At 61.1% G+C, this 46574-nt stretch carries 46 protein-coding genes and 1 pseudogene; 10 read left to right on the top strand and 37 right to left on the bottom strand.

The window, feature by feature from the left end; all coding sequences use genetic code 11:
* Nucleotides 1-189: 189 nt before the first annotated feature.
* Genes scpB through ROE7235_RS11960 form a run of 3 tightly spaced genes read right to left on the bottom strand, consistent with a single transcriptional unit; the run spans nucleotide 190 to nucleotide 2254 of the window.
* On the bottom strand, nucleotides 190-840 hold the full coding sequence (gene scpB, locus ROE7235_RS11950) for an SMC-Scp complex subunit ScpB (protein WP_121095762.1): 651 nt from the start codon (nucleotides 838-840) through the stop codon (nucleotides 190-192).
* The gene (locus ROE7235_RS11955; protein ID WP_121095763.1) at nucleotides 837-1610 is read right to left on the bottom strand and encodes a segregation and condensation protein A; all 774 of its coding nucleotides are present in this window, start codon (nucleotides 1608-1610) and stop codon (nucleotides 837-839) included. The genes scpB and ROE7235_RS11955 overlap by 4 nt, the downstream gene beginning before the upstream one ends.
* 50 nt (nucleotides 1611-1660) lie before the next feature.
* Nucleotides 1661-2254, bottom strand: coding sequence for a riboflavin synthase (locus ROE7235_RS11960; protein ID WP_121095764.1), 594 nt, complete (start codon nucleotides 2252-2254; stop codon nucleotides 1661-1663).
* Nucleotides 2255-2422: 168 nt separating this feature from the next.
* Between ROE7235_RS11960 and ROE7235_RS11965 the strand changes: the two genes are divergently transcribed.
* From ROE7235_RS11965 to ROE7235_RS11975, 3 genes are all read left to right on the top strand, one after another.
* Nucleotides 2423-3712 (top strand): capsule polysaccharide biogenesis protein, encoded by a 1290-nt coding sequence (locus ROE7235_RS11965; RefSeq protein WP_121095765.1) that lies wholly within the window; start codon nucleotides 2423-2425, stop codon nucleotides 3710-3712.
* 126 nt (nucleotides 3713-3838) lie between these two features.
* Entirely contained in the window at nucleotides 3839-4945 is a 1107-nt protein-coding gene (locus tag ROE7235_RS11970; RefSeq protein ID WP_245963950.1) for a polysaccharide biosynthesis/export family protein, read from the top strand.
* A gap of 8 nt (nucleotides 4946-4953) precedes the next feature.
* Nucleotides 4954-6924: a capsule polysaccharide biogenesis protein gene (locus tag ROE7235_RS11975; protein WP_245963951.1), complete on the top strand. Its 1971-nt coding sequence runs from the start codon at nucleotides 4954-4956 to the stop codon at nucleotides 6922-6924.
* A 111-nt stretch (nucleotides 6925-7035) separates the two neighbouring features.
* On the opposite strand, the gene ROE7235_RS11980 is transcribed toward ROE7235_RS11975, so the two are convergent.
* From ROE7235_RS11980 to ROE7235_RS20555, 21 genes are all read right to left on the bottom strand, one after another.
* Nucleotides 7036-8706: a ribonuclease J gene (locus tag ROE7235_RS11980; protein ID WP_121095767.1), complete on the bottom strand. Its 1671-nt coding sequence runs from the start codon at nucleotides 8704-8706 to the stop codon at nucleotides 7036-7038.
* An 8-nt stretch (nucleotides 8707-8714) separates the two neighbouring features.
* A complete protein-coding gene (locus ROE7235_RS11985) occupies nucleotides 8715-9491 on the bottom strand; it encodes a type III pantothenate kinase (protein WP_121095768.1) in 777 nt (258 codons plus the stop codon).
* Nucleotides 9492-9500: 9 nt separating this feature from the next.
* Nucleotides 9501-10235 (bottom strand): biotin--[acetyl-CoA-carboxylase] ligase, encoded by a 735-nt coding sequence (locus ROE7235_RS11990; RefSeq protein WP_121095769.1) that lies wholly within the window; start codon nucleotides 10233-10235, stop codon nucleotides 9501-9503.
* Nucleotides 10219-11658 (bottom strand): NADH-quinone oxidoreductase subunit NuoN, encoded by a 1440-nt coding sequence (nuoN, locus tag ROE7235_RS11995; RefSeq protein WP_121095770.1) that lies wholly within the window; start codon nucleotides 11656-11658, stop codon nucleotides 10219-10221. Before nuoN ends, ROE7235_RS11990 begins: the two co-directional genes overlap by 17 nt.
* An 11-nt stretch (nucleotides 11659-11669) precedes the next feature.
* Nucleotides 11670-13211: an NADH-quinone oxidoreductase subunit M gene (locus ROE7235_RS12000; RefSeq protein WP_121095771.1), complete on the bottom strand. Its 1542-nt coding sequence runs from the start codon at nucleotides 13209-13211 to the stop codon at nucleotides 11670-11672.
* On the bottom strand, nucleotides 13211-15175 hold the full coding sequence (nuoL, locus tag ROE7235_RS12005; RefSeq protein ID WP_121095772.1) for an NADH-quinone oxidoreductase subunit L: 1965 nt from the start codon (nucleotides 15173-15175) through the stop codon (nucleotides 13211-13213). Before nuoL ends, ROE7235_RS12000 begins: the two co-directional genes overlap by 1 nt.
* 4 nt (nucleotides 15176-15179) lie before the next feature.
* Nucleotides 15180-15485, bottom strand: coding sequence for an NADH-quinone oxidoreductase subunit NuoK (nuoK, locus tag ROE7235_RS12010; RefSeq protein ID WP_071796935.1), 306 nt, complete (start codon nucleotides 15483-15485; stop codon nucleotides 15180-15182).
* Between the two features lie 66 nt (nucleotides 15486-15551).
* Entirely contained in the window at nucleotides 15552-16169 is a 618-nt protein-coding gene (locus tag ROE7235_RS12015) for an NADH-quinone oxidoreductase subunit J (RefSeq protein WP_121095773.1), read from the bottom strand.
* A gap of 35 nt (nucleotides 16170-16204) precedes the next feature.
* Nucleotides 16205-16696, bottom strand: a complete 492-nt coding sequence (nuoI, locus tag ROE7235_RS12020; RefSeq protein WP_121095774.1) for an NADH-quinone oxidoreductase subunit NuoI — start codon at nucleotides 16694-16696, stop codon at nucleotides 16205-16207.
* Nucleotides 16697-16698: 2 nt separating this feature from the next.
* Nucleotides 16699-17736: an NADH-quinone oxidoreductase subunit NuoH gene (gene nuoH / locus ROE7235_RS12025; protein ID WP_121095775.1), complete on the bottom strand. Its 1038-nt coding sequence runs from the start codon at nucleotides 17734-17736 to the stop codon at nucleotides 16699-16701.
* A gap of 15 nt (nucleotides 17737-17751) precedes the next feature.
* Entirely contained in the window at nucleotides 17752-18168 is a 417-nt protein-coding gene (locus ROE7235_RS12030; protein WP_370743693.1) for a YNQ4 family lipoprotein, read from the bottom strand.
* Between the two features lie 5 nt (nucleotides 18169-18173).
* The gene (nuoG, locus tag ROE7235_RS12035) at nucleotides 18174-20192 is read right to left on the bottom strand and encodes an NADH-quinone oxidoreductase subunit NuoG (RefSeq protein ID WP_121095776.1); all 2019 of its coding nucleotides are present in this window, start codon (nucleotides 20190-20192) and stop codon (nucleotides 18174-18176) included.
* Between the two features lie 3 nt (nucleotides 20193-20195).
* Entirely contained in the window at nucleotides 20196-20633 is a 438-nt protein-coding gene (locus ROE7235_RS12040; RefSeq protein ID WP_147434207.1) for a DUF5333 family protein, read from the bottom strand.
* A 4-nt stretch (nucleotides 20634-20637) separates the two neighbouring features.
* Nucleotides 20638-21936 (bottom strand): NADH-quinone oxidoreductase subunit NuoF, encoded by a 1299-nt coding sequence (gene nuoF, locus ROE7235_RS12045; protein WP_121095778.1) that lies wholly within the window; start codon nucleotides 21934-21936, stop codon nucleotides 20638-20640.
* Nucleotides 21937-21958: 22 nt separating this feature from the next.
* Entirely contained in the window at nucleotides 21959-22180 is a 222-nt protein-coding gene (locus ROE7235_RS12050) for a DUF5337 domain-containing protein (RefSeq protein ID WP_245963952.1), read from the bottom strand.
* A 23-nt stretch (nucleotides 22181-22203) separates the two neighbouring features.
* Nucleotides 22204-23391, bottom strand: a complete 1188-nt coding sequence (locus tag ROE7235_RS12055; protein ID WP_121095780.1) for an NADH-quinone oxidoreductase subunit E — start codon at nucleotides 23389-23391, stop codon at nucleotides 22204-22206.
* Entirely contained in the window at nucleotides 23391-24611 is a 1221-nt protein-coding gene (locus tag ROE7235_RS12060; RefSeq protein WP_121095781.1) for an NADH-quinone oxidoreductase subunit D, read from the bottom strand. Before ROE7235_RS12060 ends, ROE7235_RS12055 begins: the two co-directional genes overlap by 1 nt.
* Nucleotides 24608-25219, bottom strand: coding sequence for an NADH-quinone oxidoreductase subunit C (locus ROE7235_RS12065; protein WP_121095782.1), 612 nt, complete (start codon nucleotides 25217-25219; stop codon nucleotides 24608-24610). Before ROE7235_RS12065 ends, ROE7235_RS12060 begins: the two co-directional genes overlap by 4 nt.
* Nucleotides 25220-25228: 9 nt before the next feature.
* Nucleotides 25229-25768 carry a NuoB/complex I 20 kDa subunit family protein gene (locus ROE7235_RS12070; protein ID WP_121095783.1) on the bottom strand — a complete coding sequence of 180 codons (540 nt, stop codon included), beginning with the start codon at nucleotides 25766-25768 and terminating at the stop codon, nucleotides 25229-25231.
* Nucleotides 25768-26133 (bottom strand): NADH-quinone oxidoreductase subunit A, encoded by a 366-nt coding sequence (locus tag ROE7235_RS12075; protein WP_121095784.1) that lies wholly within the window; start codon nucleotides 26131-26133, stop codon nucleotides 25768-25770. The genes ROE7235_RS12070 and ROE7235_RS12075 overlap by 1 nt, the downstream gene beginning before the upstream one ends.
* Before the next feature lie 243 nt (nucleotides 26134-26376).
* Nucleotides 26377-26547 carry a lysozyme inhibitor LprI family protein gene (locus ROE7235_RS20555; protein ID WP_281272863.1) on the bottom strand — a complete coding sequence of 57 codons (171 nt, stop codon included), beginning with the start codon at nucleotides 26545-26547 and terminating at the stop codon, nucleotides 26377-26379.
* Between the two features lie 415 nt (nucleotides 26548-26962).
* Between ROE7235_RS20555 and ROE7235_RS12085 the strand changes: the two genes are divergently transcribed.
* Nucleotides 26963-27898 carry a nucleoside hydrolase gene (locus tag ROE7235_RS12085; RefSeq protein WP_121095786.1) on the top strand — a complete coding sequence of 312 codons (936 nt, stop codon included), beginning with the start codon at nucleotides 26963-26965 and terminating at the stop codon, nucleotides 27896-27898.
* A gap of 94 nt (nucleotides 27899-27992) precedes the next feature.
* Here ROE7235_RS12085 and ROE7235_RS12090 read toward each other — a convergent pair whose 3' ends face one another.
* The 6 genes from ROE7235_RS12090 to cysQ form a co-directional block, all read right to left on the bottom strand.
* The gene (locus ROE7235_RS12090) at nucleotides 27993-29408 is read right to left on the bottom strand and encodes a nodulation protein NodH (RefSeq protein WP_121095787.1); all 1416 of its coding nucleotides are present in this window, start codon (nucleotides 29406-29408) and stop codon (nucleotides 27993-27995) included.
* Between the two features lie 9 nt (nucleotides 29409-29417).
* On the bottom strand, nucleotides 29418-31097 hold the full coding sequence (locus ROE7235_RS12095; RefSeq protein WP_121095788.1) for a DUF5927 domain-containing protein: 1680 nt from the start codon (nucleotides 31095-31097) through the stop codon (nucleotides 29418-29420).
* Nucleotides 31094-32104, bottom strand: coding sequence for a glycosyltransferase family 2 protein (locus ROE7235_RS12100; RefSeq protein WP_121095789.1), 1011 nt, complete (start codon nucleotides 32102-32104; stop codon nucleotides 31094-31096). Before ROE7235_RS12100 ends, ROE7235_RS12095 begins: the two co-directional genes overlap by 4 nt.
* A 135-nt stretch (nucleotides 32105-32239) precedes the next feature.
* Complete coding sequence (locus ROE7235_RS12105; protein ID WP_121095790.1) at nucleotides 32240-33268, bottom strand: glycosyltransferase family 2 protein; 1029 nt, start codon at nucleotides 33266-33268, stop codon at nucleotides 32240-32242.
* A 181-nt stretch (nucleotides 33269-33449) separates the two neighbouring features.
* A complete protein-coding gene (galU, locus tag ROE7235_RS12110; RefSeq protein ID WP_121095805.1) occupies nucleotides 33450-34343 on the bottom strand; it encodes a UTP--glucose-1-phosphate uridylyltransferase GalU in 894 nt (297 codons plus the stop codon).
* Nucleotides 34344-34463: 120 nt separating this feature from the next.
* Entirely contained in the window at nucleotides 34464-35267 is an 804-nt protein-coding gene (gene cysQ, locus ROE7235_RS12115; protein WP_121095791.1) for a 3'(2'),5'-bisphosphate nucleotidase CysQ, read from the bottom strand.
* A gap of 99 nt (nucleotides 35268-35366) precedes the next feature.
* Between cysQ and ROE7235_RS12120 the strand changes: the two genes are divergently transcribed.
* From ROE7235_RS12120 to ROE7235_RS12140, 6 genes are all read left to right on the top strand, one after another.
* Complete coding sequence (locus tag ROE7235_RS12120) at nucleotides 35367-36188, top strand: ABC transporter permease (protein ID WP_121095792.1); 822 nt, start codon at nucleotides 35367-35369, stop codon at nucleotides 36186-36188.
* 58 nt (nucleotides 36189-36246) lie between these two features.
* Complete coding sequence (locus ROE7235_RS12125) at nucleotides 36247-36450, top strand: hypothetical protein (RefSeq protein ID WP_121095793.1); 204 nt, start codon at nucleotides 36247-36249, stop codon at nucleotides 36448-36450.
* On the top strand, nucleotides 36447-37301 hold the full coding sequence (locus tag ROE7235_RS12130) for an urea carboxylase-associated family protein (RefSeq protein ID WP_121095794.1): 855 nt from the start codon (nucleotides 36447-36449) through the stop codon (nucleotides 37299-37301). The genes ROE7235_RS12125 and ROE7235_RS12130 overlap by 4 nt, the downstream gene beginning before the upstream one ends.
* Before the next feature lie 67 nt (nucleotides 37302-37368).
* Complete coding sequence (gene lepA / locus ROE7235_RS12135; protein WP_121095795.1) at nucleotides 37369-39168, top strand: translation elongation factor 4; 1800 nt, start codon at nucleotides 37369-37371, stop codon at nucleotides 39166-39168.
* A gap of 32 nt (nucleotides 39169-39200) precedes the next feature.
* Nucleotides 39201-39584, top strand: a complete 384-nt coding sequence (locus ROE7235_RS19880; protein WP_147434208.1) for a hypothetical protein — start codon at nucleotides 39201-39203, stop codon at nucleotides 39582-39584.
* A gap of 22 nt (nucleotides 39585-39606) precedes the next feature.
* Nucleotides 39607-39789, top strand: a complete 183-nt coding sequence (locus tag ROE7235_RS12140) for a DUF2442 domain-containing protein (protein ID WP_245963953.1) — start codon at nucleotides 39607-39609, stop codon at nucleotides 39787-39789.
* A 5-nt stretch (nucleotides 39790-39794) separates the two neighbouring features.
* Here the strand turns inward: ROE7235_RS12140 and glpK are convergent, their stop codons facing one another.
* From glpK to ROE7235_RS12175, 7 genes and pseudogenes are all read right to left on the bottom strand, one after another.
* Nucleotides 39795-41285, bottom strand: coding sequence for a glycerol kinase GlpK (gene glpK, locus ROE7235_RS12145; protein ID WP_121095797.1), 1491 nt, complete (start codon nucleotides 41283-41285; stop codon nucleotides 39795-39797).
* 85 nt (nucleotides 41286-41370) lie between these two features.
* Complete coding sequence (locus ROE7235_RS12150; protein WP_121095798.1) at nucleotides 41371-43083, bottom strand: ABC transporter substrate-binding protein; 1713 nt, start codon at nucleotides 43081-43083, stop codon at nucleotides 41371-41373.
* 94 nt (nucleotides 43084-43177) lie between these two features.
* Nucleotides 43178-43453, bottom strand: coding sequence for a DUF2160 domain-containing protein (locus ROE7235_RS12155; RefSeq protein WP_121095799.1), 276 nt, complete (start codon nucleotides 43451-43453; stop codon nucleotides 43178-43180).
* 22 nt (nucleotides 43454-43475) lie between these two features.
* Entirely contained in the window at nucleotides 43476-44330 is an 855-nt protein-coding gene (locus tag ROE7235_RS12160) for a carbohydrate ABC transporter permease (RefSeq protein ID WP_121095800.1), read from the bottom strand.
* Nucleotides 44331-44333: 3 nt separating this feature from the next.
* Nucleotides 44334-45203, bottom strand: a complete 870-nt coding sequence (locus ROE7235_RS12165) for a carbohydrate ABC transporter permease (RefSeq protein WP_121095801.1) — start codon at nucleotides 45201-45203, stop codon at nucleotides 44334-44336.
* Nucleotides 45203-46285: an ABC transporter ATP-binding protein gene (locus ROE7235_RS12170; protein WP_121095802.1), complete on the bottom strand. Its 1083-nt coding sequence runs from the start codon at nucleotides 46283-46285 to the stop codon at nucleotides 45203-45205. Before ROE7235_RS12170 ends, ROE7235_RS12165 begins: the two co-directional genes overlap by 1 nt.
* Nucleotides 46286-46300: 15 nt before the next feature.
* Nucleotides 46301-46438, bottom strand: a pseudogene (locus ROE7235_RS12175) (ABC transporter ATP-binding protein); the annotation flags it as partial.
* Between the last annotated feature and the right edge of the window lie 136 nt (nucleotides 46439-46574).

The raw sequence follows: 46574 nt of genomic DNA on the forward strand, positions 1-46574 counted from the left end.
TGCAACCTCATCTCCCACCATGATAACCAAAACAGCCCAATCTCGAACCGTCCCAGCCAACCAGCAACGTCCCCGCCGCCGGTGAAGCGCTATCTAGGCAATCCAAACAATACACGCAACAGGAAAAGACAGAAAAATGACAAAAAGTCTGATTGACTCTAGGTCAGCCATGGATTGGCCGGGACTGACCTAGTCCTCGAACAGCTCTGACTGGCCACGCACGGGACCATCCAGCGCTTCGTCGTCTTCGGCGGCTTGATCCGCTTGCCCCGGCATGGGCCGGTTATCGAGCAACCCCGCGGCACGCAATTCCTGCAGTCCCGGCAGGTCGCGCGCTGATTCCAGCCCGAAATGGTCGAGGAAATCTTGGGTCACGACAAACGTCACGGGCCGCCCCGGTGTCATGCGTCGGCGCCCCAGGCGCACCCAGCCCAGTTCCAGAAGCTGGTCGAGCGTGCCACGCGACACTGCGACACCGCGGATTTCTTCAATCTCTGTGCGGGTGGCGGGTTGGTGATAGGCAATGATCGCCAGCGTTTCGATCGCAGCGCGCGAGAGTTTACGATTCTCTACGCGCTCGGCCTGCATAAGCCAGCCCAGATCTGGCGCGGTGCGCAGCGCGTAGGCGTCGCCCATCCGCATCAGCACCACGCCGCGCCCCGTATAGCGGCGCCGCAGTTGCGCCAGCGCTTCGGCGGTATCGCAGCCTTGCGGCAGGCGGGCGGAAATATCGGCGGCACTGAGGGGATGGTCGCAGGCAAAAAGAATCGCCTCCACCATCCGTTCCTGCTCTGCCATGGGCGGCGCGGCAAAGGCTGACGGGTCCGGCGCGTCCATCATGGCGTTTCCCGTCCGCGCAGTTGCACTGGCGCGAACGCATCGGCTTGACGCATCTCTACCTTGCCCTGCTTTGCCAGTTCCAGCGATGCCGCAAAGGTCGAGGCCAGCGCAGACCGCCGGCGTTGCCCCGCCTTGCCCCAGCCTTCGGGCAAAAACTGCTGCAAACTGGCCCAATCCTGTGACACAGGCAGCAGCCGGGCCAGACGCTCCAACGCCGCTTCAAGGGCATATATGTCGCTGCGGTTAAACGCGTAGGGGCGAAACTCGTCGCGGGTGCGCAGCCGCGCGTACGCGCGCATCAGGTCCAACAAACTGGCCTGTGTTTCCGTCTTGCGGGTGATTGCGACCGCCTCTGGCTGGCCTCGGACGAAAAAATCGCGCCCTTTCTGATCACGCCCCATCAGCCGGGCGGCCACATCGCGCATCGCTTGCAGCCGCTCCAACTGCCATGCCAGATGCGCGGCCAGATCCTCGCCGCTTGGCCCGTCCTCTGCCGGATCGGGAGGCAACAGAAGCCGCGATTTGAGATAGGCCAGCCACGCGGCCATGACCAAGTAATCGGCGGCCAGTTCGATGCGCAGGCTACGGGCCTGTTCGATGAAATTCAGATACTGCTCGGACAGTTGCAGCACGGAAACACGGCGCAGATCGACCTTCTGGCTCCGCGACAGGGTCAGCAGCAGGTCGAGCGGCCCTTCGAAGCCGTCGACATCGACAATCAACGCCTCTGCGGCGCGGCGGTCGTCTATGTTGTCCCAGTCGTCACTCATGGGGGGAGTTTAGGCGCAAGCTGGCGCGCCGTCTATCACCCAGCGCCAGATCACCGCGCGCCCCACTCCTGCAGGCGGGCGACATAGCGGGCAAGAGTGTCGATTTCCAGATTGATCATATCGCCCAGCTTGGTGTCGGCCCATGTTGTGGCTTGCTTGGTATGAGGAATGAGGTTGATCCCGAATTCAGCGCCCTCGACCTCGTTCACGGTCAGCGAGGTGCCGTTCAGCGCGACCGACCCTTTCGGCGCAATGAACCCTGCCAGCGCGTCTGGGGCGCGAAACCGGATGCGGGTGCTACCGCCCTCGTCGTGCAGCCCGGTCACTTCGGCCAGCCCATCAACATGGCCCGACACGATATGCCCGCCCAATTCATCGCCCACTTTCAGCGCACGTTCCAGGTTCACGCGTTTCCCCGGCTCCCATGTTCCAAGATTGGTCTTGGCCACCGTTTCTGCCGATACCTGCACGTCATACCAATCCGGCCCCAGCGCTACCACGGTCAGGCACACGCCGTCCGACGCGATGGACGCGCCGATCTCTATGCGCGACGTGTCATATCCGGTCTCTAGCCGGGCGCGCAGATCGCCTTCTTGGACAACGGACCTGACGCGGCCGATATCGGTTATGATGCCTGTGAACATTGCTTTTCCCCTTTTGCGCCCGCAGGTAATCTTAGCGCCTGTGGCATTGCAAGCAACACACCGGCCCTGCCTGCGCGTTTTTAATGACGTTGGCCGCTTTTTCGTTTACGCTATAGAAAAATAGCAGCCCTATTCTTGCGATTAGGGATATAATCAGGCGAAACCGCCATGTCAGTAACGACCGCTTCGCGGCGCTTCCTGTTTTTGCAGGGGCCGCATGGACCGTTTTTCAACCGGCTGGCCCGTATGCTGCGGGCGGCGGGGGCGGATGTATGGCGCGTGGGATTCAATCGCGGCGACGCGCTGTTCTGGGGTGATCGCGACAGCTACATTCCCTACACCGGCACGCAAGAGGACTGGGCGGGGTGTTGCGCTGACCTGTTCCAGCGCCACGCCATAACCGATCTTGCGGTTTATGGTGACGTGCGACCGGTGCATGCTCAGGCCATCGCGCTTGCAAAGGCACGCGGCATCACCGTGCATGTCTTCGAGGAAGGCTATCTGCGGCCCTATTGGGTCACCTATGAGCGCAACGGCACCAACGGCAATTCCGAACTAATGGATATGAGCCTTGATGACATGCGCCGCGCGCTGGAGAAATGCGATCTGGAATTGCCCGATCCGCCCGCGCATTGGGGCGATATGCGCCATCATATCTTCTACGGGGCGATCTATCATTTCTGCGTCATGGCGCTGAACGGGCAGTATCGCAATTTTCGGCCCCACCGCGACCTGTCCGTGGGTCAGGAATTCAGACTGTATCTCAAACGGCTTTGGGCCATGCCTCTGACCTCTCTGGAGCGGCGTATCGCGTCATGGCGCATCCGCAATGGCGGGTTTCCGTATCATCTGGTGCTGTTGCAACTGGCCCATGATAGCAGCTTCCGCGCGCATGGCCCGTTCGACAGTCAGGCGCAGTTTCTGGAGACGGTGTTCGAGGGCTTCGCGCGCGGCGCCCCGCGCCACCATCACCTGGTAATAAAAGCGCACCCACTTGAAGACGGGCGCATGCCGCTGCGGGGGATCATTCGCAAACTGACCGCCGCGTATGGGCTGCAAGGGCGCGTGCATTTCGTACGTGGCGGCAAGCTTGCGCTGCTGTTGAACCACGCGCGCTCTGCAGTGACGGTGAATTCCACAGCCGCGCAACAGGTGCTTTGGCGTGGCATGCCGCTCAAAGCGTTTGGGCGCGCGGTGTTCGAGAAGCCGGAATTCGTCTCGACCCAACCGCTGGAGCAGTTTTTCAGCGCGCCCACACGGCCAGATGCCCGCGCCTACCGCCGCTACCGCCATTTTTTGCTGGAAACCTCTCAGGTGCCCGGCGGCTACTACTCTTTGCGGGGTCGCCGTCAGCTTATGCGACATGTGGTGGATATGATGCTTGCCGCGCATGACCCATATACCGCGTTGCGCTTGGGCGACGCGGCACCCCGGCAACAGTTGCGCATGGTCCCATAACCGCTAACCCATTTCATCCCTTGGCGAAAAGCGCGCATGCATGTATGGTTTTCGCAATAATCAGAGGCAAGTCCTTTTACAGGAGCCCGAGCAGTGTTTGCTATCTTGAATAAATGTGGCCACGCCGTGGCCCTATTGGCGTGTGTTGCGGTTGCAGCATGTGACATTTCGGCTGACGGTCCGACCGCCAATCAAATCTATGACGGGTCGGTCATGCGCAATGGCGACGCGCATATCATCGCCGTAACCAAGCGTGTCAGCCATATCGCGAACCGGACAGAAACGCTCGGCTTCAGCCATGCGCTGCGCAAGGGCGCGCTGCTCGGGGGCGACACGATCCGCCCCGGCGATGTCATCACGCTCAACGTGTTTGAAAACGTTCCCGAAGGTTTGCTGGCCCCGGAAGCCACGAATAACGCGATTATCGAAACCTTGCAGGTCGATGACGCGGGGTTCATCTTTGTGCCCTATGCAGGGCGCATCCGTGCGGCGGGGCAATCGCCCGACGCATTGCGCCGCTTGCTGACACGCTCGCTGGATGAACAAACGCCGGACCCACAGGTTCTGGTGGCACGCACGCAGGGCGACGGGTCAACCGTATCGGTCACCGGCGGCGTAACCGCGCAAGGGGTTTATCCGATCACCCGTGCCTCGAACCGGCTGTCATCTATCATAGCCTCGGCGGGTGGTATCAGCATTCCACTGGAAACCGCACAGGTTCTGGTCACGCGCGGCACCCGTCAGGACAGCGCATGGCTTGAAGACATCTTCTCTGACCCGTCGCTGGACATTGCGATGCGCGGCGGCGACCGGGTTCTGGTCAAGCAAGACCAGCGCAGCTTCTCGGTGTTGGGGGCAACGGGGACGACAGACCGCGTTACATTCGACACGCAGCAGATTTCCGCGATAGAGGCGCTGGCCTCTGTCGGCGGCCTTGACCCATTGCGCGCAGACCCAAAGGGCGTCTTCATCTTTCGCGATGAACGCCCCGAAATCGCAACGGAAATCTTGGGCTTCGGGCAATTCGTGACCGATGCGCGTTTCGTCTATGTGCTGGACCTGACCGCGCCAACCGGCATGTTCAACGCGCGGGATTTCAAGATACGCGATGGCGATACGATCTTCGTGACAGAGGCCAGCTCGGTGCTCTGGGCGCGCCAGATCTCGGCTCTCACGGGCACACTGACCGCTGCCGGGTCGATCCGCACGCTGACGCGCAGCACCACGGACTGATCCGTCATATGCGCCGCCCTCGGGTTCATGCCGTATCCGGCGGGTTCCTGGGTCCGGGCGCGCAGGCACGCCGTATCCGGCGCATCATGCGCTTGGCAGGGTATCCTGTCGGCATCGGGTTGCCGGGCAAAGGCGATACAATCGCGGCATGGGGCCACGCGCCGCGTGCCGCGCGCGCCGAAAAGCTGGCCAACAAACGCGGCGCGCGGCTTCTCAGGGTAGAGGATGCCTTCCTGCGCTCGCTCTTTCCGGGCAGGCAAGGGGAAGCCACGCTCGGCCTTTTGATTGACGAATCCGGCATCTATTACGACCCGTCGCAGCCCAGCGATCTGGAAACCCTGCTGGCCACCCACCCGCTGGATGACCACGCCGTGCTGGAACGCGCGCGCCTCTGCATGGCCCGTTTGCGCGCGGCCCATCTTAGCAAGTATTCGGCAGTCACCCCCGACACGCCCGCCCCTGCACCCGGATATGTGCTGGTGGTGGACCAGGTGCACGGGGATGCGTCGCTGACCCATGGCGGATTGCACGGTCAGCTTTCGCCGCATATCTTCCACGACATGCTGGTGCAGGCGCAGCTAGACCACCCGACCGCGCGCATCATCATCCGCACCCATCCCGAAACGGCCCAAGGGTTGCGCCATGGCCATTTCACCAGCGCGGATGCCGCCGCCGACCGGATCACGCTGCACGATGCGCCCTGCTCGCCATGGGACCTGCTGGAGGGTGCGATTGCGGTTTATACCGTCAGCTCACAACTGGGGTTCGAGGCGATCCTCGCAAGGCACCGCCCCCATGTCTGGGGCCTGCCCTTCTACGCGGGCTGGGGGCTGACCCATGACCAGATACCTCACCCACGCCGCTCACGCCGCCTGACCCCTGCACAGTTATTCGCGGGGGCAATGCTGCTGTATCCCAAATGGTATGACCCCTGCCGCGACCGTCTGTGCGACCTGCCCGACCTTCTCGACCATCTGGAACCGCTTGCCCGCGCGTGGCGAGAGGATCACGCGGGCTATGACGCGCTGAACATGCGGCTGTGGAAACGCCCGCATCTGCAAGCGTTTTTCGGGCGCTGGCAAAAGCTGCGCTTTCGCAAAGCCCCCGGCAACCGGCGCAGCATGGTCTGGGGCACAGGCCCGGACGATATCAGGATCGAAGACGGCATCCTGCGCTCACGCGGGCTTGGCGCGGCGCTGACGCCGCCAATCTCTTTGGTGCGCGACGATGTCGGCATTTACTACGACCCCACCGGCCCATCACGGCTGGAAAAGCTGATTGCGTCTCCGCTCCCACCGGGGGGCGCCGACAGGGCTGCGCGATTGGTCGCAAAGCTCTGTGCCCAAGGCACAACAAAATACAACCTTGCGGGCGTCCGCCCTGTCCTGCCGCAAGGCCACCGTATCCTCGTGCCAGGCCAGGTCGAGGATGACGCTTCCATCCGGCTTGGCGCGGATACGGTCCAGACCAATGCGCAATTGCTTGACGAAGTCCGCAGGCAAAACCCGCAGGCCGTGATCCTCTACAAACCTCACCCCGATATCGAAGCAGGCCTGCGCCCCGGCGCATTGCACGACACACGCGCCGCCGACATGGTGCTGCCTGCGACAGATACCGCATGGCTGCTGGACCAGGTGCAAGAGGTCTGGACCATCACCTCGACGCTCGGGTTCGAGGCGCTTTTGCGTGGCATCCCTGTCACCTGCCTGGGCGCGCCGTTTTACGCGGGCTGGGGGCTGACACAGGATCTGGGGTCCATCCCCGACCGCCGCCAGGCGCGGCCCGATCTGAACGCCCTCGCCCATGCCGTGCTCATCGCCTATCCGCGCTATCTTGACCCGATCACGCGCCTGCCCTGTGGGCCCGAACTCGCGTTGGAACGCCTCGCTTCGGCAAAAAGCCCGACACAGCCGCCAACCCTGCGCGCGCTGGCCAAGCTGCAAGGGCTGCTGGCAAGTCGCACGACCTTTTGGCGATAGCTTCATCTTGCGACAAATACTCGCGGGGGAAATTCGGCCCCAACGGGCCGAATTGGGGGCGGCAGCCCCCTGAACAAAAGGCGTGGGCGCAAGCCCTCCGCAAGGTCGGCGCTACTCGGCGCTCAAGCGGCTGACGACGATTGTCACCTCGGGCTTCTTGCCCAGCTCTTCCATCACCACCTGACGCACAACGCGGCGCATACCATCGTTGATCTTGTCGTCATCGGCCAGAACCTTGCTGCTGGCGCGGTTCAGAAAGTCGGACAACTCGTCCTCGATCACCTCGTTCATGGGCTGGCCGCCCTTGGCCATCGGGCGCAGGCCCGCGATCTCGGCCCAGGGGTCGCCCAGCACCTCGTCGGCCTCATCCATGATGACCGTCACGAACACATGCCCGCCAATTGCCATGCGGATACGGTCGCGGATGATCCCATCCATCGCGCCGATCATGCGGCTTCCGTCCAGATAGATGCGGCCGGTCGGCACTTCGTCGACCAATGCGGGCACGTCGTCTGTCAGGTCCAGCACCGACCCGTTCGCCACCACCAGAGAGCGCATGCCCCGCGTGATCGCCAGTTTCGCGTGTTCGCGCATCATGCGGTGTTCGCCATGCATCGGCACAAGGATCGCGGGTTGGATCAGATCCTGCATCGCTTCCAGATCGGGGCGGTTGGCGTGGCCAGAGACGTGATAGAGCCGTTCAGCATTGTCGATCACATCGACGCCCATTTCCGACAGTCCGTTGACAATACGGCCAACCTCGCGCTCGTTTCCGGGAATTGTCATGCTGGAAAAGAGGAACGTATCCCCTTCGCGCATGTTCAGACCCATATAGGTGCCGCGCGCCAGTTGCGCGCTGGCCGCACGCCGCTCGCCCTGGCTACCCGTCACGATCAATAACAGATTTTCTCGCGGGATGTCTTTTGCCTGCTCCGGGCTGACGGTTGGCGGGAAATCCTTCAGGATACCCGATTCCGTGGCCACCTGCGTCATCCGCAGCATCGCGCGGCCCATCAGGCAGACCGAGCGTCCGGCTTCTGTTGCGGCCACAGCCAGCGTTTTCAGCCGCGCCACGTTGGACGCGAATGTCGTCGCAACGACCATGCCGGGGGCATTGCGCATCAGGTCGGCAATCGGTTCGGACAGCGTCGCCTCGGACCGGCCGGGGTGTTTGTTCATCACATTCGTGCTGTCGCACATCATCGCCTTGACACTCGACCGCCCGATCTCGGCGAGCATCGCAGGGTCATGCGGCTCGCCCACGCCGGGGCTGGTATCGGCCTTGAAATCACCCGAATGGACCAGACGGCCCGCGGGCGTGTCGATGATCATGCCCGACGCTTCAGGCAGCGAATGCGCAACGGGGAAGAACTGCACACGGAAGGGTCCGGCCTTGATCTCTTCCATCTTGCCGACGGTCTGAACATGGGCAATGTCCTGCCCCTGATCCTGCATTTTCAGCCGTGCAATGCGGGCGGTGAAATCGCGCGCGTAGACCGGCGCTTGCAGCTTGTCCCACATCTGGCCCACGGCCCCGATGTGATCTTCATGCGCATGGGTGATAAAGATCGCGTCCAGCCGGTCGCGGCGTTCTTCCAGCCATGTCAGATCGGGCATGATCACATCAACACCGGGCTGTCCGCCCATATCCGGGAAGGTGATTCCCAGATCGACCAGAATGAACCGCTCGCGCCCCTTGGGCCCGTAGCCATACAGATAGGCATTCATGCCCACCTCGCCTGCGCCCCCAAGGGGGATATAGATTAACCGTTCTTTGCTCATGCCTGCTCCTATTGGGCTATGGCCAGGTTGTAGTCATGGATTACCCGAAGGCCATACATCGTCAGGTCATCCTCGATTTCGTCAAACAGGTCGCCGGCCTGCGCAAAGAGCGCCGCCAATCCGCCTGTGCCAATCACTTTCATGGGGCGACCGTATTCGGCCTTTATCCGCTGGGTAATCCCTTCGATCAGCCCTGTATAGCCCCAGAACACACCGGACTGGATGCAAGCGACCGTATTCGTCCCGATCACACGCTCCGGACGGGAAATGTCGACATGAGGCAGGGCGGCAGCCCCTTGGTGCAGCGCTTCCAAGCTTAGGTTAACCCCCGGCGCGATCACGCCGCCGACATATGCACCGTCCGACGCCACCACGTCGAAATTCGTGGCGGTGCCGAAATCGACCACGACAACATCGCCGCCGTGGCGCTGAAACGCGCCCGCCGCATTGGCCAGTCGGTCGGGGCCGGGGCGCACGCCCTCTTCCACGCGCGGGGGTACCGGCAAACGGCATTCGGGCTTGCCCACCACCAGCGGGCGGCAGTCGAAATAGCGGTCGCACAGAACCCGCAGGTTGAACACCACGCGCGGCACGGTGGAGGAAATCACCACATTGCGCACATCCGCCGAGATTTTGCGCACCTGCATCAGTGTCGACAGCCAGACATAGTACTGGTCGGCCGTGCGCCGATGGTCGGTCGAAGTGCGCCATGTCTGCACAATCGTCTCACCGTCCCAAAGGGAAAACACAGTGTTGGTGTTGCCGCAGTCAATTGTCAAAAGCATGGCCGGTCCTTAGAAAAACACATCGGCGGCGGGAATTGCACGCGCGCCACGGGGGCCGCGCAGGATAAGCGCGCCGCTTTCGTTTATCCCCTCGAACGTGCCTTCGTGGGTATCGGTCACGGTGCGCGCCGTGATCGTTTCGCCCAACCGCGCGGCAAGGGCCAGCCATGCGCTGCGAATGGGTGCAAAGCCGTAGGTCGTGAATTGCGTCTGCCACCGGGCAAAGGCGGGGGCGAGCAGGTCAAGGAACTCTTCGGGGACGACCCGCAAGCCGGTTTCCCCCAACAGGCTGACCGGACGCAGCGCGCCTGCATCCGCGTCGGGGTGGCCCACAAGGTTAACCCCGATCCCGATGGTCAGATATGGCCCCGCGCTTTCCAGCAAGATCCCCGCCAGCTTTGCGCCATGCAACAGCACATCATTGGGCCATTTCAGCGCGAAACTATCGGCGCGGCCTGTCGCGGCGGTCAATGCCTCTTGCAACGCAAGCGCAGTCACGAAGGAATAAAGCGCGGCCTCGGCCGGCGGCATTTCGGGGCGGAACAGGTAGCTTGCGGCAAAATTGCCCGCCGGGTCATGCCACGCGCGGCCCCTGCGCCCCCGCCCTGCGGTCTGGCGCAGGGTGAGTATCCATTCCGGCCCTGCAAATTGGGTCGCACGGCGCGCGGCCTCTGCATTTGTGCTGTCGACCTGAGGCAGAACGCTGCGCCCGACCCCATCCGGCCAGTTAGCGGACAAGGGCATCCGCCGCCAGTGCGGCCATCCCGTCAATACCGAACAGGTTGATGACACCGACCACCATAATCATGGCACAAGCAACCAACAGGGTGCCCTGAACCGGCGCGCGCACCGTGTCGAGCGGTTCCGACTCTGCGCCGAAATACATGTAGTAGACGATGCGCAGATAGTAGAATGCCCCGATGACAGACGCGATCACGCCGACAACGGCCAACCATGTCAGGCCCGCATCGACCGCCGCCCACAGAACGTAGAACTTGCCGAAGAACCCGACCAAGGGCGGCACACCGGCAAGGCTGAACATCAGCACCAGCAATGCCAATGCGCGCAACGGTTCGGCTTTGGACAGTTGGTTCATCTCTGAAATGTCAGTCACCGGCTTGCCATCGCGCCGCATGGTCAGGATGAAGGCAAAGACACCGATATTCATGGTGACGTAAATCGCCATATAGACCAGCATGCCTTGTACGCCCTGCGCGGTGCCAGCCGCCAACCCGACCAGCGCAAAGCCCATATGGCTGATCGAGGAATAGGCCATCAGCCGCTTGATGTCGCGCTGCCCGATGGCGGCAATCGCACCGACGAACATGGACGCCGCCGCCAGAAAGGCCACGATCTGCGACCAGTCACCCGGCACGGTGCCGAAGGCGTCATGCACCAGCCGCGCGATCAGCGCCATGGCGGCGACTTTGGGCGCCGTGGCAAAGAATGCGGTCACAGGGGTGGGCGCGCCTTCATAGACATCCGGCGTCCACATGTGGAACGGCACGGCCGACACTTTGAAGGCAAGACCGGCCAACATAAACGCCAGACCCATCATCAGGCCCACCGACATGCCATCATCCGAGATGGTGCTCAGGATGCCCGCAAACACGGTCGTGCCTGCATACCCGTAGGTCAGCGACGCGCCATAAAGCAGCAGGCCAGAGGCCAGCGCGCCAAGGATGAAGTATTTCAGGCCCGCTTCCGTCGACCGGGTCGAGTCGCGGTTCATGGTGGCCACGACATAAAGCGCAAGCGATTGCAGCTCCAACCCCATATAAAGCGCGATCAGGTCGCCTGCGGAGACCATGAGCATCATACCCACGACCGATAGGGCGATCAGGATCGGGTATTCGAATTTCAGCAACCCGCCCTCGGCCATGACAGACTTGCCCATCACCAGCACCACGGCGGCAGACACAAGGATCAGCATCTTGGCGAATTGTGCGAACCCGTCTTTCAGATACATGCCGTTGAATGCCGTCTGGGCCTCTAGCGATTGAGTGCCGGAATACAGTGCCAGCATCACCATAAGCGCGGCGGTGGCGTAAAGAATGGGCTCCGCCAGCTTGTCCTTGCCGCCATAGACGCCCACCATCAGCATGGCCATGGCAAACAGCGCAAGGACGATTTCTGGTAGCGCCGTGGTAAGATCTGCTCCGATCATGACGGGCCCTTTCAGTTCTGTGCCAGTTGGGACGCGGCCTCATGGGCCTGCAACGCCAACGCATGTCCATCAACCAGCGCGCTGACCGATGGACCGATGATATCGGTGATAAAGGCGGGATAGACCCCAAGGATCAGCGTGGCCGCGACCAAGGGGGCCATCATCGCCTTCTCTCGACGGTCCATATCGGTGATGCCCTTCAGGCTGGCCTTGATGAGTTCCCCCATCACCACGCGGCGATAGAGCCAAAGCGCGTAAGCCGCCGACAGGATCACGCCGGTCGCGGACACGACCGCAACCCATGTGTTGACCTGAAACACACCCATGAAGGTCAGGAATTCGCCCACGAACCCGCTGGTGCCGGGCAGGCCGACATTGGCCATGGTGAACAGCAGGAACACGGCGGCATAAACCGGCATGCGGTTGACCAGTCCGCCATAGGCGTCAATCTCTCGGGTATGCATGCGATCATAGATGACGCCCACACCCAGAAACAGCGCACCGGAAATGAAGCCGTGGCTGATCATCTGGAAAATCGCACCATCAACACCCTGCTTGTTGGCTGCGAAGATACCCATGGTCACAAAGCCCATATGCGCCACCGACGAATAGGCGATCAGCTTTTTCATGTCGGTCTGCATAAGTGCCACAAGGCTGGTATAGACGATGGCGATCGCCGACAGCCACAGCACCAGCGGCGCGAAGATGTCGCTGGCCACCGGGAACATGGGCAAGCTGAAGCGCAAAAAGCCGTAGCCACCCATTTTCAAGAGCACAGCCGCCAGAACAACAGAACCTGCCGTCGGTGCCTGAACGTGGGCATCCGGCAACCATGTATGCACCGGCCACATCGGCATTTTCACGGCAAATGACGCGAAGAAGGCCAGCCATAGCAGCGACTGCATGCCGCCGATGACCTGCCAGCCCATCAGGCTGAAGCTTTCCGTGCTGAACTGGTGTTGCAGCAAAGTCGGGATGTCGGTCGTGCCCGCGTCGACATACATCGCGATCATGGCGACCAGCATCAGCACCGAACCAAGGAAGGTGTACAGGAAGAACTTGAACGCCGCGTAGATGCGTTCCTTCCCGCCCCAGATGCCTATGATCAGGAACATCGGGATCAGGCCCGCCTCGAAGAACAGGTAGAACAGCACCAGGTCGAGCGCCGTGAACACGCCGATCATCAGCGTTTCCAACAGCAAGAAGGCGATCATGTATTCCTTGACCCGGTGCGTCACGTTCCAGCAGGCGGCAATCGTGATCGGCATCAGGAAGGTGGTCAGCATGACGAACAGAACCGAAATGCCGTCGACCCCCATCTTATAGGTCAGGCCCAATATCCATTCGTGTTCTTCCACGAACTGAAAGCCCGTATCAGCCGTGTCAAATCCGAAGAGCAGGATCAAGGATGCCGCAAAGGTCGCAAGCGTAGCAACAAAAGCCACCCATTTGGCGTTGTTTTGTGCGGCCTCATCCTCTCCGCGCAGGAACACAGCAAGGATCAGTGCCGCCACCGCAGGCGTGAAGGTGATGATGGAAAGCAGGTTCAGCATCAGTTTGCCCCTCCGCCCAGCGTGACAAAGCTCACGATGGCGACAATGCCCAGCACCATGGCAAAGGCGTAGTGATAGACAAAGCCCGACTGCGCGCGGCCCGCCAGACGGGTCAGCATTGGGATAATCCCCATCGCCAGCCCGTTGATGCCGCCGTCAATCGTGCCGCCGTCGCCCTTCTTCCACAGGAATGTGCCGATGGCCTTTGCGGGGCGGACAAACACAGCGTCATAAATCTCGTCAAAATACCACTTGTTCAGCAGGAACTGGTAGGCACCGGGGAAGGTTTCAGCCAGCCGCTTGGGCAATTCGGTATTGCGCAGGTAGAACAACCACGCCAGCCCAAGGCCCAGCAGCATGGCGACAAAGGGCGCGGCCTTCACCCATTTCGGCACATAATGCGCGTCATGGATCAGGTCGTTTTCCGGCAGCAGAAAGATGGACGCGCCGAAATATTCGCGCACGGCCTCGGTGGACCCAAAGAACGGCCCGTAGAAAACCATGCCCGACAGCACAGCACCAACGGCGAGCACCGCAAGCGGCACCAGCATGACCAAGGGGCTTTCATGCGCGTGTTCATGCGTGTGCTTGTCGCCGCGCGGAGTGCCAAAGAAGGTCATGAACATCAGCCGCCAGCTATAGAAACTGGTCATCAGCGCCGCGATTACAAGAATCCAGAAGGCATAGGTCGTGCCCGCCGCAAAGGCGCTTTCGATGATCGCATCTTTCGAGACGAACCCGGCGAGGCCAATGGTCGTCAGCGGAATGCCCACACCGGTAATCGCCAGCGTCCCTATCAGCATGGCGTAATAGGTCATGGGCAGTTTCTTGCGAAGCCCGCCGTAGTTCCGCATGTCCTGTTCATGGTGCATGCCATGAATGACCGATCCCGCCCCAAGAAACAGCATGGCCTTGAAGAAGGCATGCGTCAGCAGGTGGAACATGGCGACCGAATAGACGCCGATGCCCGCCGCGACGAACATATAGCCAAGCTGCGAACAGGTCGAATAGGCGATCACGCGCTTGATGTCGTTTTGCACAAGGCCCACCGTTGCGGCGAAAAACGCGGTCAGCGCACCGACCAGCACGATGAAGGTCGTGACCTGCGGCGTGTATTCCATCAGCGGCGAGAAGCGCGCAACAAGGAACACACCCGCCGTGACCATGGTCGCGGCGTGGATCAGCGCCGACACCGGCGTCGGGCCTTCCATCGCGTCGGGCAACCATGTGTGTAGCAACAACTGCGCCGATTTGCCCATGGCCCCCACGAACAGCAAGAACGCGATCAGGTTTGCGGCGTTCCATTCCGTCCACAAAAAGCTGACCGTGGTTTCGGCCAGCATGGGCGCGGCGGCGAAAACGTCGTCATAGGCGATGGAATCGACCAGATAGAAGGTGATCATCAGTGCGATGATCAAGCCCATATCGCCCACACGGTTAACGATAAACGCCTTCATCGCGGCAGCGCCCGCGCTTTGCTTGCGGAAGTAAAAGCCGATCAGCAGGTAAGACGCCAGCCCGACGCCTTCCCAGCCGAAGAAGAGTTGCACAAGGTTATCGCCCGTCACCAGCATAAGCATGGCGAAGGTAAAGAGCGACAGATAGGCGAAAAAGCGCGGGCGGTAGCTTTCGTCATCGTTGAAATGGCTGTCATGCGCCATGTAGCCGAAGCTATAGAGGTGCACGAGAGCCGAGACCGTGGTAATCACGATCAGCATGACCGCTGTCAGGCGGTCCAGCCGGATCGCCCAGTCACCGACCAGCGTGCCGCTGTCGATCCAGCGCATCAGCGTGACGCGCGTGACCTCGCCATCATGCGACAGAAAGATGACCCAAGACAGGATCGCGGACAAGAACAGCAGCGCGGTCGCAATGATCTGTGCGGGTTTTTCACCCGTCACACGCCAGAACAGCCCGGCGATGATCGCGCCGACCAAGGGCGCAAGTAGAACTATCGTCGCCATCGGATCAGCCTTTCATCACGTTGACGTCTTCGACGTCGATCGTGCCACGGTTGCGGAAGAAGCACACAAGGATCGCAAGGCCAATCGCGGCCTCTGCCGCCGCCACGGTCAGCACGAACATGGTAAACACCTGCCCGACCAGGTCGTTCAGGAAGCTCGAAAACGCGACAAGGTTGATGTTCACCGACAACAGCATCAGTTCAATCGACATCAGGATGACGATGATGTTCTTGCGGTTCAGGAATATGCCGAAAATCCCGATGACGAATAGCGCCGCCGCCACCGTCAGGTAATGTTCTAGTCCTACCATTGTCGTCCCTCGTGTTATTCTGGTGCGCGGCCTTTGCGGCTCTTGCGTTTCGGTGGCAGGCGGGTCTTAGCCCAGCCCCTGCCCCGGTTTGACATCTTTCAATTCCATCGCCTTGGCCGGATCACGGTGCATCTGCGCGATGACGTTCTGGCGCTTCACGTCCTTGCGGTGGCGCAGGGTCAGCACGATGGCGCCGACCATCGCAACCAGCAGGATCAGGCCGGAAACCTGGAACAGCAGGAAATACTGGTCATAGATGATCATCCCCAGCGCCTTGGTGTTGTGGACTTCCGCAACGTCGGGCGTGGGCGCTTGACGCAGCCCTTCTGCCATTTCGCTGGTGGACCATGCACTGTACAGCATGCCCATCTGCAACAGCAAAACCACGCCAATGATGGCGGCAATCGGGAAGTATCGCGCCATTTCCCCGCGCAGTGAGGCAAAGTCGATGTCGAGCATCATTACCACGAACAGGAACAACACCGCGACCGCGCCGACATAGACGATGATCAGCAACATCGCCATAAACTCGGCCCCCAGCAGGACAAACAGCCCTGCCGCCGACAGGAAGCACAGGATCAGCCACAGCACCGAATGCACCATGTTGCGCGAGATCGTGACCAGAAAGCCCGCGCCCAGCAGCGTGACCGCGAATGCGTAGAATGTGATATCGGCTATGCCCATGTCCCTCGGCGTCCTTTATTCATTGCCCGAAGGCCTTAGCGATATGGCGCGTCAACTTCCAGATTGCGCGCGATCTCGGCTTCCCAGCGGTCGCCGTTTTCCAGCAATTTGGCCTTGTCGTAAAATAGTTCTTCGCGGGTTTCGGTCGCGAATTCGAAATTCGGGCCTTCGACGATGGCATCGACCGGGCAGGCCTCTTGGCAGAACCCGCAATAGATGCACTTGGTCATGTCGATGTCGTAGCGCGTAGTACGGCGCGACCCGTCCTCGCGCGGTTCGGCATCAATTGTGATGGCTTGCGCGGGACAAACCGCCTCGCACAGTTTGCAGGCGATGCAGCGTTCCTCGCCATTCGGGTAGCGGCGCAGCGCATGCTCGCCCCGGAAACGGGGCGACAGCGGCCCCTTTTCATGCGGATAGTTCAGGGTTGGTTTGGGGGCCACGAAGTAACGCATCCCCAAGCCAAACCCTTTGATGAAGTCGGTCATCAGCGCGTATTTCGCCGCGCGTGTCCAGTCAAACCCCATGGTTAACCCCCTATCGCCCAGCGGGCCCAAAAGCCGCCGGCCACTTCGAATTTTGCCAGAAACGCCACCAGAACCACCCAGAACAGCGAGAAGGGCAGGAACACTTTCCAGCCAATCCGCATAAGCTGGTCGTAGCGGTAGCGCGGAACAATGGCCTTCACCATGGCGAACATGAAGAAGAAGAAGGCCATCTTGATGAACATCCAGTGGAACCCGTCAGGCAGGCCCGGAATCGGCGAAAGCCAGCCGCCGAAGAACATCAGGCTCATCAGCGCGCACATCAGAAATATGGCGATATATTCGCCCGCCATGAACAACAGATATGGCGTGGAGCCGTATTCGACCATGAAACCCGCGACCAGTTCGGATTCCGCCTCGGGCAGGTCAAACGGCGGGCGGTTGGTTTCGGCAAGCGCGCTGACAAAGAACAGCACCACCATGGGCAGATGCGGCAGCCAATACCAGCCCAACAGGCCATAGCCCGTGTCTTGTGCGCCCACGATGGCGCCAAAGCTCATCGAACCGGTCGAGATGATGACCCCGATCACGATCAGACCCAGCGAGACTTCGTAAGAAATCATCTGCGCGGCGGATCGCAGCGAGCCAAGGAACGCGTATTTCGAGTTCGACGCCCAGCCGCCCATGATGACGCCGTAAACTTCCAAAGACGCAATCGCCATCACGAACAGGATTGCCACGTTGATATCGGCCAAGACCCAGCCGTCATTGAACGGGATCACCGCCCAAGCCAGAACGGCCAGAACAAAGCTGGCCAAGGGCGCGAGGAAATACACGGGACGGTCCACACCGGCGGGAATGACCACTTCCTTGACGACGAATTTGATTGCGTCGGCAAAGGTCTGCAACAGCCCCCAAGGCCCAACAACGTTGGGACCGCGCCGCATCTGGACCGCGGCCCAGACCTTGCGGTCGGCGTAGACCAGAAAGACAAGGCTTATCATAACAAAGCCTACCACCAGCAGCGATTGCGCGGCGATCAGCGTGGCGATGCCCAGCCCGGTTTCCAGAAATTCAGCCATGCGTCCCTCTATTCCTCAAACGGTTGGAATGCCCTGCGTCTTGCAGTCATCCACGACCACTTCCGCGTCTATTGTTCTTGTGCCGCGTGGCAAGTCTGGCGAGATGGTGTAAACCCCATCCGCTTCCCAAATGCCACCCTTTAGGCCCGCGTTGGTGCGGACATGGCGCGCAAAACTGTACCCGCGGATCAATGCGTATTGGGCCGCGGCGCAGCGGGTATAGGCAATGGCCTCGGACTGACCACCCTCGCCAGCAAGCTGCACGACAAAACTGACCAGATCGCCCTCTAGCAACCGCGTGTCCACGCCCAGATATTGTGTGCGCGCGGGCGGGTCGAGCGTGCCGCGCGCGCCCTGCCCCGCGACACAGCCCATCAGCCCGCCGCAAGCGGCGAGCGTCAAGGCTTTGACAGGAAGGGTGCGTGCGATCATCGTGTCTACTCTGCCGCCATTGCGGTTTCGGCCCGCGCTTTGGCCATCGCGGACAGTTCCGCCATCAGGCTGGAAGCCCGCGCCACCGGGTTGGTCAGGTAATGATCCGTGATTGCGGGTTTGAACGCCACTTGTGCCAGCTTGCCTTGTGGCAGCGCCTGCCAGTCGTTTTCCGGCACCTCGTCAATATCGCCCAGATGCGGGAATTCGGCAGTCAACTTGTTGCGCAGGGCAGCCAGACTGTCGAACGGCAAGGTCGCGCCCAATTCCGCCGACAGCGCGCGCAGGATAGCCCAGTTTTCCTTGGCCTCTCCCGGACCGAAACCGGCCCGCAATGCAAGCTGCGGACGGCCTTCGGTATTCACGAACAGCCCGGCTTCTTCGGTATAGGCCGCACCGGGCAGGATGATGTCGGCGCGGTGCGCGCCACGGTCGCCGTGGCTGCCCTGGTAGATCACAAACGCGCCCGGCGCGATGTCGACCTCGTCGGCGCCAAGGTTGTAGATCACCTCTGCCCCTTCGGTCGCAGCCGGCATCCCGCCCTCGGTCGTGCAGCCGATATCCATCGCCCCCACACGCCCTGCGGCACTGTGCAGAACCAGCAGTTTCGCGCCGGATTTCTCGGCAATCGCCTGCGCGGTGGCCAGCACAGCGTCGCCGTCACCATCGCGCAGCGCGCCTTGGCCGACGATCACGACGCATTCCTTGTCGGCCAGATCGGACATATCCAGATCCAGCACATGCGCCAACGCCGCACGGTCGGTGCCCATATGCTCATAATCATAGGTCAGATCGACCGCTTCACCCACCAGCGTGACATCTGCGCCGTGCAGCCAAGCCTTGCGGATGCGCGAGTTGAGCACCGGCGCTTCGGCGCGCGGGTTGGTGCCGATCAGCAGGATTTTCTGCGCGCGGTCCACGTCTTCGATGGTCGCGGTGCCGACATAGGCAGAGCGATTTCCCGCAGGCAGCTTCGCGCCGTCGGTGCGGCATTCGGTTGTCCCGCCAAGCCCCTCGACCAGCGATTTCAGCGCATAGGCCGCCTCTGTCGAGGCCAGATCGCCCACAAGGCCCGTGACCTTCTTGCCCTGCATCGCCGCAGCAGCAGCCGACAAGGCCTCTGGCCACGTCGCCGCGCGCAACTTGCCGTTTTCACGGATATAGGGGCGGTCAAGCCGTTGGCGCTTCAATCCGTCCCAGACATAGCGCGAGCGGTCCGACAGCCATTCCTCGTTAATGCCGTCATGGTTGCGCGGCAGGATGCGCATCACTTCGCGGCCCTTGGTATCCACGCGGATGTTGGAGCCCAAGGCATCCATCACGTCGATGGTTTCGGTCTTGGTCAGTTCCCACGGGCGTGCGGTAAACGCATAGGGCTTTGAGACCAGCGCCCCCACCGGGCACAGGTCCACAATGTTGCCGACCATCTCGGATTCGATCAATGCGCCCAAGTAGGTGGTGATCTCTGCATCCTCGCCACGCCCCGTCTGGCCCATGACCTGCACGCCCGCAACCTCGGTCGTAAACCGCACGCAGCGCGTGCAGGAAATGCAGCGCGTCATGTGGGTTTCGACCAGCGGGCCAAGGTGCAAATCCTCGGTCGCGCGCTTGGGTTCGCGGAAGCGCGAGAAATCGACGCCATACGCCATGGCCTGATCCTGCAGGTCACACTCGCCGCCCTGATCGCAAATCGGGCAATCCAGCGGGTGGTTGATGAGCAGAAACTCCATCACCCCTTCGCGGGCCTTTTTGACCATCGGCGTGTTGGTCTTGACCTGCGGCGGGCTGCCATCGGGGAATGAGCGCATGTCCTTGACCTGCATCGCGCAGCTTGCCGCCGGTTTCGGCGGTCCGGGCTGCACTTCGACCAGACACATGCGGCAATTGCCGGCAATCGAGAGGCGCTCATGGTAGCAGAAACGCGGAATCTCGATCCCGACCATCTCGCACGCCTGAATCAGCGTCATGGTCTGCGGAACTTCCACTTCCTGCCCGTCGATGATGATCTTGCGAAGGTCAGACATAACTCACTTCTCCCGCAGCCGGCTGCCCAAGGACGTGCCTTCGGCGATCTGGCTGCTTGCATAGGCACAGACGGCCTGTTCGTTCAAAGGGTCCACATCGGCGGACCGCAGGTAGGTGTAGACCAGCTGGCGCATACGTACCTGCTCGGCGTCATCCTCGACAAAAGCTTCGATCTGGCTGCGGCTTGGGCCAAGCGCGCGCGCCTTGCTATACAGTCCGAGGAAATAGGCCACACGCGCCAGCCTGCCCGGCGGGTCGATGCTATCAGGGCAGGAATCCGCGATATGCTTGACAAGGGCGGCTGTAAACAGACCGTTATACACTTCTGGCGCACCGCGCAGCAGCTCGTTTACCTCTGACTGGGTCATCGCGGCAGCAGGGGCGCTTGCGACAAGCGCGCCCGCCATTGCCAGTGCCCCTATGTTGCGCCGAAACAGCATCACATCACTCCGCCGCCACGCGCGGGCTGCGCCCGGCTTTTTGCGCCCGAATACGGTCTTCGATCTCGTCGCGGAAATTGCGGATCAGGCCTTGGATCGGCCATGCCGCCGCGTCGCCAAGCGCGCAGATCGTATGCCCCTCGACCTGCTTGGAGACATCCCAGAGCATATCGATTTCCTCGATCTCGGCCTCTCCGCGCACAAGCCGGTCCATGACGCGCATCATCCAGCCGGTGCCTTCGCGGCAGGGCGTGCACTGGCCGCAGCTTTCGTGCTTGTAGAATTTGGCCAAGCGCCAGATCGCCTGCACGATATCGGTGGATTTATCCATCACGATGACCGCGGCGGTGCCAAGACCCGACCGCAAATCCTTTTGCAGATAGTCGAAATCCATGATCGCGCCTTGCATGTTCTCGCCGCGCACGCAGGGCACGGATGACCCGCCGGGGATTACCGCCAGCAGGTTATCCATCCCGCCGCGCACGCCGCCGCAATGGGTCTCGATCAGTTCTTCAAAGCTGATCGACATCGCCTCTTCCACAACGCAAGGGCGATTCACATGGCCGGATATGGCGAAAATCTTGGTGCCCGCATTGTTGGGCCGCCCGAAGCCCGAAAACCATGACGCGCCACGCCGCAGAATGGTGGGCACAACGGCAATGGATTCCACGTTGTTCACCGTGGTCGGGCAACCATACAGCCCCGCCCCCGCCGGGAATGGCGGTTTCATGCGCGGCATCCCCTTCTTGCCTTCAAGGCTTTCCAGAAGTGCCGTTTCCTCTCCGCAGATATAGGCGCCTGCCCCGTGATGCAGGTAGATGTCGAAATCATAGCCCGATCCGCAGGCATTCGGGCCGACCAGACCGGCGGCGTAAGCTTCATCTATGGCGTTTTGCAGCGCCTCTTTTTCACGAATGTACTCGCCGCGAATATAGATGTAGCAGGCATGCGCCCGCATCGCGAAAGACGCGATCAGGCATCCCTCGATCAGCGTATGCGGATCGTGGCGCATGATCTCGCGGTCCTTGCAGGTGCCCGGCTCGGATTCGTCTGCGTTCACAACCAGATAGGCGGGCCGACCGTCGCTTTCCTTGGGCATGAATGACCATTTCAGACCGGTGGGAAAGCCCGCTCCGCCGCGCCCGCGCAGGCCCGATTGCTTCATCTCGTCCACGATCCAGTCGCGGCCCTTTTCCAGCAGCTTTTTGGTGCCATCCCAATGGCCACGCGCCTGCGCACCTTTCAGCGAGCGGTCATGCATGCCGTAAAGGTTGGTAAAGATGCGGTCCTTGTCGTCCAGCATATGCGTATCCTTGTTTGCGCGTTCAGCGGCCTTTCAGCCGCCAGATGCGAAAAGTCACGATCAATCCCCAGGCAAAGGCGGCAAGGGCGGCGAAATCGACCAGGAACGCGTAGCGCGCCTGCCACCCAAGCTGACTGCCAAGGAATTGCAATCCCACCCAAGCAACAATCGCAACGGCCATGACCGCGCCGGCAAGCCGGGCCTGTCGGGCAAGTGCCATGTCCTGTTCGCTGGGCTTTGTCATTCCCACCATCCTTTGCGCCCCGGTCAGGAGCGGCTTGAGAATTCGGTCTCGCCACCTTCGGCGAGGGTTTTGGCCTGGTCGATCCAGCCATCACGCTCGATCCGGCCCTTGAACTTCAGCCTTGTATCGACCCACGCGATTTCCGCCGCCGTCCAGCTTGCGATCTGCCAGAAATGCCAGACACCAAGTTCGTTCAGCGTGCCTTCCAGCTTCGGGCCGACACCCTTGATCTTTTTCAGATCATCCGGTGTGCCGCGCGCTTGCGTCAGCATTTCGGGCTTTTGCTCGCCAGCCTCTGTCGGAGCGTCTACGGGCACAGCCTTCGCTGGTTCGGGCGTCGCACTCTTGGACTTTTTGGCCTTGGGTGCCTCTGTCTTGGTCTGAGGCGACTTATCGCTCGGCGCATCCTTGGCTTTCGGGGTATCTTTGGACTTCTTGGATGGCTTGTCCGCCGGTTTCACCAGTTCGGCAACATCCCCGCCACCCATTGGCTGGCCGTCTGCACGCGGGTGATCGCGCCACGGCGCGACGAGCGGAACCTCTGTGCCGTCAATCCGTTTCAGCGTATCACCAAGTCCCGCGGCCAATGCCACCGACCCGTTCGCCGACTCGCCCGTGTAGTCTGTCAGCGTGGTCGCGCCGCCCAAGGGTTCCGAGGCGAACCGCCCTTTCTGCGAGCCGGGCGTGGGCACTTTGCCTGCCGCCATGTCGTCGATCAGCTTGGCGAAGCTCTCAGCGTCCAGATCCTCGTAATAATCCTTGCCGATCTGCGCCATAGGCGCGTTCGAGCAGGCACCAAGGCACTCAACCTCTTCCCACGAAAACTTGCCATCGTCGGACAGTTTATGCGGCTGCTTGGCGATCTTTTCGCGACAGACCTTGACCAGTTCCTCGGACCCGCACAGCATGCAGGGCGTAGTGCCGCAGATCTGAAAATGTGCAACGCTGCCAACGGGTTGCAACTGGAACATGAAGTAGAATGTCGCCACTTCCAACGCGCGGATATAGGCCATGTCCAGCATTGCCGCGACATGTTCGATCGCCGCGCGGGTCAACCAGCCATGCTGCTCCTGCGCGCGCCACAACAGCGGGATGATCGCGCTGGCCTGACGACCTTCGGGGTATTTGGCAACCTGAGCGTCGGCCCATGCCTGATTGGCGGGGGTAAACGCAAAGCTGTCGGGCTGTTCTGGGTGCAGTCGGCGTAGCATTAGCGGTCAATCTCTCCGAACACGACATCCATGGTGCCGATAATGGCAGCCACGTCGGCCAGTTGGTGGCCACGGGCGACGTGGTCCATGCTTTGAAGGTGCAGATAGCCCGGCGCGCGCAGCTTGGCGCGGTAGGGCTTGTTGGTGCCATCGGCGACCAGATACACACCGAACTCGCCTTTGGGCGCTTCCACGGCAGCGTAAACCTCGCCCGCAGGCACATGGAACCCTTCGGTATACAGCTTGAAATGGTGGATCAGCGCTTCCATCGAGGTCTTCATCTCGGCCCGGTCGGGCGGCGTAATCTTGCCGCGCGCCAGAACATCGCCCTGCCCCTCGGGCGCGCGCAGTTTCTCAATCGCTTGCAGCATGATCGACACCGACTCGCGCATTTCCTGCATCCGGCACAGGTAGCGATCGTAGCAATCGCCATTCTTGCCAACCGGGATTTTGAAGTCGAATTCGTCATAGCATTCATAGGGTTGCGCGCGGCGCAGATCCCAAGCCAGCCCGGACCCGCGCACCATGACGCCGGAATAGCCCCAATCGAGAATTTCCTGCTCGGATATGATCCCGATATCGGCGTTGCGCTGTTTGAAAATGCGGTTTTCGGTCAGCAGCCCGTCGATATCGTCCAACACCTTGGGGAATTCATGCGCCCAAGCTTCGATGTCGTCAATCAAAGCGGGCGGCAGATCCTGATGCACACCGCCGGGCCGGAAATAGGCCGCGTGCAGACGCGCGCCGCAGGCCCGCTCATAGAAGATCATCAGCTTCTCGCGCTCTTCGAAGCCCCAAAGCGGCGGCGTCAGAGCACCAACATCCATGGCCTGCGTCGTCACGTTCAGCAGATGCGACAGGATGCGCCCGATCTCGGAATACAGCACCCGAATCAACTGCGCGCGGCGCGGCACCTCGACCCCGGTCAGCCGTTCGATGGCCAGGCACCACGCGTGCTCCTGATTCATCGGCGCCACATAATCCAGCCGGTCGAAATAGGGCAGGTTTTGCAGGTAAGTCCGCGATTCCATTAGCTTTTCGGTGCCACGATGCAGCAAGCCGATATGCGGATCGCAGCGCTCGACAATCTCGCCGTCCAGCTCCAGCACCAAACGCAAAACACCATGCGCGGCAGGGTGTTGCGGGCCAAAGTTAATGTTGAAATTGCGGATACTCTGCTCTTGTGTCAGCGTGTTCGGTGTGTAGGAGCCATCCATCATTTTGCAGCCTCCTTGGGTTTCTCGTCACCCGGCAGGACATAGTCTGCCCCCTCCCATGGCGACATGAAATCAAATTGCCGATATTCCTGCACCAGCGAAACCGGCTCATAGACCACGCGCTTCAACGTCTCGTCATAGCGCACTTCGGTATAGCCCGTGGTCGGGAAATCCTTGCGCAGCGGATGGCCGCGAAACCCGTAATCGGTCAGCAGGCGGCGCAGATCGGGGTGGCCCGAAAAGAGGATGCCGAACATGTCGAACACTTCGCGCTCGAACCAGTTGGCCGACGGGTGAATCCCGGTGATAGACGGGACGATGTCATCCTCGCCCGCCATCAGCTTCACGCGGATTCGGTGGTTCCGATACATCGACAGGAAGTGATACACGACCTCGAACCGGTCGGCACGGCCCGGATAATCCACGGCGGTAATATCAACCAACGTGGAAAACCGCATCGCCTCGTCAGTCTGTAACCAACGCACCAAGGCCGGCAAATGCGCCAGCGTGGTCGTGACGGTCAACTCGCCAAACGCGATCACATGGCCGACCACCACGTCGGACATGCGCGCGTCCAGTTGGGCGGTGATGTCTTGCAGGGCTGTGCTCATGTTATCCCCTTACCTGACCAGCGTGCCGGTGCGGCGAATCTTGCGTTGCAGCTGCAGAATACCATATAGAAGCGCTTCTGCCGTGGGCGGGCAGCCGGGCACATAAATGTCCACCGGCACCACGCGGTCACATCCGCGCACCACGGAATAGCTGTAATGGTAATAGCCGCCGCCATTGGCGCAGCTTCCCATGCTGATGACATAGCGCGGCTCCGGCATCTGGTCGTAAACCTTGCGCAGCGCAGGCGCCATCTTGTTGGTTAGCGTGCCCGCCACGATCATCAGGTCGGACTGGCGCGGGCTGGCGCGCGGCGCGGTGCCAAAGCGTTCCAGATCGTAGCGCGGCATCGAAGTGTGCATCATCTCGACCGCACAGCAGGCCAGACCAAAGGTCATCCAGTGCAAGCTGCCATTGCGCGCCCAGTTGATGATATCCTCGGTCGAGGTCAGCAGGAATCCCTTATCCTGCAATTCGCGGTTCAGCGATTGCGTGGCAACCTCGCGATCCGCGCCAGCGGTATTGGCCCCGGTCTGAACTTTTTCGCTCATCACTCCCATTCCAGCGCCCCCTTCTTCCATTCATAGGCAAAGCCAACGGTCAGCACGGCAAGGAACACCATCATGGACCAGAAGGCCGCCATCGACATATCGCCAAAGGCCACCGCCCATGGAAACAAGAATGCGATTTCGAGATCGAAGATGATGAACAGGATCGACACAAGATAGAACCGCACGTCGAATTTCATGCGCGCGTCGTCGAACGCGTTGAACCCGCATTCATAGGCCGACACCTTTTCGGGGTCTGGGTTGCGCACCGCGATGACGATGGCTGACAAAAGCAGCACAAGGCCCAGCGCCACGGCAATGGCCAGAAAGATCACGATGGGCAGGTAGGACGCGAGGAGGTCTTGCACCTTTGGCTCCTTTCGCAGGCAGCAAACGCTGCACCGAACTGTGCCAGCGAACATGTTGCGCTGACAATGGCTTTGCTTCATCTACTCCGACAGGCGGGGTTGGTCAACTGAACTAGGGCGTCCGGCGACGGAAAAACGCGCTTTGGAATACCGTCGCATACATTAAACATTCACTACTTTGAATGACTTGCCGCGCGCGCGAACGGCTAATGCTGCGTTTGCAGCCGCGACACCCTGCCCTGCTTACCCCTCGCCCGAATAGAGCGCGCCGCAAAAGAGCGCCTGTTTAGCGGTCTCTTGCAGCAGGCAATTGGCAAAATCGCGGCCGGACCCGGTCCCATCCTGCCAGAGCGATGCCTCATGCCCGCAGCGCGCATTGCGGTCGACAATCCACGCCCGCTGCATGTCGCTCAAGCTACTGGCCTGTATGGCCAAATGCGTCGGCAACCCCCCGGTCGGCGGCCCGCATAAATTACATTGACTGGCGACAGACGGCATTCAACATTCCGTCCCGAGTTCATCCCGCAGCCGGGCAAAAGCGCAGACCACGGGTGCGCCACCCATCGCGCTGTTCCCTGCAAACACCCGCGGCCCGCCCGATGCAGGCGCCCCGCAAACCGGAATGACAGGTCTTGCGCGGCCGGCGGTCCGGCAAGCCACGATAAAGGGACCAAGAGTCGCATCATGATAGCTCCGCGCAGGTTGAACACGGTCAGTCCGCCACGGGATTGTGACAAGCCCAGACGGATGTCGCACAGGGTGAGTGCGATCAGGGCTTGCACCGCGACCGCGCCCTGCGCATCCTGTTTGCAAAAGGAAAGGGCCGCGCTTGGAACGCAAGATTATCATAGACACAGATCCGGGGCAGGATGACGCGGTGGCGATCCTGCTCGCCCTCGCCTCGCCAGAATTGGAGGTGTTGGGCATTACCTGCGTTGCGGGCAATGTGCCACTGGCGCTGACCCATGCGAATGCGCGCCGTGTCTGCGAACTGGCCGGACGATCGGATATCCCCGTCTATGCCGGCTGCGACGCGCCCATGTCGCGCAAACTGGTCACAGCGGAACATGTGCACGGCAAAACAGGGCTGGACGGGGTGGACCTGCCCGCGCCGACCATGCCGTTGGCGGATGGCCACGCGGTCGATGCCCTGATCGACACGCTCCGCCGCGAACCAGCCGGGACCGTCACGCTGGTCCCCATCGGGCCGCTGACGAATATCGCGACCGCCATGGACCGCGCACCCGACATCATTCCCCGCATCCAGCAGATCGTGCTGATGGGCGGCGCTTATTTCGAAGTGGGCAACATCACCCCGACGGCGGAGTTCAACATCTATGTCGACCCAGAGGCCGCCAAGATCGTCTTTGCGTCGGGCGTCGATATCGTGGTCATGCCGCTGGATGTGACGCATAAGGCACTCGTGACCGCCCCGCGCGTCGCCGCGTTCCGCGCGCTGCCGGGCACCATCGGTCCAGCCGTCGCAAGCTGGACAGATTTCTTCGAACGGTTCGACAAGGAGAAATACGGCTCAGCGGGCGCGCCGCTGCACGACCCCTGCACCATTGCCTATCTTATCCGGCCCGACCTTTTTACCGGCCGCCATATCAATGTCGAGATCGAGACAGGCTCGGACCTGACCCTTGGCATGACCGTCGCCGACTGGTGGCGCGTCAGCGGGCGCGTGCCCAACGCGCTCTTCATCGGGGATGTGGATGCAGACGGGTTCTTTACATTGCTGACCGACCGACTAGCGCAGCTTTGACCCTTTCATCCTTGCCCAAATATCCTGGGGGAGGCCGGTCCCGGAACGGGGCCGGGCGGGGGCGAAGCCCCCAAGCCGCATTTGCCAAGCCGCCTCAGCTTCGCCAATCCTCAAAGCCCAGCGCTTCGTAATCCAGCCCGTAAGCGGCGCGGCCAGCGGCCTCGATCTCGGCATCATATATGCCCGCCAGCGTGAAGCGGCGCGGGGTCGCGACCGGCGCGAACGCCGGCAGGTCCAAACCCAGACCCGCCCCAAGGCCGGGCAGGTCGCGCGCCAGCCACTCGGTCCGAAACAGGTGGTGCAGCGGCGCTTGCCCCATGACACCTTCAATCACCTTTGTCTGGCTGGCCCAAGCAGGCATCACGGCAATCGCGGTCTGGCCATTCAAATTCGCAGCCACAAAGCGCAGATAGGCCAGAAACCCCGCGCGGTGCAGCGCGTCGTCATAGCTGTCCATCGCGTCTTTTTCGGGCAGGGTCACGCCGTGCACACGTGCCAGAAAGGCGCGGACATTGGCGCGTTGCCCGTGCACCACCTGACGCAGATACACCTCATGGGCGCGCGCCAGCGGGTGGTGCAGCACCGAAAATACCGCACGCGCGGGGTGGGCGCGCAGCCAGTCACGCCAGCTTTGCGCGGTAAAATCGGCCTTTACCGCACGCCCCTCGTCGATCTGCGCCATCCATTCCAGCACGCCGGGATCGGGCGCGCCGGGCATGGGCAGGTAGGCAATGGGAAGGCTTGCGCAGGCGCGCAGCCCCCAGACCATCGGCCCGCGCCGCGGCTCGAAATTGGGCGTGCGTGACAGGTTGAACCGGTCGAGCCGCGCCAACCCGTCGCGCACCGCATCGGGGTTGGTCAGCTTTTGCTCCAGCGGTTCGGGATTCTGACGCTTAAGCTTGCGCGAGGGCGCCTCGATCCTCGCGGCAACGCCGAGCCATGCCGCCAATCCGTTCAGCACATCGACGTCATTGGCGTCTTCATACGCAAGATAGAACGCCGTCTGCCCGCTGGTCTGCAACAGGCGCAGCACTTTCGCCTGAAACCCCTGAATGCGGGTCACATGTTCCTCGAACTCCACCGGGTCGAACGCGACCTGCGCGGACCGCTTGGTTTTCACATCGCCCAGCTTCCATTGCTGGGTTGCCTGCGCAATTTTCAGCGAAACATAACTGTCCAGCGGGTTGCGCGTCAGGATGATCTTGGCGCAGCGCGGGTCTTGCATGAAGGTCGGCAGAACGCGCGCGTCATGGTCGTGGAAAAACCGGAACCCCGTCAGATCGGGTTGCGCCCGGATCGCCCATAGCAGGTCCATCGGGTTGCTGTCGCGCTGCGCCAAAGTCACACCGTATAACGCGTCTTTGCCCTCATGCGAAATGAAATGCGAATTGAACACCTCGCCCTCGCAGGTGATGCCCTCGAATTCGTTCAGGTTGCCTTCGATCAGGTTCGAGCCGGTGCGCATTTCTGCCAGCACGACGAAATAATCGAACGGGGCCGCGTCTGTCATGATCGAGTCCTACCTGACACCTGTCCGCCCCTCGAAATCGCGCAAGAGCACCGGGGGCAAGCCCTTGTTGCGCAACGCGCGCAAAAAATCCTCCAACCCGTCGAGTGACTGCATGTTGGGCAAGCCCTGACTGGCGATTGACGCGTCGGGTGCGATTTTCGCGGCAACCGATTGCAGATTGCTCTCGGGCGCATTCAGAAACTCTGCCAACGTCCAGACCCGGACATCGGCGCGCACCCAGCGCGACTGCAAGACCGACAGCATATGCTGCTCGCGCTTTTGCAACCAGGCGACATGGGCCAGCACATCATCGGGTTTGTATTCGCCCCGGAACAGCGGCAGCAGGAAACACCCGCTGACCAGCGAGATCTGCGCGTTGCTGTCCTTGGCCATGAACCACATCAGGTCCGGCGGAACATGATCCCGCGCGGTGATCGAAAAGCACTGCCGCTCGCCGCGGGTGGCCCAGATCAGGTTTGTCAGAAACATGCGCGGGTTATAGTCGCGCAAGGCGGCGCTATTGGAAATCGCGCCATGCCAGACCTCGGCGCCACCGTGAAAATTGGCGCGCTCCGGTGCATACAGATGGCCATGCGCGCGGTTGCCCGTGACCTGCCCCAGCCAATAGTCGAAGTTTCGAAACAACTGGTCGAACCCGCTGAACACCGAATACGGGCCAGCGGTCACAGCCTGCCCGCTATCGTCGGGCGGAAAGCGGCTTTGCATATACAGGCCCGCGCGCCCTTCCGTGCGCTGGCGTTCGGCCAGTTCGAAATAGCGGTCGATCTTGGCGGGCTCTGGCGGGACGGGCGGCATTTTGCGCGCCTGATCGGTCAGGAAAAACTGATAGAGCTTATCGGCTTGTGGCCAGATTTTGCGGGCCAGATAGCAGTCCGATCGGCGCAAAAGCTGCAAATGGTCATCATAAAACAGGTTGGGTCGTCCGTTGCGGTCGAATTTCACCAGCGTGAGAGAGTGGCTTTCGATCCGACGGCCATGCAGGCGCACCAGCGTCTGGAAATAGCTTTCATCCGGTATCCAGCAGCCTTTGAAATACCGCTCGAACCGTTTGCGCTTGGGGTGTGTCAGGATGGCGTCCAGCGTCGCGCGCGACAGGCACCACCACTGCGACCCCATATGCGGCTCCAGCGGGCGGGGGATTTCGCGGGAAATGTGAAAACGGCGTTGCAGGTCGACCGCGCGGTCGAACAGCCAGCGTTGCTTGCGCCACGAGAACGGGAAATACAGCGTAAAGCGTTCGCGCGACAGGCCACCTGTGATCCAATCGGCATGGTCCACGGCCACGGATTCGATAAAATCGGTGCCCTCATTGGCGTTCAGATGCGTGACGAGGTCAGCGGCGGGCCGCAGCGGCAGACAAGAGCCGGAACACAGCAGCACATGGCCGATGCTGTCAAACTCTCGCAGCAGCAATTCGGCACCACTCTGGCTGGCGGCAACAATGTTCCAAGACCCCCAGTCGCAGCGCAGGCGCGGCGCCATGCGCAAAAGCGGGTGCGCCCCAAGTTCTGCCTGAAGCGCCGTGACTTGCGCCTGCGGCACCGCACTGTCGATGTGCAACGCAACGGCGCAGCCCGCTTTCAGCCAAAAGCGCGCAACCTGCGCCGCGCGGTCCAGCGCGGTGTGGCACAGCATGACCACCCCAAGCGAAGGGGTCGCAGTGTTCATGCCCAATCCCCTTTCGACATAAGACCCAGAATCTCCAACTGTCGCCAGTTGATATATTCGGTCGACTGCTCACACCACAGGTTTTGCCCCTCGCGCAGCGTCAGGTCATAGGCGCGGTATTCGCGACTTTCGGCATAATGCTCGCAGCGCTGCAATTCCTCGCCCGCTTTTGCCATGATCGTGTCCAGAAACTTGGCGTGGAGCAGTACACCCGACGCTTGCTCGCCGCCGGACTCGTCATAGACCCGGTTCAACCCGCGCGGCAACACCATGTGGCTGGAACTGACATAGGCATATTTGCGCGACCAGCGCACCAGCGGCACCTTGTTGAGCGCAGGGGCTTGTTCGGGGGCATCCGCCATGAACAGACGCTGGCGCACGCCGCCCTGTATCCACAGATTGTTCATCAGCGGGTTGCGCTTGATGGAATAATTCGCGGCATCGAACCAGCGCGCAATCTCGAACGGGTTTTGCCCCTCGCGGTAGGGCTGCGACGCGATTGGCCCTTTTGGATACATGTCCAGCAGCATGGCAGAAAAGGACTTGCGCCCCTGACTGTCCAGCCAATCGGTCAGCGCGTGAAGGGGCCGCGTATCGGCATAGGGGTACAACAGGAATTCATCAACATCGGCGACCAGACACCAATGCTCTGCTCCGTAGCGCCATTGCAGATGGTTCAGCCAGTCCACCCCGAAGCACGACGCCTTGTAGCTGGCCCGCGTGGTCCAAAGCGACACATCGCGTTGCGCTTCAAGGTAGTCGGTCGTGCCGTCATCCGACCCGTTATCGACCATCAGGAAATGCGCGACACCCTGCTGGCGATAATAATCCAGAAAATAAGGCAACCGCAGATATTCATTGCGCAAGGTGGTGAAGCACAGAATGTCATCGGGGCGGATGCGGTCGGTGCGGTTGACGCGGGCACGCAATTCCAGGCTTTTGCGCAGGGCGCGCATCAGTTTCGCCTGCCGCCGCGCACGCAATTTAAACTGAGTTTTCAATCCCATGAACGACTACTCGCAACCGCAATCCGGCCAACTTTGGCGACCTTGTTCAAGTCATGCCCGACGGATGGGGTAATTGCAACAATCTTGCCCAGTATCGGTTATTGTTGCGTAAACATTGGTAATTCGCCCGGTAACTCAGGCCCAGCCCCCGCGAGAGATCAATCCAAGCTCTTCCAACTGTTCCCATCCGGTAAAGCGCGCGGACTGCGCGCACCACAGATCGGGGGACTGTGCCACGGCATCGTAATAGGCATCGAACACCGGCGCATTGCCGAAATGTTCGGCGCGCGCCTTTTCCATCGGCGCGCGGTCCACGATCTGGGGCAGGAACTTTGTGTGCAACAATGCGCCCGAAATCCGCTCGCCCGCACCGCGTGCATAGACGGCGTTCAGGTGGCGCGGCAGGATGGAATGGGTCGAGTTGACCCAAGTGTTGTGCATATCCCATTTGACCAGCGGCAATTTGGTCAGCGTCGGCGCGCGGTTGGGCTGGTCAGCGAAAAAAGCGCGGGCGCGCGGCCCGCCCTGTATCAGCAGGCAATCTAGCAGCGGTTTGCGCGCAATGGTATAATTGCCGGGGTCGAACCATTGCAGCGCCGTCAGCGGGTCTGTTCCGGGGGGCACATGCGCCGTGTGCAGCGGGCCTTTGGGGTAAAGCTCCAGCATCATGGCGGGCAAGATGGGCTGGCCCTGCGCGTCAAGCCAGTCGGTCAGCGCGCGCAGTGGGCGGGTTTGCCAATGCGGGTAGATCAGCAATTCATCTGCATCTGCGACAACGCACCAATGCCCGCGCGCATGGCGCAACATCAGCCAGTTCAGCCAGTCCAGACCGAAACGCGACGCGCGGTAGCTGGCAGGGGTGTTCCAGACCGACGCATCGGGTTGCGCCAAAAGCGTGTCTAATGTGCCGTCATCACTACCATTGTCCACGAATAGGAAATGATCCACACCCAGATCGCGGTAGTGTTTCAGAAACCAGTCGATCCGGTCCCGCTCATTGCGGATGGTGCAAAACAGCAGGATCGCCTCTCGGCCCCAGCGCGCGCGTTTCACGCAGCTTAGCTCGCGGGCCTTGGCAATGGCGCGCGCACGATAGCGCCGGCGCTTCCAGTCCATCCGGAAGCGGAACCAGCGGTCTTGCGACGGGGACAGTTCGGAATACATGCGCGCCTTTTACCTGTGCCACCCTACAGAACCGCGAAGATACGCCTTGTGCAAACACCAAGCCGGGCATCCGGCAGGCCAAGGAAGGGCCACTAAGGTCCGCCGCGGACCGCCCCGCCTGCCCCGCGCATGAAAAGGGACGCCAGATAGGCGCCCCTTCCAGTATCGCTGAGCCTTGCGGTTACTGCGCGGCCTGACGCTGTGCCATCAGATCGGTCAGGAAGTCGTCAAGCTCGTCATGCAGTTCCTCGCGCGCCAGACCGAACGCGACGGTCGCTTGCAGGAACCCGGCCTTCGAGCCGCAATCATAACGCTGGCCGTCGAAACGATAGCCGAAGACATTTTGCTTCTCGGCGATTTCTCGGGCAATGGCGTCAGTGAGCTGGATTTCGCCACCCGCGCCCGGCTTGGTTTCGTCCAGGTGCTTCATCACATCGGGCGACAGGATGTAGCGGCCAATCGCGGCAAGGTTCGACGGCTGTGTGCCCGGTGCGGGCTTTTCGACCATTCCGCGCATCGGCAGGCTGCGGCCAATCGTCGGCGGCACGTCCATGATACCGTAAGACGATGCCATATGCGGAGCCACTTCCATGGCGGCGATCATGTTACCGCCGGTGTCCTCATAGGCTTCGACCATTTGTTGCAGACAAGGCTTGTCAGCGGCGATCACGTCATCGGGCAGCAGAACGGCAAAGGGTTCGTCCCCGATAAGATGGCGCGCGCACCAGACCGCATGGCCCAGCCCCAGCGCCTGATGCTGGCGGACATAGGCAATCGCGCCGCTGTCCATATTGGTATCTTGCAACACATCCAGCAGGGCCGTCTTGTTCTTGGCCTTGAGCGAGGCTTCCAGTTCCGGCGCGCGGTCGAAATAGTCTTCCAAAGCACCTTTCCCGCGCGAGGTCACGAAGATGAATTCGGTGATGCCTGCCGCGCGCGCCTCGTCGATCGCGTATTGGATCAGCGGGCGGTCAACCAGCGTCATAATCTCTTTCGGGACCGACTTGGTCGCGGGCAAAAAGCGGGTGCCCATACCTGCGACGGGAAAGACAGCTTTCGTAACCTTGCGTTTCATTCCTTGCTCCATTCTGGTGCCATTCAACATGACGCCAGATAGCCTTCGGAATGCGGCAGGTTTGCGGTCACAATGCGGGTAGAATCGTAAAAGTTAACGAATTCGTTAATGCTCGCTGCCTTATTCCGGCGCGACCAGTGTAACCGCTGGATTGCAGGCGATAAAAAACGGGTTCTCATAGCCCGGCTTGCCATAGCGCAAGGGCGCATGGTCATCAAAGCGCAGCACTGTGCCGCCCGCGCCGCGCAGGACCGCGTCCCCCGCCGCCGTGTCCCATTCCATGGTGCGGCCAAGGCGTGGGTAAAGATCCGCCTCGCCCGCCGCGACAAGGCAGAATTTCAGCGAAGAGCCAGCGCTGCGCATATCCGCGACCCTGTAGCGCGAAATATAGTCATCGGTTGCCGCGTCGCGGTGCGATTTCGACGCGACCACGATCAACGCATCCGCATCGGGCGTGCTAAGATGCAAGGGGCGAGTCTGGCCGGGCGCGTCCGGGTCGAACGGGCCAAGCTCTTCCACGCTGGCGCCGCTGGCATCGGTATAGAACATGCGCTCCTTCGCGGGGGCATAGACAATGCCCGCTACCGGCACGCCCTGCTCTACCAGCGCGATATTCACAGTAAAATCCCCGCGCCGCTTGATGAATTCCTTGGTGCCGTCCAATGGGTCCACAATCAAAAACGTGTCCGCGGTCGCGCCATGTGTGTCGGCCTGTTCTTCGGTCACAAGCGCGATATCGGGAAAAGCCGCGCGCAGCCCCGCGCTGATGACGTCATCGGCCAGACGGTCGGCGCGGGTGACGGGACTGTCATCGGCCTTGCTTTCCACACCCATATCGGCGCTGTCATAGACCGCCATGATCTCTGCCCCGGCGGCAAGGGCCAATTTGCGGAACAGGGCGACGCGGGCGGCGGGGTCTGGCATGAAAGCTCCTGATAAGGCTGGCAAGATTGTTGTTTGCCGTGTTTTCGTCTAGATTAACGTATATTGCGCAACACAACAGGCGACAATCGGAAAGCGGCCATGTTCAGCCCGACCACATCGCGATCCTTTGGGTGGCAGCTCTGGCATACGCTGGAGCTGATCTTCACCCAATCGGTGCGCAATGTGCGCAAGAACCACGGCAATGCAATCATCGGTCTGCTGCTGAACATCCTGCAGACCATGATTCTATTGGGCGTGTTTCTGCTGATCTTTGTGTTCGCCGGTGCGCGTGGCGCCGCCATCCGCGGCGATACGCTGATTTACCTCATGAGCGGCGTGGTCCTGTTCATGGCGCATATCAAGACACTCTCTGCGGTCGCGACGGCAGAGGGGCCGAACTCTGCGATGATGAAACACCGCCCCATGAACCCGATCGTGGCGATTGGCGGCGCCGCGCTGGCAGAGCTCTATATCCAGATCCTGTCCATCGCGGTCATCCTGTTTCTGTATCATACGATCTGGACGCCCGTGGTCATCGACAAACCCTTCGGGGCCTTTGCCATGCTCTTGGCGGTCTGGTTCTCTGGCATGGCCATCGGCCTTGTGATGTATGCGATCAAGCCTTGGTTTCCATCGGTCGCAAAACTGCTGACCACGCTTATCTCGCGCATGAATATGGTCGCGTCGGGCAAGTTTTTTCTGGCCAACACGCTGCCGGCGAGTGTGCTGCCGTATTTTACATGGAACCCGCTGTTTCACGCCATTGACCAGGCGCGCGGCTTTGCCTTTATCAATTACAACCCGTTCAACACATGGCTGTATTATCCCGTTATCTTCAGCCTGTGCGTCATCGTTATCGGGATGCTGGGCGAGTTTTATACCCGCAACCGCGCGTCCATCAGTTGGTCGGCACGCCAGTAAAGCGCGGCTTTGGGCCGGTGCGCTTGAAATCGTGGCGCGTGCAGGCCACCTTATAATTATGATCCTTGTGCTTGGCCTGCTGATCGTCTTTGCCGCGATCCTGATCTTGCGTCCGTGGCAGCGACGCGAATGCCGGTGGCGCGAAGACCGGCGCGCGCTGGCCGACGGACGCGTGCTGCATGTCTGCGCGGCTTGCGGTGCTGAATTGGCCCTGCCCAAGGGACGCAGCCCCCAACAGTGCCAAGCCGGAGCGCGCCCATGACCGACACATCTGCCCCCGCTGATGCCGACACACGCCGCGCCGTTGCGCCGGTGATCTGCTATCCAAATGACAGGTTGCCCGTGCCAAAAACGGAGCAGTATCAAACAGCCCGCGCAACCGCGCAGCAAACCGCGCATACGCAGGTTCCGCCGCGTCAGGCGCGGTGCTTTTACGTCACTGCCGGCAGCTTTTTTCGTATTTCCTGCCCCGATGGCGCGCAGGTCGGCGATCTGAACCTGTTTGCGGCGCGCAACCTTGAAGAGCGTTTCTTTTCCGGCAAGACCCGCGCGCTGCACGGGAGCCATGTCAAACAAGGCGACCGGCTGTGGTCCTGCCTACCCTACCTGCGCCCGATGGCCACGATTACCGAGGACAGCCTTGCGTGGTATGGCGTGGACGAATTCGGCGGACGGGTCCACGATGTGATCGGCACCCGTTGCGACCCCTACACCCATCACATGCTGAGCGGGCAGGACTATCACAACACCTGCCATTCCAACCTGACGCGCGCACTGGCCGACGAATTGCACCTGTCGCTGTCGGAGGCAGAGGCGCATATCCATGACGTGCTCAACGTGTTCATGTGCACGGGGTTCACCCGCGACAGCGGCCAGTATTTCATGAAGGCAAGCCCCGCGCGCGCAGGCGACTATATCGAGTTCTTTGCAGAGATTGACCTTCTGGGCGTGCTGTCAGCCTGTCCGGGTGGCGATTGCGGGGCCGAGCACAGTTCGGATGCAGCCCAATGCCATCCGCTGGACGTGACCGTCTTTGCCCCCAAGGCGGGCCAGTTGGACGGCTGGTATGCACCCTCGAACAACCGCTATTCGCGCCGCCACGCCCCGGAATAACAACCAGACAGCACAAGGCCGTCAAGCCATATTGACCGGGGGGCGAAAGCGCGACATATCAGCGGACATGACACAGCTTTCCCATATCCGGAACTTCTCGATCGTGGCGCATATCGACCACGGAAAATCCACGCTGGCGGATCGGCTTATCCAGTCCACCGGCACCGTGGCCGACCGCGACATGAAAGAGCAGATGCTCGACGCGATGGATATCGAGCGCGAGCGCGGCATCACCATCAAGGCCAACACGGTCCGCATCGACTATGTCGCCAAGGATGGGGAACATTACGTCCTGAACCTGATCGACACGCCCGGCCATGTCGACTTCGCCTATGAAGTATCGCGCTCCATGCAGGCCGTCGAAGGCTCGCTGCTGGTGGTGGACGCGTCGCAGGGGGTCGAAGCGCAGACATTGGCCAATGTCTACACAGCGCTCGACGCCGACCACGAAATCGTGCCGGTCCTGAACAAGGTCGACCTTCCGGCAGCCGAGCCCGACAAGGTGCGCCAGCAGATCGAGGATGTGATCGGGCTCGATGCATCCGATGCCGTGCTGATTTCCGCGAAATCCGGCCTTGGCATTCCCGATGTGCTGGAAGCCATCGTCAACCGCCTGGCCGCCCCTGCGGGCGACCGCGACGCACCGCTGAAAGCCATGCTGGTCGATAGCTGGTATGACCCTTATCTGGGCGTTGTCGTGCTGATCCGCGTCATGGACGGGGTCATCCGCAAGGGCGACAACATCCGCATGATGCAGACGGGCGCGAAATACGGGATCGACAAACTTTCGGTGCTGAAACCCGCCATGGTCGATGTCGCCGAACTGGGACCGGGAGAGATTGGCATCTTCACCGGCAGCATCAAACAGGTGCGCGACACCAAGGTCGGCGACACGATCACGCATGACAAGAAACCCTGCGCCAAGGCGCTGCCGGGGTTCAAACCGTCCGTGCCCGTGGTGTTCTGCGGCCTCTTCCCGGTCGATTCGGCGGAATTCGAGGATTTGCGCACGGGGATCGAGAAACTCGCGCTCAATGACGCGTCCTTTACGTATGAGATGGAATCCTCGGCCGCCCTTGGCTTCGGCTTCCGCTGCGGGTTCCTTGGCCTGCTGCATCTGGAGGTGATCCGCGACCGGCTGGAGCGTGAATACGGCGTGGACCTGATCACGACCGCGCCCTCGGTGGTCTATCACATCCATATGCGCGATGGAGAGATGCTGGAACTGCACAACCCCGCCGACCTGCCCGATCTGACCCATGTCGACCATGTCGAGGAACCGCGCATCAAGGCCACGATCCTTGTGCCGGATGACTTTCTGGGCGATGTGCTGAAACTGTGCCAGGAACGGCGGGGCATCCAGCTGGACCTGTCCTATGCCGGGCCGCGCGCGATGGTCGTCTATGACCTGCCGCTGAACGAGGTGGTGTTCGATTTCTACGACCGCCTGAAATCCATCACCAAGGGCTATGCGTCCTTCGATTACGAGATCACGGGCTACCGCGAGGATAACCTTGTGAAAATGCAGGTGCTGGTGAATGACGAGCCGGTCGATGCGCTGTCGATGATGGTCCACCGCGACCGCGCCGAGGGGCGGGGCCGGGTGATGTGCGAAAAGCTGAAAGAACTGATCCCCCGCCACATGTTCAAAATCCCGATCCAGGCGGCGATTGGCGGCAAGGTGATTGCCCGCGAAACGCTGGCGGCGCTGCGCAAGGACGTGACGGCGAAATGCTACGGCGGCGACGTCTCGCGCAAGCGGAAACTGTTGGACAAGCAGAAAGCGGGTAAGAAGAAGATGCGCCAGTTCGGGAAAGTGGAGATCCCGCAGCAGGCGTTTATAAGCGCGTTGAAGATGGATGGGTGATAAACAAAAATCTATATTTTAGCGGAGGCAGAATGGAACTGAAGGACTTTATTAAGTCAACGATGCAGTCAATCATAGATGCAACGGCGGAACTTATTGAGGAGAATACAGAGAAAAAAGCGCATATAAACCCACTTACATATAGCGCAAATTCTGTGGATTTTGTTCGATACTCAGACGGTTTCGTTCAAATGACTACGGTTTCATTTGACGTAGCAATCACAAAGGGATCTGAAAAAGAGGGAAACGGTAAAGTCGGGGTTGATGTGTATGTCGCGAAGATCGGTTCCGATGGGACAATTCGAGCATCAGACGAAAATGTATCACGTGTCCAATTTGCGTTGAGAGCAGCGCTTCCGGCTACCAAGGGTCCGAGCGAACGGGAAAGATACGATGGCTCTTTTTTTTCGGGCTAGCGCCACTTTCGATGAAGACGCCATGTGGCTCACCCTCTCGGATGGCCGTGTCCTTGGCGTGCCGCTGGTCTGGTTCCCGCGCCTTCTGAACGCCACGCCGCAACAGCGCGAAGCGGTCGAAATCACCCCCTTCGGCCTGCATTGGGAAGACTTGGACGAGGATATTTCCATCCCCGCCCTGTTGAACGGTCAACGCGCCGCCTGAGTCCCCTACCCCGCATACCCGATCGTCGCCTCGATCGCGCGTTTCCATGCGCCGGTGCGCGCGTCGCGCAGGCTGTCGTCCATCGCAGGCTCGAACCGGGCCTCTGCCGCCCATGACGCCGCGAACGCGTCCATCCCCGGCATGACGCCCGCCTTGTGCCCGGCCAGCCACGCTGCCCCCATCGCCGTCGTTTCCAGCACTTTCGGCCGGTCCACCGGCGCGCCAAGAATGTCGGACAGGAATTGCATGGCATAATCGCTCGCCGCCATGCCGCCATCGACGCGCAGCACCGCGGATTCCGCCTCTCCCATATCCGCCTGCATCGCCGCCAGCAGGTCACGCGTCTGGAAGCCCACGCTTTCCAGCGCCGCGCGCGCCAGCTCTGCGGGGCCGGAACTGCGCGTCAACCCAAAGATCGCGCCCCGGCATTCGGCATTCCAATAGGGCGCGCCCAGCCCGGTGAAGGCGGGGACCAGCACCACCTCTTGCGCCGGGTCGGCGGCTTCGGCCAAGGGCTGCGTTTCCGGCGCGGTGCGGATGATCTTGAGCCCGTCGCGCAGCCATTGCACCACCGCCCCCGCGATGAAGATCGACCCTTCGAGCGCATAGGTCGGCGTGCCGTCCAACTGGTAGGCGATGGTGGTCAGCAAGCGGTTTTGCGAGCGCACGGCGGTATCGCCCGTGTTCAGAAGCGCGAAACAGCCGGTGCCATAGGTGGATTTCAGCATGCCGGGCTGGAAACAGGCCTGCCCCACGGTCGCCGCCTGCTGGTCGCCCGCGATGCCAAGGATGGGAATGGGCGCGCCGAACAGGTCGGGGCGGGTCTGGCCGAAATCTGACGCGCAATCGCGCACCTCTGGCAACATGGACATGGGAATGCCCAGCCGGTCACACATGGTCTGCGACCAGCGGCCCTTGCGGATGTCGTATAGCATGGTGCGCGCGGCATTGGTGGCGTCGGTCACATGCGCCTGCCCGCCCGTCAGGTTCCACACGAGCCATGTGTCGACGGTGCCGAAGGCCAGTTCGCCAGCTTCGGCGCGGGCGCGCGCGCCCTCTACATTGTCCAAGAGCCATGCCAGTTTCGTGCCAGAGAAATACGGGTCCAGAAGCAGGCCGGTGCGGTCCGTCACCTCCTCTTCGAACCCCTCGGCGACAAGGCGTTTGCACATCTCTGACGTGCGGCGATCCTGCCAGACAATGGCGTTATGGATGGGTTTGCCGGTCTTGCGGTCCCAGACCAGCGTGGTTTCGCGTTGGTTGGTGATGCCGATGGCGGCTATCTCGCCCGCGCGGATACCGGCTTTTTCCATCGCGGCACGGCAGGTCGCGGCGGTGGTGGACCACAGGTCGGAACAGTCATGCTCAACCCAGCCCGAGGCCGGGTAATGCTGGGCGAATTCTTCCTGCGCGCTGGCGACCATACGAAAGCCCTGGTCGAACAGGATGGCGCGGGTGGAAGTGGTGCCTTGGTCGATTGCGAGGATCAGGGTCATGCGGCGGGCCTTTCTGGGTGCAACAGGGTCAGCATAGAAAAAGGGCCGGGGTTTTCAACAACCCCGGCCCCCTGTCGGCTGGCGATTACTGCCAGGATGCGATGAGTTCGTCGTAGGAGACGGTCATCGGCTCTTCATCCTCGTTCTCCATCTCTGGGAACGGGGCACCGGGCTGGCTGAACCAGTAATCCGCGTCACGCTCTTCGTTCATGACCGGACCCAGATCGCCCTGAACGCCGGCGCGTTCCAGACGCTCCATCACGCTTTCCATGTCAGAGCAGAGCGAATCGAGCGCGTCCTGTGCGGATTTCGCACCCGACATGGCATCGCCGATATTCTGCCACCACAGTTGTGCCAGACGCGGATAGTCGGGCACGTTTGTGCCGGTGGGCGACCACTGCACGCGCGCGGGCGAGCGGTAGAATTCCACCAGACCACCCAGACGCGGAGCGCGCTCAGTGAAGCTCTCGTGGTTGATGGTCGATTCCCGGATGAAGGTCAGGCCAACATGGCTTTTCTTCACATCCACCGTCTGCGACGTGACGAACTGGGCATAGAGCCAGGCCGCTTTCGCACGGTCAACCGGGGTCGAATCCATCAGCGTCCAGGAGCCCACGTCCTGATAGCCGACCTTCTGGCCTTCTTTCCAATAAACGCCGTGCGGGCTTGGGGCCAGACGCCATTTCGGGGTGCCATCCTCGTTCATGACCGCATCGCTTTCGACCAGCGGTGCCACGAAGGTGGTGTACAGGAACATCTGCTGCGCGATGTTGCCCTGCCCCGGAACCGGGCCTGCCTCAGAGAAGGTCATCCCCATGGCCGAGGGCGGCGAGTAGTTGTTCAGCCATTCGATGGCTTTCTCAACCGCATAGACCGCCGCCGGGCTGTTGGCGGCACCGCCACGATCAACGCACGCACCCACAGGCTGCGACGCGTCATTCACGCGGATGCCCCATTCGTCGACCGGCAGGCCGTTGGGTTCACCCGTGTCGCCCATGCCAGCCATGGACATCCACGCATCGGTATAGCGCCAGCCAAGGCTGGGGTCTTTCTTGCCGTAGTCCATGTTGCCGAACACGTTTTCGGCCGGACCGTCGGCATAGGACATATCGCGCCCGGTGAAGAATTCGGCAATATCCTCATAGGCCGCCCAGTTGACCGGAACGCCAAGATCGTAGCCATAGGCGGCCCGGAAATCTTCCTGGCTTTGCGGATGGTTGAACCAGTCGTAGCGGAACCAATACAGGTTCGCGAATTGCTGCGACGGCAACTGGTACAGTTTGCCATCCGGGCCGGTCGTGAACTGGGTGCCGATGAAATCGTCCAGATTCAGCGTCGGGCTGGTGACATCGGCGGCTTCGCCCGCCATCCAGTCGGTCAGGTTGCGCACCTGCTGATAGCGCCAATGCGTGCCGATCAGGTCGGAATCGTTGGTGTAGGCGTCATAGATGTTCTCACCCGACTGCATTTGCGTTTGCAGCTTTTCGACCACGTCGCCCTCGCCGATCAGGTCGTGGGTCACGTTGATGCCGGTCATCGCGCTGAACGCCGGGGCCAGCACCTGGCTTTCGAATTCATGCGTGGTGATGGTTTCCGACACGACGTTGATGCTCATGCCCTCGAAAGGCTGCGCAGCGTCGATGAACCACTGCATTTCGGCTTCCTGCTCGGCGCGGGTCAGTGACGACAGGTCGCCGATTTCCGCATCCAGGAACGCGCGTGCGGCGTCCATGTCGGCGAAAGCCGGACCCGCAAGGATCAGCAGCGCCGCCGTGGTTGATTTGAGGTTCAGGTTCATGTGGTGTCCTCCCTTTTTGAACCGGTGATACGGGGCGGTGTCGTCATGCAAGCAGGGCCTCCCCGTCCCTGTCGGCCTTGCACGCTGTCATTGTCTAGACCCAGCGGAATACCGCTGCGGCATAGACAAGGCAGACTGCCATTGCCCAAGGCTGGGTGTCGGGTCCGACCAGACCCAGCCAGGCAAGATTGATGAACGCGCTTCCCAGCAGCGTGATGAACAGACGGTCGCCGCGCGTGGTTTCGATCCGCAGCACCCCGATACGCGGGGTTTCGGGAAACTTGAGCGCGAGCACCGTGAAGGTGATCAGCAAAGCCGCGATGACGATGAAAAAGATCGCGGTCGGTTGGGTCCAGGCCATCCAATCCATGAGGTGTCTCCTTTTTCCCGGCTTACACGCGACCTAGGGCAAAGCCCTTGGCGATGTAGTTGCGAACGAAATAAATGACCAAGGCCCCCGGCACGATGGTCAGGATACCGGCGGCCGCCAGCACGCCCCAATCCACCCCGGCCGCGCCGACCGTGCGGGTCATGGTCGCGGCGATCGGCTTGGCATCGACCGTCGTCAATGTGCGCGACAGCAGCAGTTCCACCCAAGAGAACATGAAGCAAAAGAACGCCGCCACGCCAATGCCCGACGCAATAAGCGGGGTGAAGATTTTGACGAAGAACGCACCAAAGCTGTAGCCGTCGATATAGGCGGTCTCGTCGATTTCCTTGGGCACGCCGCGCATGAACCCTTCCAAAATCCAGACCGCAAGCGGCACGTTGAACAGGCAATGCGCCAAAGCCACCGCGATATGCGTGTCGAACAACCCGACCGACGAATAAAGCTGGAAGAACGGCAGCGCGAACACGGCGGGCGGCGCCATCCGGTTGGTCAGCAACCAGAAGAACAGGTGCTTGTCGCCCAGAAAGTGGTAGCGCGAAAACGCGTAGGCCGCAGGCAGCGCCACCGCAAGGCTGATCGCAGTGTTCAGCACGACGTAAATCAGCGTGTTAACATAGCCCATATACCAGCTTGGGTCGGTCAGGATGGTGATATAGTTCTGAAACGTCAGCGCCTCGGGCCAGAGCGTGAAACTGCTCTGGATCTCTGCGTTGGTTTTCAGGCTCATGTTCAGCAGCCAGTAGATCGGCAGCATCAGAAAAACCAAATACAGGGTCATCACCACGGCACGGCTGTTGACGCGCGGCAGGCTTGGGCGGCGGGTCGTGACCGCGGCTGTCGAGGTTGCATCCACCATGGTTCAGCCCCCTTTCTTGTCGAGATTGGTCATCACGGTGTAGAACACCCAACTGATCGCAAGGATCACGAGGAAATACATGATCGAGAAGGCCGCCGCCGGACCAAGGTCGAACTGTCCCAGTGCCATTTTCACAAGGTCGATGGACAGCAGCGTGGTCGCATTGCCGGGACCACCGCCGGTCACGACGAACGGCTCTGTGTAGATCATGAAACTGTCCATGAAGCGCAGCAGGATCGCGATCATCAGCACGCCCATCATCTTGGGCAATTCGATGTAGCGAAACACTGCCCAGCGGCTGGCCTGATCGATCTTGGCCGCCTGGTAATACGCATCGGGAATGGATTTCAGACCGGCATAGGCCAGCAGCGCCACAAGCGAGGTCCAGTGCCACACATCCATCGCGATGATCGTGACCCACGCGTCAAAGCTGTCCTGCGTGTAGTTGTAGTCGATCCCCAGCTTGTCGAGCGTGTAGCCCAGCAACCCGATATCGACGCGGCCAAAGACCTGCCAGATTGTGCCCACCACGTTCCATGGGATGAGCAACGGCAGTGACATGACCACAAGGCAGAAGCTGGCCCAGAACCCGCTTTTCGGCATGTTCAGCGCGACATACACGCCCAGCGGCACCTCTATCGCCAAAATGATGCCGGAGAACATCAACTGCCGTTGCAGCGCGTTCCACATGCGGTCGTCATGCAGCATCTGTTCGAACCATTCGAGGCCCGCCCAGAAGAACTGGTTGTTGCCGAAACTGTCCTGCACAGAGTAATTGACCACTGTCATCAGCGGAATGACCGCCGAAAACGCCACGAGGATCAGCACTGGCAGCACAAGAAACCATGCTTTCTGGTTGACGGTCTTGTTCATCACGCAGCCCTCCCTTGCGGTGCGACGCGCCAGTCATCGGCGTAGACATTCACATGCGCAGGGTCGAACCAGACGCGGGTCATATCGGGCCCGATCCGGTCATCCTCTCCCGCGACGATGTTGATCTCTTGGCCGAACAGTTCGGCGCGGACCAGCTTGTGGCGGCCCACATCCTCGACCCGGCGAACCTTTACGGGCAGTCCGGTGTCGCTGCTCAACCGCGCGAATTCGGGGCGGATGCCGATGGCGGTCTTGCCATTGACCGGACCGTAGCCATCCGCAAGGTCCATCTCTGTGCCGTGCACAATGGCGCGGCGCCCTTCGATCTGGGCAGGGATCACGTTCATCCCCGGTGATCCGATGAAATACCCGACGAATGTATGGGCGGGACGCTCGAACAATTCCTCGGGCGTGCCGATCTGCACCACGCGCCCGTCATACATGACGACCACCTTGTCGGCAAAGGTCAGCGCCTCTGTCTGGTCATGGGTGACATAAATCATCGTATGGCCAAATTCGTGGTGCAGCTTTTTCAACTGCGTGCGCAATTCCCATTTCATATGCGGGTCAATCACGGTCAGCGGCTCGTCGAACAGCAGCGCGTTCACGTCCTTGCGCACCATGCCGCGACCAAGGCTGATCTTTTGCTTGGCATCTGCGGTCAGCCCGCGCGCTTTGTGGTCCAGCGTCGCTTCCATCCCGATCATGGCGGCGATTTCCTGAACCCGTGCGGCCACATAGGCCGGGTCTTCGCCACGGTTGCGCAGCGGAAAGGCCAGATTGTCGCGCACGGTCATGGTGTCGTAGACCACCGGAAACTGGAACACCTGCGCGATATTGCGCTCTGCGGTGGTGGCCTGTGTCATGTCCTGCCCGTCGAACAGAATCCGACCCTGAGAGGGGTTCAGCAGCCCCGAAATAATGTTCAACAGCGTGGATTTCCCACAGCCGGACGAGCCCAGCAGCGCATAGGCGGCGCCATCCTCCCAGTCATGGTTCAGTTCCTTCAACGCGAAATCATCCTCTGATTTCGGGTTGGGCAAATAAGAATGCGCCAGGTTATCAAGCGTGATCCGTGCCATCGCGTCCTCTCCTCCTCAGGCTGCCAGCGCGTAAGCGGCAGGCGCGACCAGACGGCCATCCGCGTCAAAAATATAGACATGGCGGGGGTCCAGATAGACCGCCAGTTCACGACCCAGGTCCAGATCATGCACCCCGTGCACCAGCCCGACCCAACGTTTGGGGAGCTATGCCCGAAAGTTGGTGACGGCGTGATTAGGCGGCTTTTTGAAGTTGCTTGATCCCGTCCTTGAATTCAATCCCCTGGATGATCTCAGGCATGCGGCTTGCGCCGTCGAGTTTGCGCCATTT

Origin of the sequence: Roseinatronobacter ekhonensis (genome assembly GCF_900499075.1) — a bacterium.
GTDB lineage: Bacteria > Pseudomonadota > Alphaproteobacteria > Rhodobacterales > Rhodobacteraceae > Roseinatronobacter > Roseinatronobacter ekhonensis.

Bases quoted from the DNA above. Each gene is read 5' to 3' on its own strand.
- scpB (WP_121095762.1), bottom strand. From the start codon at position 840: ATGATGGACGCGCCGGACCCGTCAGCCTTTGCCGCGCCGCCCATGGCA.
- ROE7235_RS11955 (WP_121095763.1), bottom strand. From the start codon at position 1,610: ATGAGTGACGACTGGGACAACATAGACGACCGCCGCGCCGCAGAGGCG.
- ROE7235_RS11960 (WP_121095764.1), bottom strand. From the start codon at position 2,254: ATGTTCACAGGCATCATAACCGATATCGGCCGCGTCAGGTCCGTTGTC.
- ROE7235_RS11965 (WP_121095765.1), top strand. From the start codon at position 2,423: ATGTCAGTAACGACCGCTTCGCGGCGCTTCCTGTTTTTGCAGGGGCCG.
- ROE7235_RS11975 (WP_245963951.1), top strand. From the start codon at position 4,954: ATGCGCCGCCCTCGGGTTCATGCCGTATCCGGCGGGTTCCTGGGTCCG.
- ROE7235_RS11980 (WP_121095767.1), bottom strand. From the start codon at position 8,706: ATGAGCAAAGAACGGTTAATCTATATCCCCCTTGGGGGCGCAGGCGAG.
- ROE7235_RS11985 (WP_121095768.1), bottom strand. From the start codon at position 9,491: ATGCTTTTGACAATTGACTGCGGCAACACCAACACTGTGTTTTCCCTT.
- ROE7235_RS11990 (WP_121095769.1), bottom strand. From the start codon at position 10,235: ATGCCCTTGTCCGCTAACTGGCCGGATGGGGTCGGGCGCAGCGTTCTG.
- nuoN (WP_121095770.1), bottom strand. From the start codon at position 11,658: ATGATCGGAGCAGATCTTACCACGGCGCTACCAGAAATCGTCCTTGCG.
- ROE7235_RS12000 (WP_121095771.1), bottom strand. From the start codon at position 13,211: ATGCTGAACCTGCTTTCCATCATCACCTTCACGCCTGCGGTGGCGGCA.
- nuoL (WP_121095772.1), bottom strand. From the start codon at position 15,175: ATGGCGACGATAGTTCTACTTGCGCCCTTGGTCGGCGCGATCATCGCC.
- nuoK (WP_071796935.1), bottom strand. From the start codon at position 15,485: ATGGTAGGACTAGAACATTACCTGACGGTGGCGGCGGCGCTATTCGTC.
- ROE7235_RS12015 (WP_121095773.1), bottom strand. From the start codon at position 16,169: ATGGGCATAGCCGATATCACATTCTACGCATTCGCGGTCACGCTGCTG.
- nuoI (WP_121095774.1), bottom strand. From the start codon at position 16,696: ATGGGGTTTGACTGGACACGCGCGGCGAAATACGCGCTGATGACCGAC.
- nuoH (WP_121095775.1), bottom strand. From the start codon at position 17,736: ATGGCTGAATTTCTGGAAACCGGGCTGGGCATCGCCACGCTGATCGCC.
- ROE7235_RS12030 (WP_370743693.1), bottom strand. From the start codon at position 18,168: ATGATCGCACGCACCCTTCCTGTCAAAGCCTTGACGCTCGCCGCTTGC.
- nuoG (WP_121095776.1), bottom strand. From the start codon at position 20,192: ATGTCTGACCTTCGCAAGATCATCATCGACGGGCAGGAAGTGGAAGTT.
- ROE7235_RS12040 (WP_147434207.1), bottom strand. From the start codon at position 20,633: ATGCTGTTTCGGCGCAACATAGGGGCACTGGCAATGGCGGGCGCGCTT.
- nuoF (WP_121095778.1), bottom strand. From the start codon at position 21,936: ATGCTGGACGACAAGGACCGCATCTTTACCAACCTTTACGGCATGCAT.
- ROE7235_RS12050 (WP_245963952.1), bottom strand. From the start codon at position 22,180: ATGACAAAGCCCAGCGAACAGGACATGGCACTTGCCCGACAGGCCCGG.
- ROE7235_RS12055 (WP_121095780.1), bottom strand. From the start codon at position 23,391: ATGCTACGCCGACTGCACCCAGAACAGCCCGACAGCTTTGCGTTTACC.
- ROE7235_RS12060 (WP_121095781.1), bottom strand. From the start codon at position 24,611: ATGATGGATGGCTCCTACACACCGAACACGCTGACACAAGAGCAGAGT.
- ROE7235_RS12065 (WP_121095782.1), bottom strand. From the start codon at position 25,219: ATGAGCACAGCCCTGCAAGACATCACCGCCCAACTGGACGCGCGCATG.
- ROE7235_RS12070 (WP_121095783.1), bottom strand. From the start codon at position 25,768: ATGAGCGAAAAAGTTCAGACCGGGGCCAATACCGCTGGCGCGGATCGC.
- ROE7235_RS12090 (WP_121095787.1), bottom strand. From the start codon at position 29,408: ATGACAGACGCGGCCCCGTTCGATTATTTCGTCGTGCTGGCAGAAATG.
- ROE7235_RS12095 (WP_121095788.1), bottom strand. From the start codon at position 31,097: ATGAACACTGCGACCCCTTCGCTTGGGGTGGTCATGCTGTGCCACACC.
- ROE7235_RS12100 (WP_121095789.1), bottom strand. From the start codon at position 32,104: ATGGGATTGAAAACTCAGTTTAAATTGCGTGCGCGGCGGCAGGCGAAA.
- ROE7235_RS12105 (WP_121095790.1), bottom strand. From the start codon at position 33,268: ATGTATTCCGAACTGTCCCCGTCGCAAGACCGCTGGTTCCGCTTCCGG.
- galU (WP_121095805.1), bottom strand. From the start codon at position 34,343: ATGAAACGCAAGGTTACGAAAGCTGTCTTTCCCGTCGCAGGTATGGGC.
- cysQ (WP_121095791.1), bottom strand. From the start codon at position 35,267: ATGCCAGACCCCGCCGCCCGCGTCGCCCTGTTCCGCAAATTGGCCCTT.
- ROE7235_RS12120 (WP_121095792.1), top strand. From the start codon at position 35,367: ATGTTCAGCCCGACCACATCGCGATCCTTTGGGTGGCAGCTCTGGCAT.
- ROE7235_RS12125 (WP_121095793.1), top strand. From the start codon at position 36,247: ATGATCCTTGTGCTTGGCCTGCTGATCGTCTTTGCCGCGATCCTGATC.
- ROE7235_RS12130 (WP_121095794.1), top strand. From the start codon at position 36,447: ATGACCGACACATCTGCCCCCGCTGATGCCGACACACGCCGCGCCGTT.
- lepA (WP_121095795.1), top strand. From the start codon at position 37,369: ATGACACAGCTTTCCCATATCCGGAACTTCTCGATCGTGGCGCATATC.
- ROE7235_RS19880 (WP_147434208.1), top strand. From the start codon at position 39,201: ATGGAACTGAAGGACTTTATTAAGTCAACGATGCAGTCAATCATAGAT.
- ROE7235_RS12140 (WP_245963953.1), top strand. From the start codon at position 39,607: ATGTGGCTCACCCTCTCGGATGGCCGTGTCCTTGGCGTGCCGCTGGTC.
- glpK (WP_121095797.1), bottom strand. From the start codon at position 41,285: ATGACCCTGATCCTCGCAATCGACCAAGGCACCACTTCCACCCGCGCC.
- ROE7235_RS12150 (WP_121095798.1), bottom strand. From the start codon at position 43,083: ATGAACCTGAACCTCAAATCAACCACGGCGGCGCTGCTGATCCTTGCG.
- ROE7235_RS12155 (WP_121095799.1), bottom strand. From the start codon at position 43,453: ATGGATTGGATGGCCTGGACCCAACCGACCGCGATCTTTTTCATCGTC.
- ROE7235_RS12160 (WP_121095800.1), bottom strand. From the start codon at position 44,330: ATGGTGGATGCAACCTCGACAGCCGCGGTCACGACCCGCCGCCCAAGC.
- ROE7235_RS12165 (WP_121095801.1), bottom strand. From the start codon at position 45,203: ATGAACAAGACCGTCAACCAGAAAGCATGGTTTCTTGTGCTGCCAGTG.
- ROE7235_RS12170 (WP_121095802.1), bottom strand. From the start codon at position 46,285: ATGGCACGGATCACGCTTGATAACCTGGCGCATTCTTATTTGCCCAAC.